Origin of the sequence: Micromonospora sp. NPDC004540 (assembly GCF_040610095.1) — a bacterium.
Taxonomy (GTDB): domain Bacteria; phylum Actinomycetota; class Actinomycetes; order Mycobacteriales; family Micromonosporaceae; genus Micromonospora.
Map to the genome: position 1 here is coordinate 1 of NZ_JBEXLR010000023.1, position 53,345 is coordinate 53,345.

Here is a 53,345-nt window from a genome sequence, read left to right on the forward strand (position 1 = left end):
CGATCCCGCCGGGCATCAGCGGCGCCGCCGCCGTCGGTGCCGCCCGCGTGGGTGAGGCGGTACGCGCCGCGCGTACCTCGGTCACCTCGGCCGCGTCGCGCGGACCGCGCCGGGCCCGGCTGAACCTCAAGCGGATCGACCCCTGGTCCGTGATGAAGTTCGCGTTCGCGGTCTCCGTGGTGCTCTTCATCGTGGTGGTCGTCGCCACCTCGGTGCTCTACCTGGCCCTGGACGCCATGGGCGTGTTCAAGAGCGTCAACGACAGCCTGACCGACCTGGTGAACGCCGGCGGCGGCCAGGGTGGCGGCGGCTTCCGGATCACCGCCAAGGGCGTGATCCTCAGCTCCGCGCTGATCGGCCTGGTCAACGTCGTGCTCTTCACCGCGCTGGCCACCCTGGGCGCGTTCGTCTACAACGTCTGCGCCGACCTGGTCGGCGGGATCGAGTTGACGCTCGCCGAGCGGGACTGAACCCGACGACGACGCCGGGGCACCGCGCAAAAGCGGTCGCCCCGGCGTCGCATGTCCGGGTAGGTTTCATGGTGGCGCGGGTGAGCGCGCCGCCACGGCCCCCCGATTTGGGCGCCACGGCGGCGATGGGTTAACCTTGCTCGTCGCTACGCGGGGCTATAGCTCAGTCGGTTAGAGCGCAGAGCTGATAACTCTGAGGTCGCTGGTTCGATTCCAGCTAGCCCCACCGCACACCGTCCGACGGTAGTCGAGCGCGAGGGGTCAAGCCCATGTTCAAGAAGCTCCTGATCCTGGCCGGCGTCGTCGGCGTCGCCGCCGTCGTGGCCAAGAAGATCAAGGCCTCGAACGACGAGCGCGCCCTCTGGCACGAGGCGACCACCGCGCCCGACCTGCGCTGACCGCGCCTCCTCCGACTAACAGCACCGGGCGACTCCGCCCGCCTCGGGGCCCTAGCTCAACTGGCAGAGCACTGCCTTTGCAAGGCAGGGGTTAGGGGTTCAAGTCCCCTGGGCTCCACCAGCACTTTTCTTGGTTGATCTCGGTCCCGAGTACAGCCATTTGTACAGCCAAGCGGTCACGCTGTCCCCTCCTCGCCCAACACGCGATCGATCGCCGAGGCAGCCTGACGCGCCCGCGCCGGCAGAACGTGTCCGTAGGTGTCGGCCGTCATCCGGATCGTGGAGTGCCCGAGCAGCTCCATCACCGTGCGCAGCTCCTCGCCCTGATCAAGGCGGCCCGCAAAGCGGGCCGCGCCGGCCACATTGAGGGATGACACGATCTGAGAGGACCTCTGGGCTCCGCCCCGAACCCCGGCCCTCCTCAGAGATCCGCCAGGAAACGCCGATGACGCCTTACCCCTGCTGTCGGTGGTTGTTGCCGGCAGACCCCCGCCGTGAGTTATGACCTCGCTGTGTGCTGTGTGGGAGGGCGCGCAGCCCGGGAACGATGCCTTGTCTCAGGAGTTCAAGGCCTTTGGCGCTTAGCGGGCCAGCTATGGCGAGGAGTTCGCCCAGGCCGTGACGAATAGCGTAGTTGCTATCGCCGCCACCAATCCGCCCATGACCACCGCCACACAAGCCCGCTTGGGCGCCTGCCGCGGATCCGCGGCCGCAGCGGATAGAAGAATGAGCGCGGTCGGAACGTGGACGAACGACAGGAGCCAGAAGCCCAGGACCGCCAGGACCAGTATCAGCACCGCACTTGCCAAGCAGGCGTTCCGAAACGGCCGACGGTGCCCAGCGACCAAGGGCATTGCCGCAATCAGGACCGGAAGCCACCACGCCAGCCACCATGCCGGGCCATTGCCCTGCACCACGGTCAAGTAGCCCGCCACGAGGGTCGAGGCCAGCAACCCCGCCCCTACCAAGGTGCGGGGCCACACGTGCACCGCTTCCGCCGCTAGGTCTTGCCTGCTCACAGAAGTCACTGCGTCCTCCGACGGCGCCCGGGGGAGAGAGTTGGCCGATCAGCATGACAGATCCGGACGGCGCGGCGTCCCGCCTACGGCCGGGCGTAGATCTTCCCTGCCCGATATCCCGACGTCGCGGCGACAGCCCGGAGCCGATCAACTGCTCGAAGCGCGGGGATACCGACAACATGCTGGCACGGGCCAGTAGCCGCTGACCTGAGCGGTCACCAGCGGGCAGTAGCGGCTGGCAAGGAGGCTCCCGCAGCTAGGCGTTTCAGGCATTAGGACCGGCTGAGCGCTCTCTTCCAAACTGACGCTCGCCTCTAGGCGAAGTACGCCTCAGCCCGGTTGGCTATGGTGTGCCAACCCCACACTCGGTGGACCGCCCCGACGTGCGACGCATCGGGGTCATCAGCGACCAGGCCGTCCAAATCGAGGGGGCGTATCCCCAGCACCTCACCGCCAGTGTTAGTGATCGCCTCGAACCGCGACTTGGCTTGCTCAAGGACGGGACGACCGGCGATCTGTTCCGAGGTAGGAGACTCCTGACCCAGCCAGTCCATCAGCCCTACGACTACACCAACCCGATCCCTCGGCCCGAAGGCCGGAACGGTCATGACTCGCCCACAAGCGAAGCGCCCGCTCCGCAGCGGTAGAGCCCAGTACTGCCCTGCTCGGAGATGCCGGTTGGATCTCGGTACGAAGGGGTAGCGGCTTGGGTCTGCCATCAGCGCATTATCGCGGTCCAGTACAGCCATCCATACAGCACAAGCCGGCGGACGGACACGGATGACCGGCGGCGCCAACCGACACGATGAGCAGGCCAACGGCAGTAGCCGACGCGGGCCGACAGGTGTCTTGATCTTTGCAAGGCAGGGGTTAGGGGTTCAAGTCCCCTGGGCTCCACCAGCATCTTCCTCGGCTGATTTCGAGTTCCGAGAGCGCACCCGCAGATCATGCTCGGTCCGTTGAAGCATTTGCCGGACGAGCAGCGCCCTGCCCGGCAGGGCGACAGCGCTCTTCAAACTGAAGGTGCTCTACGGTCGCTGCATGAGCGAGGCGGCTTTCATCTTCCCCACCGCGCCACGAGCGGACGTCATCCGCGTCCTGAACGAGCTGGCGGAGCCTCAGCCGGATCAATGGGTGGCAGCCGGGCCGATCTACGTGTGGTTGGTTGACGAGGGCAGCGGCCTGTACCTCGACTGGGAGCCTGACGACGTTGCGAGCCTCGAACAGGCCGTCGGGCGCCGGCCCGCTTGGGGGGTGCAGATCCAGTACCGGCTGTCACGGAGACAGAGCATGGTCGCCCTCGCCCTTTCGCTCCTGCGTCTCGGTGGCATCGCGGTGGATGACTTCTGTAGTCACGCTTGGACAGCGGAGGAGATCGAAGCTGACACGCTGATCTCGGAGGGCAGGTTCGGCGAGCCGCCAGTGCGGTGATGAGCCGGGAGTCGACGCGGCGTTTGCGTGGGACACGAAGGCCTCCTGGTTGGCGGAGCGGTTCCTGGACGGCTCCACTCCAAACCGGAGGCCTTCGTCATCACGTCCATCTAGGCCTTCGAGTCCGGCTTCCAGTCCTGGGCGAGGAGCCCGAGCAGCACCTCGTCCAGGAACTCGCCCATCACCCAGGCCGAGGAGCGCAGCACGCCCTCGCGGACGAAGCCGTTGCGCTCGGCGGAGCGCAGCATCGCGGCGTTGTCCGACAGCGTCTCGATCTGCAGCCGCTGCAGGCCGCGCACCACGAAACCGTAGTGGCACAGCACCGCGACCACGTCGGTGCCGTAGCCCTTGCCGCGGGCGGACGGCCGCAGTCCGAGGCCGATGTGCGCGGACCGGTTGTGGTTGTCGATGCCCCACAGCGTCGCGGTGCCGACCAGTGTGCCGCCGTCCAGCTCCACCACGGAGAACGAGACGCTCCGCTGATCCTTGTCGTCCACCACGAGCCGCGGATCCTCTGAGCCGGGCGTGATCGGCCGCCACGGCTGGCCCCCGGCCCGCGAGGAGTTGACCACGTCGTCGTAGAGCTCGGCCCGCAGGATCGGGATGTCGTCCTCGTGCCGGGCCCTGAGCCCGACCTTGCTGCCCCTAAGCATGCAAGCTTCCTAGCCGATCTGGCTGGCAGGCGGCAAACCGATAAGCGTCGACATGGCTCCCCATTCCCGTGGCTGATTCCCTGGCGCAGGACGGCTCTGCAAACCACGTCGAACTCGAACCGGCCTGCCTCTAGGCTGACGCGATGATCGAAGACCGCCAGCGGGCGTCCCGGCTCAGCGGCTTCTGGGTCTGCCTCGTCGGTGGGGCCTTCTTCGCCTCGTTGCTGGCGGTCCTCCGGCCGATCACCCGCTTCGAGGACTGCCCCAACTACGGCGGCAACGGCAACGCGAGCGCGTTCGGGAACCCCGCCTGGGACTTCTATCTCACGCTGCTGCTGTTCGGTTGGGTGTTCCTGGTCGTCCTGGAGCAGACGCTGTCGGTCACCCGGCGCGGACGCGGTGGCGCCGACGTCGCGTTCCGGGCGGCCGGCGCGATCGCGCTGGCGACGGTGGCGTCGTGCGGTCTCTTCGCCAACGTGGTGGTGCTGTGCCACTGATCGGTCAGCCCAGCCGGTCGAGGAACTCCCGCGAGCGCCGCACCACCAGCGCCGTCGCGCCCGCGTCGTAGGACGGCAGCGAGCTGTCCGTGAACAGGTGTGCCGCGCCCGGGTAGACGAACAGTTCGCCCCGGTCGGGTCCGACGATCCCCACCAGCTCGCGGGCGGCGTCGATGTCGCCCTCCAGGGCGAAGAACGGGTCCTTGTCCATGCCGTGGATCTGCACCGGAACGCCGTCCGGCCACGGGCCGACGGCCCATTCGCCGGTGACCGGCAGGCAGGACTCGTAGAGCAGGGCGCCGCGCGCGCCCGGCCGGGTCTGGGCGAGCCGCTGCGCGGTGGCGGCGCCCCAGGAGCAGCCGGCGTAGACGAGATCCTTCGGCAGGTCGGCCACGATCCGGTCGGCCCGCTCGTCGAGCACCTCGCCGCCGATGCGCTTCGTCAGCGCGGCGCCGTCCTCGATGGTCGCCGGCTGTTCGCCGTCGAACAGGTCGGGGGTGTGCACGGTGTGCCCGCCGGCGCGCAGGTGGTCGGCGAAGGCGCGTACGCCGTCGGTGAGGCCCTGGATGTGGTGGAAGAGAACGATGTCCGCCATCTCTAGACTCCTGTCAACGAACCAGAGTGATCGAATGATCCAGAATTCTAGAACGGTCGAGAAATGTCGGTCAATCAGCAGATCCCGGATTACGACCTCGACGAGATGCTCGTCGTCACCGCACCCGAGCAGTTGCGCGCGCTGGCCGACCCGCTGCGCGGCACCCTCCTGGAGCTGGTCCTGGAGCGGGCCGCCACGGTCAACGAGATGGCCCGCGCGGTCGACCGCCCGAAGAGCAGCGTGGCCTACCACGTGAACCTGCTGGTCGACGCCGGGCTGCTCCGGGTGGTGCGGACCCGACGGGTGCGGGCGATCGAGGAGCGGTTCTACGGCCGGGTGGCCCGCACCTTCTACGTCGGCGTGCTCAACCGGCCGGAGGACAAGCAGGTCGTGGCGCGGATGAACGGGCTCGCCGAGGCCGCCGCCGAGGCCGCCGCGGCCCACGCCGCCGACGAGCTGCGGTGCACGCTCGTCCACGCGCGCATCCCGATCGAGGACGTGCGGACGTTCTGGGCGGAGGTCCAGGCGCTCGTCCGCCGCTTCGCGCAGATCCCTCGCTCCGGCGACCAGGTGTACGGGTTCGCCGCCGGTCTCTACCCCACCGACGCACCCACCCTGCCGGACACGGCGCCCGACCCGACCGACGGGTCCGACGGTCAGTAGTGGTGGGCGGCGTCGTACAGCACGTCGGCGAGGAGTTGCCAGGACGGCTGGGCCGGCCCGGGTCGGCCGGCCCGGCGCTGGAGGCGCGCCCGGTCGCGGAGCTGGGTGGCACACGCCGCCAGGAACTGGTCGAGTTCCAGGTTCACCACGGCGTCCGGGGCCCGGGCCACGTCGTCGGCGAGCCACTGCAGCCAGGTGACCAGGTCGTCGGCGCTCTCGACGCGCTTGCGCGGGCGGTCGTCGTCGGTCATTCGTCCCTCCTCGGGCCCGCCCGTCGTCGGCGGCGCACCACGACCGTTTCTACCCGCGGGCGCGCCGTTCAGCGGGCCTCGGCCAGCACCTCGCGCAGCGCGTGGGAGGTCTGCCGGACGATCCCCGGGTTGGTGTCCCAGTAGTAGGGCAGGGCGATCACCGCCTGGAGCAGTGCCCAGCCCCGGCCGCGCAGCCAGGAGGCGTCGTCCACCTCCAGCTCCGCCCGGAACCGGGCGCGGCTGGAGCCGGTGAAGACGTTCCATGCCGGCTGCAGGTCGCAGGCCGGGTCGCCGACGTTGAGCCCGCCGAAGTCGATGACCGCGGAGAGCCGGCCGTCGACCACCAGCAGGTTGCCGGGCAGCAGGTCGCCGTGCAGCCAGACCCCCGGCCCGTCCCAGGCCGGCGCGTCCAGCGACTCCTGCCAGGCCCGCAGCACCGCGCCGCCGTCGACGCGGTCGCCGAGCCGGCGTACGGCGTCGCGGACTCCTTCGTCGAGTTCGGCGAGGTCGGCGCCCCGGGCACGCGGCGGCCGGGGGTACGCGCCAGAGGTGTCGATCCGCCGCAGCGCCGCGACGAAGGCGGCCAGGTCGACCGCCGCGCGGTCCAGGTCGTCGAGGCCGGCGTTGGCGTTCTCACCCGGCAGCCACTCGTAGACCGACCAGTCGAAGGGGTAGCCCTCGGCGGGGCGGCCCATGGCCACCGGCACGGGCAGGGCGAGCGGCAGGCGCGGGGCGAGCCACGGCAGCCACTCGGCCTCCCGGGCCGCCTGCTTCGTGGCCCAGCCGATCCGGGGCAGCCGCACCGCCAGGTCGTCGCCGAGCCGGTAGACGTCATGGTCCGTCCCGTACGAGGGGACGAGGTGCAGCGGCCGGTCGGCCCAGCGCGGGAACTGCCCGGCGAGCAGTCGGCGGACCAGGTCGTCGTCGGTCCGCACCTCGTCGGCGTGCATCCTCATCCGGCTCACGGCGACCATCCTGGTCGGGCCCCGGCGCGGGCCGCAAACGAGTTCAGTCCGCCCGGCGGCGCCAGGTCAGCGTCATGCCGAGGATCACCAGGCCCGCCGGCAGGGCCGCCACCAGCAGTCCCCGCCACAGTGCCAGCTGAAGGCGCAGGGCGAGCCGGCGGTCGGGTTCCCGGGTCACCGCGTACTGCTGGCCGGGGGCGTCGGGGTCGAGCCGGCAGGTGAGGCGGTAGCTGCCGGCGGCCGGGGCGGCGAAGGTCGACGCCCAGGTCCAGGTCGTGTCGTCGGTGGCCACCTCGGTCCACTCGACCACGTGCCCGGGCTCGTCCGCCGGCACCGGCCGCCCGTCCGGGCCGGTCACCCGGCACCGGTCGCGGTCGGGGGCGCTGGTCGGCCGGGTGGCCCAGACGGCGTACCGGCCGGGGTTGAGGTCGACGGTGAGGTCGTCGTAGCGGGGGCCGGCGAGGCGGAGCGGGAGGGGCGTGGGCTCGGCGTGCGGCGAGAGGGCCCGTTGGACGGCCGGCACGGCGGTCAGCAGGCCCAGACAGCCGACCAGCACGAGGACGCCGGCCACCGCGAGCGCCAGCCGCCTGCCCATGGAGGCAGGGTAGTGCCGGGCCGCCGCCCCCCGCAGGCTAGCGTCGGTGCGTGAGCACCGGATCCCCGCGCGTCCTGCCGGCTGGCAGCGGCATCGCCGAGGCCGCCGCCGTCCTGCGCTCCGGCGGGCTGGTCGCCTTCCCCACCGAGACCGTCTACGGGCTGGGCGCGAACGCGCTGGACGCCCGGGCGGCGGCCCGGATCTTCGAGGCGAAGGCCCGCCCGAGCTTCGACCCGCTGATCAGCCACCTGGCCGATGCCGCCGACCTGCCCGGCCTGGTCGGCGCGGTGCCGCCGGCGGTGGCCGCGCTGGTCGAGCGCTTCTGGCCCGGCCCGCTCACCCTGATCGTGGACCGGCCGGCGGTGATCCCGCCGATCGTCACGTCCGGCCTGGACACCATGGCGGTCCGGGTGCCGGACGAGCCGTCCGCGCGGGCGTTGATCGCCGCCGCCGGGGTGCCGGTGGCCGCGCCCAGCGCCAACCGGTTCGGGCAGCTGAGCCCGACCCGCGCCGAGCACGTGGTGGCCGGGCTGGGTGGCGCCGTGGACGTGGTGCTCGACGGCGGGCCGACCCGGTGCGGGATCGAGTCGACCATCGTGGACGCCCGGGGCGAGCGGCCGGTGGTGCTCCGGCTGGGCGCGCTGCCGGTGGAGGCGCTGGTCGAGGCGGTCGGACCGGTCGAGGTGCGCCCGGGCAGCTCGGGGCAGCCGGTGGCGCCCGGGACGCTGGCCGCGCACTACGCCCCGCGTACCCCGTTGCGGTTGGGCGCGGCGGCCGAGGGGGACGGCGGCCGGCGGGGGTTCCTGGCCTTCCGGGAGCCGCCGGCGCGGGGTGACTGGGCGGCGGTGGAGGTGCTGTCGCCCGAGGGTGACCTGACCGCGGCGGCCGCGCGGCTCTTCGACGCCCTGCACCGGCTCGACGCGACCGGGGTGACCGAGATCGTCGCCGAGCCGGTCCCCGAGGTCGGCGTGGGCCGGGCGATCAACGACCGGCTGCGGCGGGCCGCCGCCACCTGGCACTGACCCGTCAGAGGGCCAGTTCGCCGACCACCTGGTCGCCGCTCAGCTCGCCGGTGAGCCGGAAGCCGAGGCGGCCGTAGAAGCGTTCCGGGCCGTGCGGGCCGGGTGCCCAGGTGACGAACATCTGGTCCGTGCCCCGGCGGCGCAACTCGTCGGCGAGCGCCGCCACGGCGAACCGCCCGTAGCCCCGGCCCTGCTGGTCCGCGGCGATGTTCAGCCGCCACAGGCCGGACCGGACGTCGGTCGGATCGTGACGCCACCGGATGTCGAGGAAGCCCATCAGGAAGCCCACCGGCCGGTCGTCGTCGACGATCAGCCGGGGCCAGGCGACCGCCGGCTGGGCGTACGCCTCGGCGAGCGACCGGGCGACCGGCGCGACCAGCCCCTCCTGGTCGGGACGGACGGCGATCGCGCAGGCGGCCAGGACGTTGTCCGGGGTGATCTGCTCCAGGCGAGGTGACGGCACGGCGGCACCCTAGCCGCCGTGCCGGTCCTCGATCGACCGCTTTACGTCTGCTGTTGCGTCACGTCCAGGTTGACGTACCGGGGTTCGCCGCTGGCGAGTTGGCGGATGCGCTCGGCGTACGCGCCGGTCTGGGGGCGGCCGCTGTGCGCCATGGCCTGCTCGTAGCTGTCGAACTCGGCGACGATGACGTAGTGGCCGGGCCGCTCCCGGTCCTCCGCGAAGGTCACCCGGGCGGGCCCGGGGGACGGGTGCTCGCGTGTCCACTCCTCGTTGAGTCGGCGTACTTCGTCGGGGCGGTCCGTCTGGTACTCCATGATCTGCACGAACGACATCTCGATCACCTCCACCGCGGGTGTTCCCACCGGCCGGCCGTGCATGTCGTCGGCATGGCTCCGGCTGGCGGGGGTAGGAGGTACGGGTAACAACCCCCCGAAAGTGAGGTGTCATGCCAATGCCGACCGCACGCGAAATCATGACCAGCAACGTGAGCTGTGTCCGGGAGCAGGACGACCTCCGGACCGCCGCCCGACGGATGGCCGAGCTCGGGGTGGGCTCGCTGCCGATCTGCGGCGACGACAACCGCCTCAAGGGCATGGTGACCGACCGGGACATCGTGGTGAAGGTGCTGGCCCAGGGCAAGGATCCGGCCGCCGTGACCGCCGGTGAGCTGGCCCAGGGCGAGGCCGTGACCATCGGCGCGGACGACGACGCGGCCGAGATCCTGCGGACCATGGGCGAGCACAAGGTACGCCGGCTCCCGGTGATCGACGGGCACGAGCTCGTCGGCATCGTGGCCGTCGCCGACGTGGCCCGCTCGCTGCCGGAACGCCCCGTGGGCGACCTCATCGAGGCGATCTCCGAGCGCTCCTGACCGCGACCGGAACACCGCTCGCCGCCCCTCCGGCCCGCGCCGGTCGGGGCGGCGAGCCGCGTCAGGGGCAGCGGCTCAGGGTGTCAGCGGCACGGTCTCGCCCCGGTGGATGGTGCGTACCTGCCGGATGAAGCCGCGCCGCCGGGCCTCCTCGACGAAGTGCCGCAGCGGAGAGCGGAAGCCGATGAAGGTCACCTCAGGCGTCATGCCCCTCGCCGTACCCCTGAGCGGGCTCGCCGTGCGGGCGGAGGCCGGGCTGCGGAAGGCGGTCGACCAGCCGGGTCAGCGCGCCGTTGGCGAAGGTGGCGCCGAGCGCGGAGCCGGCGGCGATGCTCCAGCCCACCGGGCCGAGGGGGGTGCAGCCGAAGAACTGGCTGACCCCGGGCGTCTGCACCACGGCGACCAGGACGCCGATCGAGGCGGCGGTGGAGGCCAGCACGGCGGGGCTGGTGCCGCCGGCCAGCACGGTCTGGCCGAGCTGGGTGCCGACCAGCGAGGCGAGCGCGACCGTGGCGGCCCGGCGCTCCCGGCCGGTCCACCGGGCGAGTGTCCAGCCGGCGGTCGCACCCAGCGTGGTGGCACCGGCCCGGAGCGCGATCTCCCGGGTCAGCGTCTCGCCCAGCGAGGTGTCCGGTCCCTCCCGCAGCAGGTGGTCGGCCCGGTCGGAGGCGGGCGGGCGGACCGCGATGGCCAGCGCCGGCGCCAGGTCGGTGAGCAGGTTGACCAGGAGCAGTTGCCGGCCGGTGAGCGCCGACCGGCCGGTGCCGGCGGCGGTCAGCACGCTGAACGCGATCTCGCCGAGGTTGCCGCCGACCAGGATGCTCAGCGCGTGGCGGACCGACGACCACATGGCCCGCCCCTCCACCAGGGTGGCGATGATCGTCTCGAGCCGGTCGTCGGTGACCACCAGGTCGGCGGCGGCGCGGGCCGCCGGGGTGCCGCGCTGGCCGAGCGCGATGCCCACGTCGGCGAGCCGGATCGCCGGGGCGTCGTTGGCGCCGTCGCCGGTCATCGCCACCGTCCGGCCCCGGCGTTGCAGCGCCTGGATGATCCGCACCTTGTGCGCCGGGGTGCAGCGGGCCACCACGTCGGTGGCCATGATCCGCTCGGCGAGGGACTCGTCGTCGAGCCGGTCCAGCTCGGTGGCGGTGACCACCCGCTGCTCCCCGTGGTCGGGGCTGATGGTGGCGGCGATCGCCTCGGCGGTGGCCGGGTGGTCTCCGGTGATCATGACGGTGTGCACACCGGCCTGCCGGATCCGCCGCACCGCGGGCGCGGCGCTGTCCCGCACCCCGTCGGCGATCGCCAGGAAGCCGACGAAGACCAGCCCGTCGACCTGCTCGTCGGTCACCGACTCGGCGCCCACCGGGCACTCGGCCACGGCCAGGACGCGGTGCCCGGCCCCGGCCCGCTCGGCGAGCATCGCGTGCAGCGCGTCCCGGCCGGCCGGGTCCAGCGGCGTGTCGCCCCGGGCGGTCCGCGTCGCCGCGCACCGCGGCAGCACCGACTCGGGCGCGCCCTTCACGCTGAGCAGCAGCCCGTCGGCGGTGCGGCCGACCGTGGCGTGGTAGCCCCGGGACGGCTCGAACGGCAGCCCGCCCACCGCGGCCCAGTCCGGCGCGCCGGTCTGCTCGACCACGCCGGCGGTGCCCGCGCCGCGGCGTACCGCCCGGTCGGTCTGCTGGGGCAGCTCGTCCGGGTCGGCCGCCGCGGGGGTGGCCCGCAGCGCCGCGGCCAGGGTCAGCCGGAGCGGGCCGTCCAGCTGGTCCGGCGGGGAGTACCGGTCGTCGCCGCCGCCCACCCCGGCCAGCAGCAGCTTCCCCTCGGTGAGGGTGCCGGTCTTGTCGAAGCAGAGCACGTCGACCCGGCCCAGCGCCTCGATGGTCCGCGGGTTGCGGACCAGCGCGCCGTGCTCGGCCAGCCGCCGCGCCGCCGCCAGCTGCGCGGCGCTGACCAGGAACGGCAGCCCCTCGGGCACCGAGGCCACGGCCAGGTTCGCGGCGGTCGCCGCCGTCTCCACCAGAGGTACGCCCCGGAGCAGCCCCGCCCCGGCCACCGCGATCGCCGAACCCGCGGCCAGCGGCACGGCGGCGTTGGTCAGCTTTCCGAGCCGGCTCTCCACCCCGCTGGCCGGGGGCGCCTGCCGGGCCAGGGCGAGACTCCGTCCCGCCTCGGTCTCCTCGCCGGTGGCCACGACCACGGCGGTGCCGTGCCCGGCGGCGACCGTGGTGCCCTCGTAGAGCATCGAGTGCCGTTCGGCGACCGCCGCGGCCACGACCGGCTCGGCGGTCTTGCCGACCGGCAGCGACTCGCCGGTCAGCGACGACTCGTCGGCCTCCAACCCGTCGCTGGTCAGCACCCGGCAGTCGGCCGGGATGGCGTCGCCCGGCCCCACCGCGACCACGTCCCCGGCCACCAGTTCCTCCGCGGCCACCACCTGCTCCGCGCCGTCGCGCAGCACCCGGGCGGTCACCGCCGAGCGGGACAGCAGCGCCGCCAGCGAGCGCTCGGTGTTGCGCTGGTGCACCGCGCCGATCAGCGCCGAGCCGCCCACCACCCCGCCGACCAGCGCGGCGTCGACCAGCGAGCCGAACGTGGCGGAGAGCACCGCCCCGGCGGCGAGCACCGGGGTGAGCGGGTTGGACAGCTCGTCCGCGAACGCGCGGAGCAACCCGGCCGGGCCGTGCCCGTCCGCGGCCACGGCGCGTCGGCGGCGGGTCACCTCCTCCCCGGTCAGCCCTTCGGCGTGGCTGCCGAGCTGGTCGAGGACGGTCTCCACCGGCATGAGGTGCCAGGCGGTGAGCGCGGGCGCCGGCGTACGGGTGCGGTCCGGCAGCCGCTGGGCCCGCCAGACGCCGTGCGCGAAGGCGAGCGCGGCGGCCCCGTTCACCGCGGCGAGGGTCCGCACGGGCAGCCGCTCCCGGTCGGCGGTGAACGCGCCGAGCGCTCCCAGCCCGGTACCGGCCATCGCGATCCGGATGTTCTGCGTGGTCATCCGCCGGGCCACCCCGGTCGCGTCGATGAGCAGCGCGGGGACCCGCAGGTCGTCGCCGACCAGCAGGTGCGCGCCCCAGGGCGGCAGGTCCTCCGGGGCGGAGACGCCCAGCCCGCAGTCGGCGGCGCCGAGCGCGGCCCGGTCGCCGGAGACCACCAGCACCGCGGCGCCCTCGCGTTGCAGGTCGCGGACCGAGTCGGCGAGCCGGGGACCGCCGGGCACCAGGGCGTCGGCGAAGTCGTACCGGCCGTCGTCGTCGCCGGCGACCACGAGCCGCAGGCCGGCGTGGCGGGTGGCGGTCGCCAGGGCCTCCACCCCGGGGACGGGCTCCGGCTCGACCCGCAGCACGGCGGCGAGCCGCCTGCCCTCGGCCAGCCCGAGCAGCCGGCCACCGTCCGCGCGCAGCCTCGTGCTGTCCGGGGTGTCCCCGGGGTTCGCCACGTCCATCCGGTCCAGCGGCCCGAGCCGCCAGCCGTCGGCGTTCCGGACGGCCTCCGGGGCGGCCGGGTCGAACAGCGCGAACGCCCGGGCGGCCACCTGGCCGGTGTCCGCACCGGAGAGCGGCGCGAGGTCGGCCAGCACACCCCGGTCGGAGCCGAGCACGGCGGCGTCCAGCAGCACCGTGTCGATCCGGTCCAGCTCGCGCAGCACCCGGCGGTCCATGGCGATGACGCCGCGCCGGGCGAGCATCCGGCCGAGTTGGGCGGCGTACCCCTCCCGGCCGCTGCCCGGGGCCTTGGGCAGCGACGACAGGGCCAGCGCGGCGGCCCGCTTCCCGCCGGCCACCGGCAATGCCGCCGCACCGGCGGCCGCGCCGGCGGCGAGCGCCCGGCTCACGTAGCGCTCGGCCGGGCCGTTCGGTTTGGGGCAGGGCCGCTCGCCGGCCGGCACCCGGGCGACCGCGCGGTCCGGTTCGCCGGTCAGCCTCGGCTCCGCCTTCGCCCAGGCGGCGAGCTGGGCCCGCGCCTCGCCCCACTGCACCACCCGCTGCGCGCCGTCGAGCACGATGCCGGCCCAGCCGCCGGTGAGGCCCTGGACCACCGCCTCAGCGAGCGGGAACAGGAGGTCGGCGCGGGGATCGGCGCGCAGCCCCCGGTCGGCGAGCGCGTGCAGCTTCGGGTGCAGGTCGACCGCGGCGAGGAAGCCGGCCACCTCGCCGGGGACCGGGGCGAACGGCAGGATCCGGGTGGCCGCCGAGATGGTCAGGCCGAGCGCGTCCGAGGCCAGCGCGCCCAGGGTGCGGGGAGTGCGCGGCCCCTCCTCGGGCGGATGCGGCGGCGGGATCTCCGGGTCCGGCTCGTGCGGGCACCTCCGCTCGGTCCGCGCCACGGTGGCGATCAGGTCGCGCAGCTTCGGCTTCGGCTCCTCGACCGCCACGACCACCCGGCCCGACGGCGCGTTGACCCGGGCCCAGGCCACCCCGGGTTGCGCCTCCAGCGCCGCCTCGACCTGCCGGGCCAGCCGGTCCCCGCCGTCCTGGCAGACGCCGTGCACCTCGATGTGGTGGCGGCCGTCGCGCGACCAGACCCGTCGCCGGGTCAGCCCGGCGAGGCGGGCCACCCGGGTCGCCGCCGCGCCCACGCTCCCCGCCGCGTCGGCGACGCTGTCCGGCACGGCGGTGGCGACGGTACGCGCGACCCGGGCCACCGCGTCGGGCACGGCGGCCGGCGACAGCAGGAGGCCGGCGACGCGGCCCAGCGAGGTCATCGAGGCGTACGGCCGGGCTGCCGGCCCCGCTTTCCGGTGCTCCCGCCGCAACAGCCGTACGCCATTTCGCCTCCCGTACCTGGTCCCGGCGGCCCGACTTCCCGGCGCAGCGTCCGTTATGCCCCTCGGGCGGGGGAAGTTTCCGCACTGCCCGGGGCATGGACGGGGATGCCGGTGGAATGCCGCTTGGACAGCGATGTCGTCGTCGGAACCGGGGAGGCGCGGATGAGCACGCTGACACGAAACCTCAACGGGTCGCGGGAAATGATCAAGACGTACTGCCGGCGGGTGGAGATCCCGATGCTGGGCGAGGTGGCCGTGCCACCGCCGGACAAGCTGACCTACTACGCGGGGCTGGGCGTGCTCGCCGCGCTCCAGGTCATCGAGTGGCCGCTGGCCCTGGTCATCACCGCCGGGCACCTCCTGGCCGACCAGCACTACTCGGGACTGGTGAAGGGGGTGGGTGAGGCGCTGGAGTCGGCCTGACGAGACGCGGCTCACCGTTGACCTCAATCCCGGTTGAGGTCAGAGGCTTGAGCCCATGTCGACCGCCACCGCCGCAGCGCCGGCCCCGCCCACACACCTCTGGTCGCCGCGGCTGCGGGCGATGACCGTGGGCAGCGTCGCCCTGGTGTCGCTGCTCGCCTTCGAGGCCCTCGCGGTGGGTACCGCCATGCCGACGGTCGCCCGCACGCTGGACGGGCTCGGGCTCTACGCGCTCGCCTTCGGCGGCCCGTTCGCCTCCGGGGTGGTGGCCATGGTCGCCTCCGGCATCTGGTGCGACGCCCGGGGGCCGCGCCCGGCCATGTGGCACGGGGTGGCCTGGTTCGTGGCCGGCCTGGTGGTGGCGGGCGCCGCGCCCACCATGGAGGTACTGGTCGTCGGGCGGGTCGTGCAGGGTTTCGGCTCCGGGCTGCTCTCCGTCGCCCTCTACGTGATCGTCGGGCAGGCGTACCCGGAGGACCTGCGGCGGCGGGTGTTCGCCGCGTTCGCCGCCGCCTGGGTGGTCCCGTCGCTGGTCGGTCCGGCGCTGGCCGGGCTGATCGTCGAGCACCTGGGCTGGCGCTGGGTGTTCCTCGCGGTGCCGGCGGTCGCGGTGCCGGCGGTGCTGCTGGTCCAGCCCGGCCTGCGGGCGTTGGACGCGGCCGTGCCGACCCGGCCGCCGGTCGGCGCGCTGGCCCGGATCGGCTGGGCCTGCGGGGCGGGGGCGAGCGCCGCACTGCTGCACTACGGGGGGCAGCAGCGCGGCGCACTCGCCGCCGGGTTGATCGCCGCGGCGCTGGTCGGGCTGCTGTTCTGCGTACCGCGGCTGCTGCCCGCCGGGTTCCTGCGGGCCGCGCGGGGGCTGCCGACGGTGATCGGCCTGCGCGGCCTGGCCTCGGCGGCGTTCGCCGGGGCGGAGGTGGTGATCCCGCTGATGCTGTCCCGGGAGCGGGGCTTCTCGCCGACCGCGGCGGGGCTGGTGCTGACCGTCGGCGCGCTCTCCTGGTCGGTGGGCTCCTGGATCCAGGGCCGGATCGCCGCGCCGCGGTCCGCCGCCACCCTGCCGCGGACCGGGCTGACCTGCATCGCCGTCGGCACGGCCGGCGTCGCGCTGGCCCTCCTGCCGGCCCTGCCGGTGGCGCTCGCGGTGCTGGCCTGGGCTGTCGCCGGCCTTGGCATGGGGCTGCTCTACCCGTCCCTGTCGGTGCTCACCCTGGACCTGTCCGCCCCCGCCGAGCAGGGCCGGAACAGCTCGGCGCTGCAACTGGGCGACTCGCTCTCCGCCGCCACCGTGCTGGCGCTGACCGGGGCCGTGCTGGCCGCCGGCTCGGCGCCCGGCCGGGCGAGCTACGCGACGACGCTGGCCGTGGCGGCCGGCTGCGGGCTGCTGGGGGTGCTGCTCGCCGGCCGCGTGGTGCGCCGGCCGGCCGCGACCGCCTGACCACCGGATCCGCCCGCGCCGCCTGGCCCGGAACCGCAGGATCGGGGCACGGAAGGCCGGGCGTCACGATCCGGCCGGCCGGCCCGTCCGGTGGACGGACGCGGGAGAGGAGCGGCGATGCGGGTGCTGGTGACCGGGGCGACCGGACGGCTCGGGCGGGTGGCGCTGCCCCGGCTGTGCGACGAGGGGCATGTCGTCCGCGCGGTGAGCCGCCGGGCCCGTAGCGACGCCGGAGTGGAGTGGGTGGCGGCCGACCTGGCCACCGGCGAAGGGCTGGCCGCGGCGGTCGACGGGGTCGAGGCGGTGCTCCACCTGGCCACCTCGCCGAACCGGCGGACCCACGAGATCGACGTGCTGGGCACCCGCCGGCTGGTGCTGGCCGCCGGGCACGCCGGGGTCGGCCACCTGGTGTACGTCTCGATCGTCGGCGTCGACCGGGTGCCGCTCGGCTACTACCGGCACAAGCTCGCCGCCGAGCAGGTGGTGGCCGCCGGGCCGGTGCCGTGGAGCGTGCTGCGGGCCACCCAGTTCCCGGAGTTCCTGGAGGAGCTGCTGCGGGCCGCGAGCCGGTTCGGCCCGGTGCTCGGGGACCGGGCGGTGCTCGCCCAGCCGGTCGACCCCGAGGAGGTGGCGGGCCGGCTCGCCGCGATGCTGGCCGCCGGCCCGTCGGGCCGGATCGAGGAGTTCGGTGGCCCGGAGGTGCTCCGCTACGACGAGGCGGTCCGCGCCTGGCGGCAGGTCCGGCGGTCGCGGCGTCCACTGCTGCCGGTGCGGATCCCGGGTCGGCTCGGCCGCGAGTTGCGCGCCGGCGGGCTCACCACGACCGCCACCCCGACCGGCGCCCGGACCTGGGCCGACCACCTCGCCGACACGTACGGGGGAACCGGCCGGAGATGAAACCTCTTGCGGTTCCGGGCCGCCCTACCGTGGCCGCATGCTGGTCTTCCTCACCACCGTGATCCTGTACGTCTTCGGCTTCGTCTTCCTCTACGGCGTGATCCGGCTCGGGGTCCGGCACGGCATCGAGGACGTGGAGACCCACCGCGCCGAGCAGGTGCGGGCCGAGGAGTTGGCGGTCCACCAGGACCGGACGTTCGCCCGCGAGAACGCGTTCCTCACCGGCAGCTGACGTCCGGCATCCGGGCCGGTCGGGACGTCGGTGAGCGGTGTCGCCCGGCGGGTGCGAGGATCGCACCCGTGATGGGGACGCTGAAGACCGAGCCCGCCCGTACCCGACTGGACCTGCTGGCGGCGCCGGTCGCCGCGGCGATCGAGCGGTGGCCGGACGAGGCGCCGGTGGACGTGGACGACGTGCTGGTCGCCCCGATCGACGCCGAGTTGGCCGACACGGCGGCGTTCTGCGCGGCGTACGAGGTGGGGCTGGAGGAGTCGGCCAACTGCGTGGTGGTCGCCGGCAAGCGGGGCGGCGAGACCCGGTACGCGGCCTGCATCGTGCTCGCCACCACCCGGGCCGACGTGAACGGCGTGGTCCGCCGGCTGCTCGACGTGCGCAAGGCGAGCTTCGCGCCGATGGCCGACGCGGTGGAGCTGACCGGGATGGAGTACGGCGGGATCACCCCGATCGGGCTTCCCGAGGACTGGCCGATCCTGGTCGACTCGCGGGTGATCGCCACGCCGCACGTGATCATCGGATCCGGCGTACGGCACAGCAAGATCGCGTTGCCCGGGCCGGCGCTCGGCGCGCTGCCCGGGGCAACGGTGGTGGAGGACCTGGCCCGGCCGGCCTAGGCCATCACTCGCATCGATCTTGTTCCACGTGAAACATCAGGCGGCCGCCTCGCGCTGCGCCACCTCGTGGAGGGCGGCGAGCAGGGTCTCCGGCTCCTGGGCGCCGGTCACGGCGTACTTCCCGGCCAGCACGAAGGTCGGCACGCTGGAGACGCCGAGCTGGTGGGCGGCGCTCAGGTCGGCGGCCACCTCGCGGCGGCCGAGGTTCGACTCCAGATACTCGCGGGCCTCGGTCTCGTCCAGGCCCACCTCGGCGGCCAGCTCGACCAGCGCGTCGGTCGACCCGACGTCGATCCCGTCCTGGAAGTGCGCCCGGTAGAGGCGCTCGACCAGCTCGGCGGCCCGGCCCCGCTCGGTGGCGAACCGGACCAGCCGGTGCGCCTCGAAGGTGTTCGCGGCCACCGCGCGGTCGAAGTGCATGTCGATCCCCGCGCCCTTGGCGACCTGGGTGACGTGAGCGGCCATGCCCTCGGCCTTGTCCCGGCCGCCGAACTTCGCGCCCAGCGCCTCGATCAGCGGTCGCGGCTCGGTCACCGGCGTCGGGTCGAGCTGGAACGGCCGGTACCGGACGGTCACCTCGCCGTCGTAGCTCGCCAGGGCCTGCTCCAGCCGGCGCTTGCCGATCCAGCACCAGGGGCAGACGACGTCGGCGTAGATCTCGATCTCCATGACCAGCGACAACCCGTCGATCAGGAGATCTGTTCCCGGACCTGGCGCTTCAGCCGGGCCAGGATGGCGGTGCCGCCGCGGACCCGCAGCGGGCTGATCGCCTGGGCCAGGCCCATCCGCTGGTAGAGGTCGTCCGGAACGGCCAGCACGTCCTCGGCGGTCGCCCCGGCCAGCCCCTCGGCGAGGATGCCGGCGAACGCCCGGGTGGTCGGCGCCTCCGGCGGGCAGTCGAAGATCGTGCTCACGGTCTTGTCCGGGTTGACCTCGGCCCGCAGGAAGAAGGCGGTCTGGCACTCCGGGACCTGCTCCAGGTCCTCCCGGTCCACCCCCTCGGGCAGCGGCGGGATCACGTCGGAGAACTCCAGCAGCATCTCCAGCACCACGTCGCGCGGGGCGGCGGCGAACTCGTCGACGATCTCGGCCAGCTTGCTCGGCATCTCGGACATGACCGCCAGGCTACCGCCGGGAACCCGGCGCCCTCCGGGGTCGGCCGGGAGGGCACCGGGTCGGGCGGATCACATGTTCGGGGCGGCCTCGCTGATGTCGCTCAGCGCGGAGTTCGGGTCGAGCTGCATGGCAAGGTCGCCGAGGGAGACGATGCCGACCAGCTTGCGGTCGTTGTCGCAGACCAGCACCCGCCGGATGTTGCGCTCGCGCATCAGCGCGGCCGCCTCGCCCGCGGTGCAGTGCTGCTCGATCATGACCACCTCGCGGGTGACGATCGAACCGATCGTGGTGCTCCCCGGGTCGGCCCGCTCGGCCACCGCCCGCACCACGATGTCGCGGTCGGTCAGCATGCCGGCGAGGGTGGCTCCGTCGGTGACCACCACGTCGCCGATGTCCGACTCCTTCATCACCCTGGCCGCCTCGTCCAGGGGAGTCTCCGCGGGCAGGTAGACCACCTGCTTGGTCATCACGTCACTGACCCGGTACATGAGAGCCTCCGAAACACCTCGGTCGATCCGACTGCGGTACCCCGTGGCGCGTCCGCTACACCCGGTCGCGGCGCGCCCCACGCGGCTCGTCGAGCAGCCGCTCGACCAGGCCGTCCACCGGCAACTCGATCCGCTCACCGGAGGCCCGGTCACGCAGCTCGACGTACCCCTCGGCCAGCCGGCGGCCGACCACGACGGCGCGCGGAATGCCGATCAGCTCGGCGTCGGTGAACTTCACCCCGGCCGAGACGTGGGTGCGGTCGTCGACCAGCACCCGCAGGCCGGCGGCGGAGAGGCGCCCGCCGAGCTCCAGCGCCGCGTCGAGCTGCGGCCCCTTTCCGGCCGCCACCAGGTGTACGTCGCACGGCGCAACCTCGGCCGGCCAGACCAGCCCTCGATCGTCGTGGTGCTGCTCGGCGACCGACGCGACGGCCCGCGAGACGCCGATCCCGTAGCAGCCCATGGTGGGCCGGACCGGCTTGCCCTCGGCGCCGAGCACGTCGACCGCGAAGGCGTCGGTGTACCGGCGGCCGAGCTGGAAGATGTGCCCCACCTCGATGCCCCGCCGTATGGTCAGCTCACCGTCGTCGCAGGCCGGGCAGGGGTCACCCCGGCGCACCTCGGCGGCCTCGATCGTCCCGTCCGGGGTGAAGTCCCGCCCGCAGACCACGTCAGTGGCGTGCCGGCCCGGCTCGTTCGCGCCGGTCAGCCAGGCGGTGCCGGTGACCACCCGGGGGTCGACCAGATAGCGGACGTCGTGCTTGGCGAGGATCTGCGGCCCGAGGTAGCCCCGGACCAGCTCCGGGTGCGCCGCCCAGTCGTCGAAGACCGCCACGGTGGCCGGGGCCAGCGCCGCCTCGACCCGCTTCAGGTCCACCTCCCGGTCGCCGGGCAGGCCGATCACCAGCAGCTCCGCCCGCTCGGCGCCCGGCCGGCGTACGGCCAGCACCAGGTTCTTCAGCGTGTCGGCGGCGGTCCAGCCGGTCCGGCCGGCCAGCGCGCGGGCGTTGGCCAGCTCGACCAGGGACGCGATGGTCGGCGTCTCCGGGGTGTCGTGCACCTCCGTGGCCGGGTGCGCGTCCGGGTCGCCGGCCGCCGGCGCCCGGGTCACCACGGCCTCGGTGTTGGCCGCGTAGTCGCAGGTGGTGCAGCCGACGTAGGTGTCCTCGCCGACCGGCGTGGCGGCCAGGAACTCCTCCGACGCCGAGCCGCCCATCGCCCCGGACATCGCGTGCACCACGGTGAAGTCCAGCCCGAGCCGGGTGAAGATCCGCTGGTACGCGTCGCGGTGCCGGTCGTAGGCGGCCTGGAGCCCCGCCTCGTCGAGGTCGAAGGAGTAGGCGTCCTTCATCAGGAACTCGCGCCCGCGCAGCAGGCCGGCCCGGGGCCGGGCCTCGTCCCGGAACTTCGTCTGGATCTGGAACAGCGTCACCGGGAAGTCCCGGTAGGAGCTGAACAGGTCCTTCACCAGCAGCGCGGCCATCTCCTCGTGGGTCGGGGCGAGCAGGTGCTCGGCGCCCTTGCGGTCCTCGAGGGTGAAGATGTCGTCGCCGTACTCCGTCCACCGCCCGCTGGTCCGGTACGGCTCGGCCGGCAGCAGCGCCGGAAAGTGCACCTCCTGGTCACCGATCGCCGCCATCTCCGCGCGGACGATCTCGGTGACCCGGTCCAGCACGAGCTTGCCCAGCGGCAGCCAGGTGTAGCCCCCCGGCGCGGCGCGGCGGACGTAGCCGGCGCGGAGCAGGAGCCGGTGGCTCGGCACCTCGGCGTCGGCCGGGTCCTCGCGGAGGGTCCGGAGCAGCAGTGTCGACATGCGAAGCAGCATTGCCGCAGCGTACGGGGCGCCGAGCCGGCTGGGCGATCCTATTCGGCTGATCGCCGTCGGCGTGGGTAGGAAGAGGGGCATGGATGAGAGGCCCCGGATGACGCTGACTGCCACGGTGCTGGACTCGCCCGACGCACGGGAGCTTGCCGCGTTCTACGAACGCCTGCTCGGGTGGTCGCGGCGGGACGACGAGCCGGACTGGGTCACCCTGGTCGCGCCGGCGGGCGGGGCCGGGCTCTCGTTCCAGACGGAGCCCGCGTACGTGCGGCCGGTCTGGCCGGCCGGCCCGGGCGAGCCGCAGATGATGGCGCACCTCGACATCAAGGTCGACGACCTCGACGCGGCGTCGGCGCACGCGGTGTCCGTGGGCGCCACGGTGGCCGACTTCCAACCCCAGGACGACGTCCGCGTCCACCTCGACCCGGCCGGCCACCCGTTCTGCCTGTACCTCTGAGGCGACGGGCGGCCCCTCAGCTGTGTTCGACCAGCGCGGCGTCGTACTCGGCGGCAGTCGCGCCGCGCCACGCTCCGGCGTCGGCGTCGGCGTCGAGGTGGCCGGGCCGGACGAAGACCTGGTCGCTGTAATCGAGAGCGGCGACGCGAGCCGCGATTCCCCGGAAGACCTCCTCTTCGGGCATCCACTCAGCGCTGTTCAGCTCCAATTGATCGACTCCACCTTTGCTGCCGGCTAACCCTTCCGGCGGGAGCGGAGCACCGCCCACACCCCGCCCGCGACCGCTGCCGCCGTGGGAAGCAGACAGCAGAGGGCCAGGACGAACAGATGCCACGGCTTCAACGCACCCATGGCGTGAAGATAGAACAAGTTCTCCCAGGAGGGTGTCGGGCACAGGACTGAACAAGATCGTCAAAGACCGGTGAGCCGGCCGGCAACCATGCGGGTGTGAGGTGGCGTCTTGGGAGGCGTCACGATGATGCACCACCTGACCCCAAGGATCGGCTCGTGTGGACCCTCTCCTGAATGAGTTCGACTCGTTCGTGCGAACCCGTACCCCCGCACTGCTGCGCTCGGCCTACCTGTTGACCGGCGACCAGCACCTGGCCGAGGACCTCGTCCAGTCCGCCCTGGCCCGGACACACCGTTCCTGGAGCCGGCTGCACGCCAGCGGCAACGCCGAGGCGTACACCCGCAAGGTCATGTACCACCTGCAGGTCTCCTGGTGGCGGCGCCGCCGGGTGGCCGAGTCGATGCCGGGTGACCTGCCCGAGCCGCGCGGAGGCGACCCGGCTCCCGACCACGCCCAGCAGACCACGCTCCGGCTGACCCTTCGGGCCGCGCTGGCGAAGCTCTCCACCAAGCAGCGGGCCGTGCTGGTGCTGCGGTTCTTCGAGGACCGCACCGAGACCGAGGCCGCCGACCTGCTCGGCGTCACCGTCGGCACCGTCAAGAGCCAGACCTCGAAGGCCCTGGCCAAATTGCGCACCGTCGCCCCGGAACTCGCCCAGCTCTACGTCACGGAAGGAAGCGCCCGATGAACCAGGACCGCCTTCGCCTCGATCTGGCCGAGCTGGCCGAGGAGGTCACCCCGGTCGACCTGCGGAACCGGGCCCTGCGCACCTCGCGCCGGCTCGGCATCCAGCGGGCCGTCGCCACCTCGGCCGCCGCCCTGGTGGTGCTGGCCGCCGCGACCGGGACCGCGCTCGCCATCCGCCCGAACGGCCAGGCACCGGCACCCGCGCCGGCCGGCCCGTCGATCACCAGCAGCTGGCCGCCGGTCGAGGTGACCCCGACCCCGCAGCCCTCCCGGGAGCCGTCGACCGACCCGAGCACGGCCAGCGGCGCGCCCGCCGCCGGCGCGACGTTCGGCCGGCTCTTCTACGGCCCGGCTCAGGGGTCTGGGGGCTCGCCGACGGTGCGGCTACGGTCCTGGCGTCCCGGCCTGCAGCCGACCACCCTGGCCGCGCTGCCGAAGATCTGGGCCCTGAGCAACGCCAGCGTCTCACCGGACGGTCGGCGGCTCGCCTGGGTGGAGCGGGGCTTCGACGCCAAGGATGTCGGCACGCTCTACGTCTCCGACATCGACGGCTCGAACAAGCAGTCGATGGTGAGCGACGTCGACGAGTACTGCATCACGCCCACCTGGTCGCCGGACTCGCGGCACCTGCTGTTCCAGACGGTCCTGGCGACCGGCGGGCCGGACAAGGTCGGCGTGCTCGACACCGCCAGCGACCGGCGCACGGTGCGGTGGTGGAGCAGCCGTCCGGATGCATGCCACGCGATCTGGTCGGCGGACGGCCGGACCATCGCGATGAACACGGACGCCGGTGTCGCCCTGTACGACACCGACGGCAGGAAGCAGCGTGCCGTGCCCGGTCTTTCCGAGACCGGTGCCTGGCAGTCCCACCAGGTGGCCAGCCTCGCTCCCGATGCCACCCGGATCGCTCTCTTCCGCATCAGGAAGGGTGAGGACGCCGGCGACGTCGGTCGCCTCCTGCGGGTCAACGCGGTGCTCGAGACAGCGACCGGCAGGGTGGTCGACCTGCCGCTCGGCGGTCGTGCGCTCAAGCAGGTGTTCTTCCAGGCGGACGGCTCGATGGTGGTCCGGGTCGAGGACGGCGGCGGCCACGTCCTGCTGCTGGTCGACGCGAAGGGGCGCAAGGTCGCCGAGCAGCCGGAACCCGCGGTGCTCAGGGACGCGCAGCTGATCGCCGTGGTCGGCTGATCAGGTTCGACGAGGAGGGGCGGTCCACCCGGACCGCCCCTCCTCAGCGCAGTACGGTGATCGCGCGGTCCGCCACGACGTGCTTCCACGGCACGATCACCACAACCCCGTCCCGCTCCAGGACCTTGGCGTCCTCGCCCTCGAAGCCGGCCGACAGCGGCCCCTCGGCCACCGGACTGACCGTGCCGGTGGCGGGGTCGATCCGGACCAGCCGCGGCGGCAGCTTCCGCCGGTCGCCGGTCTCCCAGGCCAGCAGTCCCTGCTCGTCCCGGCGGATCAGCTCGACCTTGCTGGCGCTGTGCCCGGACGACACCCAGCGCCGCTTCCCGGTGGCCAGGTCGATGGCGATGATCTGGTTGGCCGACCGGCCCGAGTTCGGCACGTTCTTCGGGAACGTCGGGTAGTAGAGCGTGTCGTCGTCGGCGAGGCACTGGTAGACGGCCGGACCGTCGATCGCGTTGGACCGGTTGGGCGGCACGTCCCAGAGCTCGGTGCCGTCGACCGGGTCGGTGAAGGAGGCCGTCTCCCGGCCGGTCTTCGGGTCCCGCACGGTGTAGCTGTCGTGCCCCAGCGCGGGGAGGCTGATCAACGGCTGCACGCTCAGCACGCCGTCGGTGACCTTCGTCTCGGGCAGCCGCTGCCGCCAGCGCACCTTGCCGGTGGCCGGGTCGATGGCGTCCACCTCACCGCCGATGGAGCAGCCGTAGGTGACCACGACCAGTTCGCCGGCGGCCCGCATGTCCTTGAATCCGCAGTCCCGGCCGGGCAGCAGCTTCTCCCCGGTGGTGCGCCACAACTGCTTCCCGTCGGCGAGGGAGAACCCGATCATGGTGTCGTCGGAGCGGACGATCACCTGCTGGCCGGCGACGGAGAGGTCCGGCGCGGCCAGCGCGTCCCGGCCCTCGCGGACCGGCGCCGGGAACTTCGCCTGCCAGGTCAGCTTGCCGCTGGCCAGGTCGAAGCCGGCGACCGTGTTGCAGGATCGGTCGGAGCCGACCGCCACCGCACCCCGTCCCTCGGTCACCGCCTGCGCCGCGACGCAGAGCGAGGTGCCCTCCGGGGCGGGCGCGCCCCACGCCTGCCCGCCGTCGGCGAGCCGGTAGGCGAGCAGCCCGTCACCCTGCGCCCGGACCACCGTGTCACCGGCCAGCCAGGCGCCGAACATGTCCTGCTGGTCGTAGGTGGTCAGGCCGGTGTCCTGCCGTTCGGGGAAGTCCAGCACCCAGGCGGTCCTCAGCTCGCCGTCCCCGCCCGAGCCGCCGCCGACCAGTCGGGAGACGCCCCAGGCGGTGCCGGCGCCGACGGCCAGCACGGCCACCAGCCCGCCGCCGATCAGCAGCGCCAGGCGCCCGCGCCGCTTGGGCGCCGCCGGCGCGGTCCCGCCCGCCCCCGGCCAGCCCGGCGGGGGGTACGCGTACTGCCCCGGCTGTCCCGGATACGCCGGCTGTCCGGGCTGCCCCGGGTAGGCCGGCTGACCGGTCTGCGGCACGGGCGGCCACCCCGGCTGACCGCCCTGAGGCGCCCCGACCGGCGGCGGGTACTGCGGCTGCCAGGGGGACTGTGGGTTCGTCATCGTTCGCTCCTCGGGTTCCCGCTCAACGCGCCTGCGCCCGCACATACGCCGCCCAGCCCGTGCGGAACTCGGCCAGCGGGACGCCGAGCACCTGCCGGCTGGCCTGGTCGGCGGTGGCGCCCTGGTAGCGGGCGGTCACGAACTGGAACAGCTTCTGCTCGCCGTACTTCTCCGCCAGGTGGGTCATCGCCGCGTGCCCGAGCCAGTAGTGGAAGCTGAGCCGCCCCGGCGAGTCCCAGTCGACGTTGCTGGGCAGCGTGCCGTCCCAGTCGTCGGAGCGGACGAGCGACCGCGCCTGCGGCGTGCGACCGCTGGACCGCAGCGGCTCGCCCCGGTGGGCGAGATACTCGGCGAAGCCCTCCACGATCCAGTTCTCGATGCCGTCGAAGAAGTCCTGCTTGTCGGCGTCCTCCAGGCTGGCGACCAGCGAGTGGCCCACCTCGTGCCGGAAGATCTCACGGGGACCCTTCCGGTCGCCGGCGGAGAAGAACGACCGGTCGGCCACGTCGATCACGATCCGGGTGCCGCCGATGTCGACGCCCTGCTGCCGGTCGGCGGAGACCATGCCGATCGAGACGCCGGCCTCGGTGGTCTTCTCCTTGTTGATCCGGTAGAGCGAGCCGAGGTCCGGCTTGCCCTTGACCAGGCTGATGACGAAGCCCTTCGGGATGTTCGCGGTGACCCCGCCGGCCTGCCACGCGGCGAAGTCGTCGGCCACCGCCGCCTCGGCGACCGGTGCGTAGCGCTTGGCCTCGGCGGCCAGCGCGGCGTCGGTGATGACCAGGGTGTGCGCGGTGCGCTCGACGTGGATGTCGCGCCACTTGTCCCAGGGGCCGGGGTAGTAGACGGTCTTCGAGTTGCCCAGCGCGGCGGGCGCGCCGGTGACCGCGGTGACCTTGAGCGGGGCGCCCTGGCTCTCCCGGACGACGGTCCAGCGGTACCACTCGGCGACGGGGGTGAGGTCGTACCCCTCGAACTGGTGCACGAAGGAGACGTCGAGCTGGAAGCTGACCCCGCGGCCGAAGCTGTCGCTGGTCCGCCCCTGCTGGGCGACGGTCCGGTACTGGCCGATCGCCAGCGGCAGCTTGCCCAGATTGGTGAAGAGCCGGGTCTGCCCGGCGACCAGGTCCTTGCGGGCCGGGTCGAAGGGGGCCAGGTAGCCCTTGAGGTCCTTGTCGGCCAGCGCCCTGCTGTGCCGGGCCAGCAGGTCGTCCAGCTCCTGCTGGGTGACGGTCACGCCGTTCGCCGCGGCGGCGGCCTTCGGGGCCGCGTCGTCGCCGCGCCCGCTCAGCCCGAGGCCCACGCCGATCGCCGTTCCGGCGCAGAGGGTCAGCACCAGCGCCCCGGCGCCGAGGCCGATCCAGAGGCCGCGCCGGGACTTCGGCCGCGGCGGCGGGGCCGGCGGGTACGGCCCGAAGCCCGGCTGCCCCGGCCCGCCCGGGTATGCCCCCGGCTGCCCCGGCGCACCCGGGTACGTACCCGGCGGGGCGTAGCCCGGTGCGGCGGGAAAGCCCGGCGGTGCGGCCGGGTACGCCTGGCCCGGCGGGTGCGGCTGACCGGCGGGCGGGAAGGGGGCCGGGTGTCCCTGGGTCATGCGTTCCTCGCTCGCGCGGTCGGTGATCAGCCGCAGCGGCGGGCGCCTCCCGCCCCCGGACCGGATGACGGGCAACATCATCCATAATCCGGCGGGCAGATTCTGCCCCGGATCCATCAAGCGGGACATTTGTCCCGATGACTCTGCTCACGGTCGCCGTCGATGACCTCCGCCACGTCCGGCACGGGGGTCGGGCGGCGGGGGCCCGGTCGGTGCCAGACTGGCCGACGCAGCTCTGCCGGGTCAGTCAGAGGGAGGCGCAGTGCGCTGGCGCAACTTCGTGGCGGTGGGCGACAGCTTCACCGAGGGCATGGACGACGCCTATCCGGACGGCACCTACCGGGGCTGGGCCGACCTGGTCGCCACCCGGCTCGCCGCCGAGGCCGGCCCGGACTTCGGTTACGCCAACCTGGCCATCCGGGGCCGGCTGTTCCCGAACATCGTGGCCGAGCAGGTGCCGGCCGCGCTGGCCATGAAGCCCGACCTGATCAGCTTCGCGGCCGGCGGCAACGACGTGCTGCGCCGTACCTTCGACCCGGACGCCTTCGTGCCGCGCTTCGACGCGGTGATCGGGCAGCTGCGTGCCGACGGCGCCGACGTGGTGCTGTTCCGGTTCGCCGACGTGATGGCCCGGCTGCCCGGGCAGCGGCTGGTGGCCCCCCGGGTGACCCTGCTCAACCGGGTGGTCGGCGAGGTCGCCGAGCGGCACGGCGCCATCCTGGTCGACCTGTACGCCGACGACAGCTACCTCAACCCGCTGCTCTGGAGCACCGACCGGCTGCACCTGTCGGCGGCCGGGCACCGGCGGGTGGCCGGGCAGGTGCTGACCGCGCTCGGCGTGGGCTGCGACGAGGAGTGGCTGATGGTGCCCCCGCACCCGGCCCCCACCGCGTGGCTGGCCGCCCGGGCCGCCGACCTGCGCTGGGCCGGCCAGCACCTCGCCCCGTGGATCAAGCGCCGGCTGACCGGCCGCTCCTCCGGCGACCTCGTCACCGCCAAGCGGCCGGTGCTCGGGCCGATCACCCGCGACTGACCGGTGCGCACCCTGCACGCGGCGCCCCTGCTGCGGCTCTCCCTCGACGACGAGCCCCGGCCGGGTCACGCCGTCCTGGTGACCGGAGACCGGGTCGGGGCCGTCGCGCCGCTGGACGAGCTGACCGGGGCGTACCCGGAGGTGCGGGTGCGGCGGTGGGCCGGCACGCTCGGGCCGGCGCTGGTGCACGACGGGCCGCTGCCGCCCGCGCCAACCCCGCGCGAGCGGGTGCACGCCCTGTTCCGGCTCGGGGCCGCCGCGGTGCTCGCCGACCGCGTCACCGACCCGGCGCTGCGGGCCGCCGCCGCACGTAACGAGGTGGCGGTGCTCGCCGCCGTCCGGCCGCCGGCGCTGGTGGTCGGCGGCCGGGCCGACCTGGCCGTGTTCGGCGCCGACGGCTCCTGCCTGGCCACGGTGGTGGCCGGGCGGCTGGTGCACCGCCGCGCCTGACCGGGTCGAGGGGTCAGGAGAGCCGGATCCAGGTCCGCTCCACCCCCCGGCCGATGCCGAGGAACTGCGTGCCGCCGTACCGGATCTGCACGGTGCCGTCGGGCAGCATCGCGACAGCGGGTTGGTCGTCGGGGTTGCTGCGGAGCGCGTCGCGTAGTTCGGGGACGTCGACGTAGCGGCCGTCGGCCACGAAGCCCAGTCCGCCGTACCTGCTGCTGACCACCAGGATGCCGTCGCCCGCGGCGGCGACCTCGTACGTCTCGTCCGGCACGCCGGGACCGGGCTGCCAGCGGTCGCCGGCCAGTCGCCACGTCCCGTTCGGTGCGTCCGTTCGGACCAACCAGGCATCCATGCCGTCCGGGGAGACCGTGAGGCTTCGGGCGCCCACGACCGCCGGCAGCTTCCGCCAGGTGGCGCCTCGGTCGTCGCTGGTCACCACGGTGAGGCGGTCGCCCTCCGTCACGGTGAGCCAGAGCCGGCCGTCGCCGCCCTCCATGAGTGCGTGCTCACCGCCCGGCCGCAGAGTCACCGGGGGCTGCTGCGGCAGCGGATCGTCGTCTACCCGCAGGACCTGCTGCCGGTCGCAGCTCTTCCCCCGAGCGCCGTCCCCTGGGCCGAGGAACGACGGGCAGGCGACGACGAAGCCGTTCGGCGTGGCCATCGCCCGTCGGGTCGCCGCCGAGGGCGAGTCCAGCGGACTGCTGGAGAAGGTCGCACCGCCGTCGACAGTCACCAGGTAGCGGCGCCCCGCCACCACGGTCAGCGTCCGGCCGTCCCGGGGCAGCAGGTACGCCGCCCCGTCAGGGGCCTCGGGCAGGGCCACAACGGTCCAGGTCGTACCACCGTCGGTGGTTCGCGCGACGGTACGCCGGCAACCCCTCGCCATCGGATCGTTCGAGTCGCAGGTGTCGAAGAGCGCCCAGCCGGTGCGGGAGTCGACGAACTGGAGGCCGGTCAGCCCGCCCGGAACACCCGGCAGCGCGATCTTTCGCTCGATGACCTTTCCGCCCGGGGTCGGGGAGACGGTGGGGATGGGGCGGGGAACGGGCGGGTCGCCCCGATGGGCGGCCGCGTAGGTCCCGGCCGGCCCGGCCAGCAGCAGCGCGAGCAGCCCGGCCAGCAGGCCGCGGCGGCGCCGGCGTACGCGGATCCGGCGCTGCGCCTCGGCGACGCCCGGCGGCCGGAAGGTGGCACCTGCCGCCACCTCGAACTCGGCGAACGACTTCTCGATGACGGTGTCAGGCACGGTGGGCCTCCGATCCGGTCTCGGTGAGCTGACCGGCCAGTGCGGCCCGGCCCCGGGAGAGCCAGGAGCGGACGGTGCCCTCCGCCGCACCGACCTGCTCGGCGATCTCGCCGACGCTCAGGTGGGCCAGGTGGTGCAGCACGATCGCCCGGCGCTGGGTCGCGGGCAGGACGGCCAGCGCCCGGATGAGTGCCACCCGGTCGGGTTCCGGGCCGGGGACGTGCTCCTCCCGCTGGCGGGCCAGGTGTCGCACGGCGGTCCGCATCCGGCGCAAGCGGCTGGTCGCGAGATTCCAGGCGACCCGACGGACGAAGGCGGACGGGTCGTCGTATCCGCTGATCCGGGACCAGCGCTCCAGTGCGCGGCAGAACGCTTCCTGGGTGAGGTCCTGCGCCTCGGCGTGGTCACCCAGGTACGCGTAGAGCTGCACCGCGATCCGGTGGAAGTGCGCCCGGTAGAACTCGGTGAAGTCCACCGGTGCTGTCCCGGACCGGGGCGGCCCGGTCTGTTGCCGTACGGTCATCGCAATCCTCTGTGGTCGGCGGTTCACGACTGTCACGTGCGACCCGCCACATCCGCTGCGCGCGATTCTCCGCGATTGACTCGTGCGTCCACCGTTCTGCCGGTCACGTGGGCGCAGTCACCTCCGCCGACCCCGATTCGGGATGGCCGGTCGCGGCCGGGTGATCCGGCGTACCTTGGGGCTCATGCCTGTGTCGAGCGATCCGAATCCCCACCTCCAGTCGTACGCCGACCCGCAGCGCCTGGTCACCACGGAGTGGCTGGCCGAGCACCTGGGCGACGAGGGCCTCGTCGTGGTCGAGTCCGACGAGGACGTCCTCCTCTACGACACCGGCCACATCCCCGGCGCCGTGAAGGTCGACTGGCACACCGAGCTGAACGACCAGGTGACCCGGGACTACCTGGACGCCAAGAGCTTCGCCGAACTGTGCGCCGCCAAGGGCATCGGCCGCGGCGACACCGTCGTCTTCTACGGCGACAACTTCAACTGGTGGGCCGCGTACGCCCTGTGGGTGTTCGCCCTCTTCGGCCACGCCGACGTCCGGCTGCTCGACGGTGGCCGGATGAAGTGGGTCGCCGAGGGACGCGAGATGTCCAAGGACGCGGTGAGCCGGCCGCGCGCCGACTACCCGGTGCCGGAGCGGAACGACGCGCCGATCCGGGCGTTCCGCGACGAGGTGATGTCGCACGTGACCGCCGGCCGGCCGCTGGTCGACGTGCGGTCGCCGGGCGAGTACACCGGCGAGATGCTGCACATGGCGGCCTACCCGCAGGAGGGCGCGTTGCGCGGCGGGCACATCCCGGGCGCGGTGAGCAAGCCGTGGAAGGCCGCCGCGAACGACGACGGCACCTTCAAGTCCGTGGACGAGCTGCGCGCCATCTACGTCGACCAGCTCGGGCTGAGCCCGTCCGACGACGTGGTGGCCTACTGCCGGATCGGCGAGCGGTCCAGCCACACCTGGTTCGTGCTGCACCACCTGCTCGGCTTCCCGCAGGTCCGCAACTACGACGGCTCGTGGACCGAGTGGGGCAACCTGGTCCGGGCCCCCGTCGTGCGGGGCGAGGAGCCGGGCAGTTTCGCCGGCTGACCCGGCCGGCCGGTCCCCGCGCGGCGTGCGCCCGCGCGGGGACCTTTTTTCTGCCTACGGCCGCGCGGCGAGCGAGACCGCACCGAGGAGGGGTCGGGTCAGCTTGCGGGCCGGCCGGTCAGGTAGCGCTGGAGGGTCGGCGCGACCCAGGCGACGAGGTCCTCGGGCGCCATCTCCACCACCGGCGGCAGCCGGACGATGTACCGGGTGAAGGCCAGGCCGAGGATCTGGCTGGCCACCAGGCCGGCCCGGCGGGCGGTGGACGCCGGGTCGGTGCCGAGGCCGGCCACGGCCGCGGCCAGCTGGTCGGCGAAGAGGCGGCGCATCCGCTCGGCGGCTCCCGGGTTGGTGCTGGCGGCCCGGAGCAGGGCGGCGAGGGTCTCGTCCCCCTCCCAGCGGCGGAGGAAGTGCCGCACCAGCGTCTCGCCGAGCCGGTCCGGCGGCACGGCGGCCAGGTCGGGCAGGCGCAGATCGAACTCGGCGGCCGCGGCGAAGAGCCCCTCCTTGCTGCCGTAGTAGCGCATCACCATCGACGGGTCGATCCGGGCTTCCGCGGCGATGGCCCGGATGGTGGCCCGCTCGTAGCCGTCGGCGGCGAAGCGCTCGCGGGCGGCGCGCAGGATGGCGGCCCGGGTGGCGTCCGAGCGGCGGGGTGCTGCGTCGGTCATGCCCACAACTGTAGGCCAACAAGCGTTGACATGGAAAGCGCCCTGCGCCTACCGTTGTCAACAAGTGTTGGCAAACAGTTGTTGGCAACCCTGGAGGTGGGGCCATGCTTCCCGAGCGCACCGATGTCCTCGTGGTGGGGGCCGGGCCGACCGGCCTGGCCGTGGCCACGACCCTGGCCGGGCACGGGGTGACCGCGACCGTGGTGGACCGGCTGGCCACCCCGCCGGTCACCTCGCGGGCCGCCGTGGTGCACGCCGGCACGCTGGAGGTGCTGGACCGGATCGGCGTCGCCGCCCCGCTGGCCGCCCGCGGGCTGCCGTCGAGCCGGTTCACCGTCCGCGAGCGGGACCGGGTGCTGCTCACCGTCCCCTTCGACCGGCTGCCGTCCCGCTACCCGTACGCGCTGCTGGTCTCCCAGGCCGAGACCGAGGCGGTGCTCGCCGACCGGCTCACCGCGCTCGGCGGGCGGGTGCTCCGGCCGTACGAGCTGACCGGCCTCGACCTCGACGGCGATGGCGCCACCGCGAAATTCGCGGGCGGGGAGACGGTCCGGGCCCGCTGGGTGGTCGCCGCCGACGGCATGCGCAGCCCGGTCCGTGAGCTGGCCGGCATCGACTTCGGGGGGCCCACCGACCCCGGCGAGTCGTTCCTGCTCGCCGACGTCCGCGTGGACAGCGCGCTGCCCCGCGACCAGGTCAACCTCTTCCTCGCCCCGCAGGGGCCGCTGGTCTGGGCGCCGCTGCCCGACGGCACCGTACGGCTGGTCGCCTCCGTGCCCGACGCGCCGCGCGAGCCGCGGGCGGAGCACTTCCAGGCGTTGCTGGACGAGCGGGGGCCGGCCCGGCGGCCGGACCGGGTCACCGAGGTGCGCTGGAGTTCCCGGTTCCGCATCCACCACCGGATCGCCGCCAGCTACCGGTCCGGCCCGGTGCTGCTGGCCGGGGACGCGGCGCACGTGCACAGCCCGGCGGGCGGCCAGGGGATGAACCTCGGGCTCCGCGACGCGGTCGCCCTCGGCGACACCCTCGCCGCGGTGCTCGCCGGGGGCCCCGACGCGCTCCTCGACGCGTACGCCGCCGCCCGCCGCCCGCTCGCCGAGGAGGTGCTCGGCTTCGCCGCCGGTCTCACCCGGCTCACCGCCGTTCCGCCGGCCGCCCGCCCCCTGCGCGATCTGCTGCTCCGGGGCGCCTCCGCACTGCCGCCGGTCCGGCAGCGACTCGCCGTCCGGCTGGCCGGCTTCGAACCGCCGGCCCGCTGAGGATCAGCCCGCGCTGCGGAACGTTCCCCAGGCAGCGGCCGTGACCAGGGCGAACACGCCCGCCGCCGCGCCGACCACCGGGCCCACCCCGTACGCGTCGCCGGCGAACCCAGCCAGCGCCGCTCCGAGCGGCGCGGCGGCCAGGCCGACCACCCGCTGCGCCGCGCCGACCCGCCCGAGCAGGTCCGCCGGCACGTGCCCCTGCCCGTACGCCGACCACAGGCTGTTCCAGATCGTGGTGCCGGCGGCGAACCCGGCCAGCGCCAGGCCCCCGGTGACTGGGCCGCGGGCCAGGGCGAACCCGGCCAGCGCCACGGTCTGCCCGAGCAGCACCGCGCGCAGCGCGGGAAGCGTGCCGAACCGGGCCGCCACCCGCCCGGCGACCAGCGCCCCGAGCAGCCCGCCGGCCACCACCCCGGCCGCGAACAACCCGTACGCCGCCGCCGGCACCCGCAGCACCTCGAGGGCGTAGAGCACCAGCACCGCCATCATCCCGCTGATCGCCAGGTTCGACCCGGCCGAGGCGAGGGCGATCCCCCACAGCACCCGGTCCCGGCGCACCCACCGCACCCCGGCCCACGCCTCCCGCCACACCCCCCGCCCGGGCGGTCGGAGCGGGGCTGCCGGCAGCGGGCGGAGGGCGAGGACGAGGGCGGCCGCGAGGGCGAAGGTGAGCGCGTCCACGGCGAACGGGAGCGACGCGGCCAGGGCGAAGAGGAGGCCGGCCAGCGGGGTGCCGAGGAGGCCGCCCGCCACGGCCGTGCCCGCTTGGAGCCGGCCGTTGGCGGTGGCCAGGGCGGCCGGCGACACCAGCGATGGCAGCACCGCGAAGGCGGACGCGTCGAAGAGCGTGCCCAGGGTGGCGAGCAGGAACGCGGCGGCGGCCAGCGCGGCGATCCCGGCCCCGCCGGTGGCGACCAGCACGGCGAGGCCGGCCACCACCACGGCCCGCGCCGCGTCCACCGCCGCCATGGTCCGGCGCCGGTCCCAGCGGTCGGCGTACGCGCCGCCGAGCAGCCCGAACAGCAGTGGCGGGAGCTGCCCGGCCACGGTCACCGCGGCGATCGCCCGGGGGTCGCGGGTGAGCGCGGCGGCCAGCAGGGCCAGGGCCGGCGTCCGCAGCGCGTCGCCGAACCGGGACGAGACGGCGGCGGACCAGAGCAGGCGGTAGTCGCGGCCGAGCACGGGAGCGGTCATGCCGACGGACCCTGCGGCCTGAACCCGGTCGAGGGTCAAGCGGCGCGGGATGTGAGGCGACCGACGGGTAACCGAGGCTCCACCAGCTTGGGCTCGCGGTCTAGGCTGGCCCGGTGGCGGTGGAACAGCAGGCGCGGGGCGCGGCGAACGGCGCGACGGGTGCGGGCCGGCGCCGGTCCCGGCGGGACGAGATTCTGGAGATCGCGGTCGGGCTCTTCGCGGCGCGCGGCTACCACGGGGTGTCGATGGACGACATCGGCGCCGCCGCCGGGGTCACCGGCCCGGCGCTCTACCACCACTTCGCCGGCAAGGAGGCGATGCTGGTCGCCGCGCTGATCCCGGTCAGCGAGGGGCTGCTCGCCGGCGGCAAGGAGCGGGCCGCCAACCACCCCGACGACCCGCGCGGCACGCTGGAGTCGCTGATCGACTTCCACGTCGACTTCGCGCTGGCCAACCCGGCGGTGATCGCCCTGCACCTGCACGAGCTGGACCGCCTCCCCGACGAGCCGCGCCGCCGGATCCGCCGGCTCCAGCGGATGTACGTCGAGGAGTGGGTGACCGTGCTGACCGCGCTGCACCCCGGGCTGCCGGACGGCGAGGCGCGGGTGCTCGCGCACGCCGCGTTCGGCCTCATGAACTCCACCCCGTTCCTCGGGGGCGAGGTGGACCGCCGGCGCCGGGCCGAGCTGCTGCGAGGTGCCACGCTGGCCGCGCTCCTCGCCCCCACGGACCCGGCCTGAGGCGCGACGCGCCTTAACGTGCGTTAAGCACGCGCGCCGTCCGCGTGTTATGAAGGGGCCCCTGCTATGCAAGAGGCGTCAAGAAGGGACCCTTCCTTGTTCGAATCGCTGTTGGTGGCCAACCGTGGCGAGATCGCGCGCCGGATCATCCGCACCGCGAGGAAGCTCGGGATCCGCGCGATCGCGGTGCACTCGGAGGCCGACGCCGGGCTGCCCTTCGTCACCGAGGCCGACGAGGCGGTCTGCGTCGGCCCCGCCAATCCCGCGCTCAGCTACCGCAACGTCGAGGCGATCCTCGCCGCCGCGCGGGACACCGGCACCCAGGCGGTCCACCCCGGCTACGGCTTCCTGTCGGAGAACGCGGACTTCGCCCGTACCGTCGAGGCCAGTGGCCTGATCTGGGTCGGGCCCGGCGCGGACGCGATCACCGCGATGGGCGACAAGATCAACGCCCGGAACCTCATGGCGGCGGCCGGGGTGCCGGTGGCGCCCGGCACCACCGAGCCGGCGGCCGACCTGGCCGCGGCGGTCGCCGCCGCCGCGGAGATCGGCTACCCGGTGATGGTCAAGGCCGCGGCCGGTGGCGGCGGCATGGGCATGGGCGTGGCGACCGACGAGGCCGCGCTGCGTACCGAGTACGACAAGGTCCGTTCGTTCGCCGAGCGGATGTTCGGCGACGGCTCGGTGCTGATCGAGCGCTACTTCCCCCGGGTACGCCACGTCGAGGTGCAGATCCTCGGCCTGGCCGACGGCCGGGTGGTGGCCCTCGGCGAGCGTGAGTGCTCGGTGCAGCGGCGCAACCAGAAGCTGGTCGAGGAGTCCCCGTCCCCGGCGGTCTCGCCCGAGCTGCGTGAGCGGTTCCTGGCGGCGGCCGTGCGGGCCGGCGAGGCGGTCGGTTACCGCAACGCGGGCACGGTCGAGTGCCTGCTCGACCCCACGACCGACGAGTTCTTCTTCCTGGAGATGAACACCCGGCTCCAGGTCGAGCACCCGGTCACCGAGTACGTCTACGGCGTCGACCTGGTCGAGGAGCAGTTGCGGGTGGCCGCCGGCCTGGCCCCGACCTTCGACCCGGACGCGCTCGCGCCGCGCGGGCACGCCATCGAGCTGCGGATCAACGCCGAGGACCCGAAGCGGTTCCTGCCCGGCCCGGGCGCGATCACCACCTGGAACGAGCCGGGCGGCGAGGGCGTCCGGGTCGACTCCGGCTACGTCGCCGGCAACACGGTCACCCCGTTCTACGACAGCCTGATGGCCAAGCTGATCGTCAGCGGCGCCACCCGTGACGAGGCGGTGGAGCGGGCGAGGGCCGCCGTGGCCCAGTTCGAGATCGCCGGCCCCAAGAACAACCTGCCCTTCTTCGCCGAACTGCTGGAGAACCCGGAGTTCCTCTCCGGCGACTACGACACCGGCATCGTCTCCCGCATGCGCTGACGATCCGGCCCACCGGCCGGGGTGGGATGCTGGGAGGGACACCAGCATCCCACCGTCACAGTGAGGTGACCCCTTATGGCGGAACTGCCGGACTTCGTCTCCATCCGGGAGGTCGGGCCGCGCGACGGGCTCCAGAACGAGGAGCCGATCCCGACCGACGCCAAGGTACGGCTCATCGACGCGCTCTCCCGCACCGGCGTGCGGCGCATCGAGGCCGTCTCCTTCGTGCACCCGAAGGCGATCCCGCAGATGGCCGACGCCGACGAGGTGTGGCAGCGGGCCGCGAAGGCCGAGGGCGTGCACTACTCCGCGCTGGTGCCGAACAGCCGGGGCGCCCAGCGGGCCCTCGCCGCCGGCTTCACCGAGATCGAGGTCGTGGTCTCGGCCAGTGACACCCACAACCGGCGCAACGTCAACCGCTCCACGGAGGAGTCGCTCGACGACATCGCCGAGCTGATCGACCTGCTGCACAGCGCGGGCGCGACCGCCGAGGTGATCGTGGCGACCAGCTTCGGCTGCCCGTACGAGGGTGACGTCGACCCGAAGCGGGTGGCCGGCATCGTCGACCGGGTGGTCCGGGACGGCGCCGACCGGGTGGCCTTCGGTGACACCACCGGCATGGGTACGCCCCGGCGGGTGCGCGAGCTGGTCACCGCGGTCCGCGACCGCAACGCCCACGTGCCGGTGCTGCTGCACTTCCACAACACCCGGGGCACCGCCCTGGCCAACCTCCTCACCGCCATGGAGCTGGGCATCACCGAGTTCGACGCCAGCGTCGGCGGCCTCGGCGGCTGCCCGTACGCCCCGGGCGCCAGCGGCAACCTGGCCACCGAGGAGGCCGTGCACATGCTGCACGACATGGGCATCGACACCGGGATCGACCTGGACGCCCTGATCGAGGCGGCCGAGCTGGCCGAGCAACTGGTCGGCAAGAAGCTCCCGTCCGGCGTCCTCCGCGCCGGCCCCCGCACCCGCCTGACTCCGATTCCCTCCTGACTCCCGGACCGTCGATCAAGGGGTCTGCGTCCGGATCCGGCCCTGGACGGACGCAGACCCCCTGGTCGACAGCGCGGGTGCGGGTCAGTGGGTGAGGGCGCCGGATTCGGTGGGGAGGCCGGCGGCGACCCAGTCCTCGATGCCCGCGGCGTACTTGCGTACGTCGGTGTAGCCGAGGGCGGTGAGCCGGTCGGCGACCCGCCCGCTGTTCGGGCAGGCGGGGTTGGAGCAGTAGGTGACGATGGCGGCGTGCCGGTCCGGCAGCAGCTGGCCGGCCCGCTCGGCCACCTCGGCCTCGACCAGCGGGATCGCGCCGGGCAGGTGCTGCCGGGCGTAGTACTCGCCGCCGAGCGCGTCGACGACGGTCACCGATCCGGCGTCGATCGCGGCGCGCAGCTCGTCCCGGGTGATGAGGGCGGTCATGGCATCCTCCGAAGGAAGTGGACTACAGTCCGGTTATGCCTCAGGACGTTAGCGGACCGCAGTCCGCTTATGCCACCCCGTCGCCGGAACTGCTGGAGTTGCGTAGCTCACCGCCCCGGGAACGGGCCGACGCCGCGCGCAACCGGGCGGCCGTGCTGGACGCGGCGGCGATCCTGTTCCGAGAGCGGGGCGTGGAGGCCGTCTCGATGGACGCCGTGGCCGCCGCCGCAGGGGTCGGCAAGGGGACGCTGTTCCGCCGGTTCGGGGACAAGGCCGGTCTCGCCGTGGCGCTCCTCGACCAGCAGGAGCGAGCGCTCCAGGAGGCGATTCTCTTCGGCCCGCCTCCGCTCGGGCCCGGCCCGGCCGCCGCACCGCCTCCCGCGCGCGATCGGTTGCGTGCCTTCGTCTCCGCCTACCTAGACCACCTGCTCGGCCATCTCGACCTGGTCCGGATATCGGAGACGGCAGCGCCGGGTGCGCGTTACCGGATCGGCGCCTACCGGTTCTGGCACCGGCACGTCGCGCTGCTGCTGGCCGGGCGCGAGGACCCGGTGGCCGACGCGCACACCCTGCTCGCCCCCCTCGCCGCCGAGCACGTACGCGGGGTGCGCGAGGAGTTGGGCGACGAGCGGCTGCGGGCCGCCGTGCTCGCGCTCGCCGACGCCCTCACCGGCTGAACCCGGTGGGGTCGCCGGAGGGGGCGGGAGTGCGCTAGCCTAACGATCGTTCAGGTCGGTCGGTGCGCTCACGAGGCGGCCGGTGGCAATGGGAGTCGGCGTGACGCTCGACGGTGAGGCTCTGGAGCAGCTGCGCAAGCGCGCCAAGGCCGGCGGTGCGGACAAGTACCACGCGGCGAACGCCGCCAAGGGCAAGCTCTTCGCCCGCGAGCGGGTCGCGTACCTGGTCGACGAGGGCTCCTTCGTCGAGGACGGGCTCTACGCCAACGCGATGGCCGAGGGGCTGCCCGCCGACGGCGTGGTCACCGGCACCGCCACCATCGACGGCCGCCCGGTCTGCCTGATGGCCAACGACTCCACGGTGAAGGCCGGCAGCTGGGGCGCGCGGACCGTCGAGAAGATCATCCGGATCATCGAGCGGGCCTACTCGACCAGCGTTCCCATGGTCTACCTGGTCGACTCGGCCGGTGCCCGGATCACCGACCAGGTCGACCTCTTCCCCGGCCGGCGCGGCGCCGGCAAGATCTTCTGGAACCAGGTCCGCGCCTCGGGCTCGATCCCGCAGGTCTGCGCCCTGTTCGGGCCGAGCGCGGCAGGCGGCGCCTACATCCCGGCGTTCTGCGACGTGGTCGCCATGGTCGAGGGCAACGCCAGCATGTACCTCGGCTCGGACCGGATGGTCGAGATGGTCACCGGCGAGAAGACCACGCTGGAGGCGATGGGCGGGGCCAAGGTGCACTGCGCCGAGTCCGGCGTCGGGCACTTCCTCTGCAAGACCGAGGGCGAGGCGCTCGACGTGGTCAAGCGCTACCTGTCCTACCTGCCGACGAACTGGACCCAGGCGCCGCCGGCCGCCGAGTCGACGCCCGCGCCGGAGAAGGCCGACCTGGCCGCGCTCGTCCCGGCCAGCGAGCGGCAGGCGTTCGACATGCGCCGCTACGTCAAGGGCCTGCTCGACGAGGGCAGCTTCTTCGAGATCCAGGCGCTCTGGGCCAAGGAGCTGACCATCGGCTTCGGCCGGCTGAACGGCGAGGTCGTCGGCGTGGTCGGCAACAACTCGATGTTCAAGGGCGGCGTGCTCTTCGTCGACTCGGCCGACAAGGCGACCCGGTTCGTGCAGCTCTGCGACGCGTTCAACGTGCCGCTGCTGTTCCTCAGCGACGTGCCCGGGTTCATGGTCGGCAGCGCGGTGGAGAAGCAGGGCATCATCCGCCACGGCGCCAAGATGATCACCGCGATCTCCGAGGCGACCGTACCCAAGATCTGTGTGGTGGTCCGCAAGGCCTACGGCGCCGGCCTCTACGCGATGGCCGGCCCCGGCTTCGAGCCGGACGCCACCATCGCGCTGCCCACCGCCAAGATCGCGGTGATGGGCGCGGAGGCCGCGGTCAACGCCGTCTACGCCAACAAGATCGCCGCGATCGAGGACGAGGCCGAGCGGGCCGCCTTCGTGGCGGCGAAGCGCGAGGAGTACGAGCGCGACATCGACATCGTCCGGCTCGCCAGCGAGCTCGTGGTGGACGCCATCGTCGAGCCGCACGAGCTGCGCGCCGAGCTGGTCCGCCGGTTCGCCGCCGCGCGCGGCAAGGAGCGGCACTTCGCGAAGCGCCGGCACGGCGTCACCCCGGTCTGACCCACCCGACCCGCACCACCCGTCCCGGCGTCACGAGCGCTCGGCGGCCCGTCCACACAGGCGTCCCATCAGGAGGATCAGATGGACTTCCGGCTCAGCGAGGAACAAGAGGCGCTGCGGGAGAGCGTGCGGGACTTCGCCCGCGAGGTGGTCGCCCCGGCCATCGCCGAGCACTACGAGCAGCACACCTTCCCGTACGAGATCATCCGCCAGATGGGCAAGATGGGCCTGTTCGGTCTCCCCTTCCCCGAGGAGCACGGCGGCATGGGCGGCGACTACTTCGCGCTCTGCCTGGCCCTGGAGGAGCTGGCCCGGGTCGACTCCAGCGTGGCCATCACCCTGGAGGCGGCGGTCTCCCTCGGCGCGATGCCGATCCACCGGTTCGGCACGGCGGAGCAGAAGGCGCAGTGGCTGCCGAAGCTGCTCAGCGGCGAGGCCCTCGCGGGCTTCGGGCTCACCGAGCCGGGGACCGGCTCGGACGCGGGCGGCACGCAGACGAGGGCGGTCCTGGACGGCGACGAGTGGGTGATCAACGGCTCGAAGGCGTTCATCACCAACTCCGGCACCGACATCACCGCGCTGGTCACGGTCACCGCGGTCACCGGCACGAATCCGGACGGCTCGAAGGAGCTGTCCACGATCATCGTCCCGTCCGGCACGCCCGGCTTCACCGTCGCGCCCGGCTACTCCAAGGTCGGCTGGACCGCCTCGGACACCCACGAGCTGACCTTCGACGACTGCCGGGTGCCGGCGGCGAACCTGCTCGGTGCGCGCGGCCGGGGCTTTGCCCAGTTCCTGCGCATCCTCGACGAGGGGCGGATCGCCATCGCCGCCCTGGCCGTCGGCCTCGCCCAGGGCTGCGTCGACGAGTCGATCAAGTACGCGAAGGAGCGCGAGGCGTTCGGCCGGCCGATCGGCGCGTACCAGGCGATCCAGTTCAAGATCGCCGACATGGAGATGAAGGCGCACACCGCCCGGCTGGCCTACTACGACGCGGCCGCCCGGATGCTGGCCGGCGAGCCGTTCAAGCGGCAGGCGGCGATCGCCAAGCTGCACGCCAGCACCATCGCGGTGGACAACGCCCGCGAGGCGACCCAGATCCACGGCGGCTACGGCTTCATGAACGAGTACCCGGTGGCCCGCTTCTGGCGGGACGCCAAGATCCTGGAGATCGGCGAGGGCACCAGCGAGGTGCAGCGCATGATCATCGCCCGCGATCTCGGCATGTGAGCGGCGCCCGCCCGGGCCGGTCGGGCCCGGGCGGGTCAGCCGTCTGTCGGATATCGGCAGTGGACGGTCGGCTGGCCGACGATGGGCTGTGGAGCGTCCCACCCGATCCGTACTCTTCGTGCCCATGACTCCGGAGCATGATCGTTCGCGGAGCCCGGGTGGGCGTGTCCCGCTGCCCGACCTGCTGCGCGGGCACCGGCTCGCCGCCGGCCTCACCCAGGCCGAGCTGGCCACCCGGGCCGGCGTCGGCGTGCGGACCGTCCGCGACCTGGAGCGGGGCCGGGCCACCCGACCCCAGCGCACCACCGTCGACCTGCTCGCCGACGCCCTCGGCCTGACCGGCCCGGCCCGGCAGGACTTCCTCACCGCGGCCCGGCCGGTCAACGGTCCCGACGCCGCCGCGCCGCGCCCGGCCGCGCGGCACCTCCCGGTCACCGGCTCCTCGGCCGCCGATTCGGGTACGCCGATCGCGCTGCCCCAGCCGGTCCCGCTGCTCGGCCGGGACCGCGACGTCGCCGAGGTGGCCGCCCTGCTCTCCGCGCATCCGGTGGTGAGCCTGGTCGGGCTGGCCGGGGTCGGCAAGACCGCGCTCGCCCTCACCGTCGCCCACGCGGCGGCCGCCGACCATCCGGCCGGTGTGGCCGGGGTGCTGATCGGCGAGGGCTCGGACGCCGCCGACGTGCTCGCCGCCTCGGTCGCGGTGCTCGGCGTGAACCGGCTGGCCGACCTTCCCTACCGGCTCGGGGGCCGGCCCGCGCTGCTGCTGGTGGACGCGATGGAGCGGGCGCCCGGGCCGGTGGCCGAGGCGCTGCGCGCCCTGGTGGCGGCGGCCCCGGCGCTGCGGGTGCTGGTCACCGGCCGCCGTCCGGTCGGGCTCGCCGGCGAGCTGGTCCGGCCGGTCGCGCCGCTCGACGTGCCACCGGTAGGTCAGGAGCCGGCCGATCTGACGGAGCTGGTCCGCTGGCCCGCGGCGGCCCTGTTCACCGCCCGGCTGGCCCAGGCCCGCCGCGAGCCGCCCACCCGGGCCGAGCTGCCGGCGCTCGCCGCGCTGGTGCGCCGCCTCGGCGGACTGCCGTTGGCCATCGAGCTGATGGCCGCGCGCGGCCGGATCCTCGACGTCACGGAACTGCTCGACCGCTACGGCGACCGGGTCCTCGACCTGGCCGGCGTACGCCCCGGCTGGGAGCCCGCCGACCCCGCCGCCGGCACGGTGACCCTGCGTGATGCGGTGGCCACCAGCTACCACCTGCTCGCGCCCGCCGAACGGGCCGCGCTGCGCCGGCTCTCCGCCTTCCGCAACCGCTGGTCGGTGGAGCTGGCCGAGGACCTGCTCGCCGACGGTGGGGAGCGGCGGGACGCCGTCCCCCTGCTGGACCGGCTGCGGGAACTCGGGCTGCTCAGCGTCCGGGGCACCGGCCCGTTCCGGTTCCGCCTGCTGGACGCGGTCCGCGACTTCGCCACCGAGCAGGCCGCCGTCGAGGGTGAGCTGACCGGGATCCGGCGCCGGCACGCGCTGGTCGTCGCCGGGCTGGTGCGGCGGACCGCCCCGAACCTGGTCGGCGGGGACTTTCCCGCCGCCGTGCACCTGCTCGACGAGGCGACCAGCGACATCACGGCCGCCCTGGCGCACGCCGCCGAGGACGATCCGGGGACCGCGCTGCTCCTGGCGGCGGCGCTGCCCCGCTGGTGGCGGCTGCGTGGGCGGGACGTCTCCGGGCGCCGGTGGCTGCGCCGCCTGCTGGCCGACCCGCGTACCGCCGACGCGCCGCCGGTGCTGCGGGCCTGGGCGCTGCTCGGGGCGGCCCGCCTCGCCGCCGAGCACGGCGGGGGCGGGGTGGAGCTGCCGGCGGCCCGGGACGCGCTGGCGATCTTCCAGGCGGCCGGCGAGGTGACCGGGGAGCTGTCGGCCCGCTCGGTGCTCTGCGCGCTGCTGCGCGCCGCCGGCGCCCAGGGTGAGGCGCGGGAGCACGCCGAGGCAGCGCTGGAGCTGGCCACCCGGCATGGCCGGGTCCGCGAGATGGCCGTCGCGCACCAGCACCTCACCTGGCACGACGTGCGGGTGGCGGACCTGGCCAGTGCGCGGCGCCGGTTGGCCGCGGTCGACCGGCTGGCCACGCAGTGCGGCGAGCAGCGGCTCCGCCTGCTGGCCCGGGCCGACCTGGCCGAGGTCGCCCGGCTGGAGGGCCGGTACGTCGACGCGGTGGAGCAGGGCCGGCGGGCGGCGACCGCGCTCGTCGAGCTGGGCGATCCGGGGCGGTGGCGCCAGGTGGTCGGCACGGTCGGGCTGGCGCTGGCCCTCGAAGGACGGGCGGAGGAGGCGCTGGAGGTGTTGGCCGAGCTGCGGCCGTCCCGCCCGGTGCCGGGGCAGCGGCGGCCGCCGGGCGTGGAGACCCTGGACTCGCCGGGGGAGCGCCGGGGCCTGCCGCCGGAGGACGCGGTCTGCGCGCTGATCGAGGGCCACGTCGCGCTGCACCGGGGCGACCGGGAACTGGCGGCGGAATGGTTCACCGCGGCGGCCGAACACGCTGGCGAGCGGCGGGATCCCGCTGCGCCGGCCGGGCGCGCCGGCGGCGGGGAGTGGCGCGAGCTGGTCGAGGCACTGGTCGGGCTGGCGGCGAGCACCACCGAGGTGGCGGTGCTGGACCGGCTGGACCGGGCCTGCCGGTCCACCGGGATCAGGCTGCTGCCGCGGGAGGAGGCTCTGCTCTACGCGCTGGTGGCCCGGCGGGAACGCGCGGCCCGGCGCGACTGAGTCAGGTGGGAGACGAGGGCGCGGGGGTGGCGCGAGCGAAGAAGCCCCCTGGTGCTGCCCCTCGCTCATCGCTCGCGCCCGCACCCCCCGGTGCCCCCCGCTGCCGGAAGCCTATCCAGCCGGCGCGGGCGGTTCGGATGCTTTTGCTGAGGTATGCCCCGGTTATCGGACGGTTCTGCCGGTCTTTCTGCCGGTGACCCGCGAGTACGCCCGGCCCTGACCGGCGGGTCAGCAGCCGGCGGCCTGCCCCGCGGGCGCCGGCTCGGTGCTGCCCGCGGTCGCCCCCGGGTGCACCGCGTCACGGACCCGGCGCAGGCCGTCCAGCAGCGCCTCCAGCTGGGCCGGGGCGAGCTGGCCGGTGAACCACTCCTCGATGATCCGCAGGTGCCCGGGGAGCGTCTGGTCCAGCCGGCTCAGGCCGGTGCCGGTGACCACCGCGTACGAGCTGCGCCGGTCGGAGGGGCAGGCCCGGCGGCGGAGCAGGCCGTCCCGCTCCATCCGGTCGACCACCCGGGTAACGCCGCTGGTGGACAGGGAGGTCTGCGCCGCGAGGTCGGTCATCCGCAGCTGGTGACCCGGCGACCGGGTGAGCCGCATCAGCACCTCGAACTCGACCGGGGAGAGGCCGTGCTCCTCGAACTGGGCGGCGAACCGGGCCGACAGCCCGGCGCTGGCCTCGAAGAGGAGGCCGATGGCGGTGATCCGGGGATCGTCGAACACGTTCTCGTCCACGCTGCCATCCTAGCAGTCCTTGACACAGGGAATATTGCTGTGCCTATAGTTGCTCAGTCAGTCGTTGGGTTACTAAACAATCTCCCCTGGAGGACAGCACCATGACCAGCAGCACCGAAGCGGTTACCCGCGACTGGGAGGGTCTCACCATCCCGACCGCCGGCACCTACCTGCTGGACGCGGCTCACAAGCGCGTCGGGTTCGTCGCCCGGCACATGATGGTCAGCAAGGTACGCGGTGAGTTCGCCGAGGCTACCGCCACGATCACCGTGGCCGAGGACCCGATGCAGTCCTCGGTGTCCGCCACCATCCAGGCGGCCAGCATCAACACCGCCCAGGCCGACCGCGACGCGCACCTGCGCAGCCCGGAGTTCCTCGACGCCGAGCAGTTCCCCACGCTGGAGTTCCGCAGCACCGGCGTGAAGTCCCACGAGGGCAACGAGTTCGTCCTCTCCGGCGAGCTCACCATCAAGGGCGTGACCCGTCCGGTCGACCTGGAGGTCGAGTTCGAGGGCGTCGGCCGCAGCCCGTTCGGCCAGGACATCTTCGGCTTCTCCGCGTCCACCGAGATCGACCGGGAGGACTTCGGCCTGACCTGGAACGTCGCCCTGGAGACCGGCGGCGTCCTGGTCGGCAAGAAGATCAAGATCGAGATCGAGGGCGAGGCCGTCCGCCAGGCCTGATCCCCGCGTACGACCCCACGGGCCCCCGCCGTCACCCGACGGCGGGGGCCCGTTCGTCGTACACCGGATGGTGCGAATTGTCACGTGTTGTTCGCAGGTTGACCGTGGTGCGGGAGGCGGCGGCTGGGTAGGAGTGCAGACCTGCGCCCAGCCCCGATCCGGTGACCGGGCGCACTTACGCACTCAAACGTGAATGGTTCACAATGCGTTGCGGAACGGTACGGTTCCGTGGCGCCGGCGCCGGGAGGACAGATGGGCAGAGACGTCGAGCAGGGCGCCTTCTCCCGCGAGGACCGGGTCCGCTACCGGCAGAAGGTCCGGCGGTGCCTGGACGTCTTCGCGCTGATGCTGGACGACTTCGGCTTCGACGCCGACCGGCCGATGACCGGGCTGGAGATCGAGCTCAACCTGGTCGACGCCGCCGCCGAGCCGGCCATGCGCAACGACCAGATCCTCGCCGACATCGCCGACCCGCTCTTCCAGACCGAGCTGGGGCAGTTCAACCTGGAGCTGAACGCCTCGCCCCGGCTCATCGAGGGCACCGGCTTCGCCGACTACGCGCAGGACCTGCGCAGCAGCCTGAGCCGCGCCGACGAGCGGGCCGCCAAATCCGACGCCAAGATCGTGATGGTCGGCATCCTGCCCACCCTCACCGAGCGGCATCTGGTCGCCGACAACCTCTCCACCAACGAGCGCTACCGGGTGCTCAACGACCAGATCGTCGGGGCCCGGGGCGAGGACATCGAGCTGGACATCCGCGGCGTCGAGCGGCTGCGTACGCACAACGACTCGATCGCGCCGGAGTCCGCCTGCACCAGCCTCCAGTTCCATCTGCAGGTCGCGCCGGACAGCTTCGCCGACTACTGGAACGCCTCCCAGGCCATCGCCGGCGTGCAGGTGGCGATCGGCGCCAACTCGCCGTTCCTCTACGGCCGGCAGCTCTGGGCGGAGACCCGGATCGCCCTGTTCCAGCAGGCCACCGACACCCGCCCCGACGAGCTGAAGGCCCAGGGCGTACGCCCCCGGGTGTGGTTCGGCGAGCGCTGGATCACCTCGATCTTCGACCTGTTCGAGGAGAACGTCCGCTACTTCCCGCCACTGCTGCCGATCTGCGAGGACGAGGACCCGGTCGAGGTGCTGCACGCCGGCGGGGTGCCCCAGCTCGGCGAGTTGCGGCTGCACAACGGCACCGTCTACCGCTGGAACCGCCCGGTCTACGACATCATGGACGGCCGCCCGCACCTGCGGGTGGAGAACCGGGTGCTGCCGGCCGGGCCCACCGTGGTCGACATGCTCGCCAACGCGGCCTTCTACTTCGGCCTCGCCCGCGGCCTCGCCGAGGCGGACCGGCCGATCTGGAGCCAGCTCACCTTCAGCTCGGCCGAGGAGAACTTCCACGCCGCCGCCCGGCGCGGCATCAACGCGGTGCTGCACTGGCCCCGGCTCGGCGACGTGCCGGTCACCACGCTCGTCCTCGACACGCTGCTCCCCGTCGCCGCCGAGGGGCTGGACCGCTTCGGCGTCGCCCCCGCCGAGCGCGACCGCCTCCTCGGGGTGATCGAGGAGCGCTGCCGGACCGGCCGCAACGGCGCGGTCTGGCAGACCGAGACGGTGTGGGCGGCCGAGCGGCACCACGGCATGGACCGGGAGGCCGCGCTGCACCACATGGTCCAGCGCTACGCCGAGCTGCAACGCAGCAACGAACCCGTGCACACCTGGCCGGTCGACTGACGCCAGCTCGTCGGGCTGGGGTGGACCGAACGGGTGCGCCCGGACCTGCTCAGCGGTTGCGGCGGCGGGCCTTCGGCCCGGTGGTCGGCGCGGTCGCGCCGCTCTCGGACCCGGAGGCGGGCTCGCTCCCGACCGCGCGCTCCTCTGTCGCAGGTCCCGGCCCGTCGCTGGTCGGTCCCGACGGCACCGGGTCGGTGCCGGCCTGCGAGCTGGACTCGGGCTTCCGCTGGGGTGGCACGGCCCGGCCGCGTCGGCCGGCGGCGCGCTCCGGTGCCGTGCTCGGGTCCACCGCGACCTTCGTGCCACCGGCTGCGGCCGTCCCGTCGGACAACGATTCGGTGCCTCCCACCGCGTCCGCCGGCGTCGACTGCCGCCCCACGGACGTGACCTGCTCGCCTTCCGTGCTCGGTCCGGAGGCGCGCCGGCCGAAGAACCGGCGGGTCGGCCGCTCCGGAGCGGGCACCGGGTCGGCGGCGTCCGCCGGGTCGGTGGCCGGCTCCGGGGCGGTGGCGGTGAGCTCGTCCGGCTCGCCGGTGCGCTGGCGGGGCAGGTGCACGTCGGCGTGCCCGGTGGCGCGACGGTCGGCCCGCTGGGCCAGCGCCGCCATCAGGACCGAGCCGCCGATCCCGGCGATCACCGCGTACGGGGCGATCAGGTGGGCCGACACCTGCTCGGCGGCGATCCCGGCGAGCCTCGGCACGGCGAGCAGGTACGCCAGCGCGACCAGCACCGGACCGGCCGCCCCGGAGGCCGCCGCCCCGACCCGCCGCTCCGGCGCGTGGACCGCCCGCCGGGCGGCCAGCACTCCGATCACCAGGGCGGAACCGAGCGAGAGCAGGGCCCCCGGCCAGTAGAAGTAGTCGCGGATCCAGAACCGGCCACTGTCGGCGCTGATCTGCCAGATGCCGAGCTGGGCGGTGGTCAGGCCACGGCCGGAGAGCACCCCGTCGACCACCGAGACGACGGCGAGCAGCCAGAGCCAGCCGGTGGTGGCGACGAGGTTGGTGGCGACGGCCCGGGTGTGCAGCGCCCAGGTCGCCAGCAGCACGCCGAGCACCAGCCCGGCGGCGGCGTACCCGGCGGCCACGGCCTGCGGCGAGGCGGTGTCCGGCACCCGGGCCGCCCGGGCCGGCACGGCCACCAGCAGCATGGTGATCAGGGCGCCCACCCCGGCGGCGAGCGCCAGGCCGAGCCGGGGCAGGGTGCCCGCCGGCTCGTCGTCCTCCGCGCCGCGCAGCCGCTGGGCGCAGACGGCGCCGGCGATCACCGAGGTCGCGGAGATCCAGGTCGCCCAGGCGAGACTGGCCACCCAGGCCGCCTCGACCCGGGCGGCGCCGGCCGGCGCCCAGTTGATGATGCCGAGCCCGTAGCCGAAGCCGAGCTGTGCGGCGCCCGCGCCGGCGGCGACGCCGAGCGCGGCGGCGGTCGATCCTCCCCAGCCCCGTCTGACCATGCCGGGGAGCGTAGCGTCCCAAGGTCGGCGCGGCGAGTGGTGCCGGAGGCCGGATCGGCCGCGACGGGCTTGGTGGCGCCGGATACGGTCGCCGGTGACTGAGGCGGGGGACGCGATGACGGACGAGGGGTACCCGGACCGGCAGCCCGGGGTACGCGACGAACCGGGGCCGGACCGGACCAGGCTGCTGCTCGGTGGCGGCCTGGCGGCGGTCCTGCTGGCGGTCATCGGGGCGAGCGGCGGCTGGGTGCTGGCCGGGGAGCCGGACCGGCCCGCCGCACCGCCCGCCGCGGGCCCCACCATCTCCTCCGTCGAGGCGACCACGCCCGCCGCCGCGCCGCCGAGCGCCGGCGACGACCGGCCGACCGGCACCCGCACCACCACTCCCGCCGGCCTGACCGTGCCGCAGCTCGTGGGCGCCGACTTCGAGCAGGCCCGACGGGAACTGCGGGACCGCAGGCTGGGCTGGCGGCTGGTGTTCGGCAGCGGCTCCGGCCGCACCGTCGAGCGCACCTCCCCCGAACCCGGTACGCCGGTGAAGCGCGGTGTCACCGTCACCCTCTGGGTCGCCGGCCCGGCACCCGCCGTCGCCGTGCCCGACCTGCTCGCCCAGAGCTGCGCCGACGCGGCGGACGACCTGGTGGCGGCGGGTCTCTACCCCCGCTACCGCACCGGCCGCAAGGGCCCGGTCACCGCGCAGGACCCGGTCGGTGGCAGCTCGGCCCGCTGGAACGACCCGGTCACCCTCACCTGTGGCGAGGAGCCCGACACGGCGCCGACCGCCAACCCGCTCCCCTCGCCGTGACCGGCGGTCCGGCGCGCTGATGCCTGCCGATGGCCGGGCGGACCGCTACCGTGGACGATCGAGGGCCAGGCCGCCCTGTCCCGGTGGGGAAAGGACGTGCGATGAGCGACGACCGTCAGGAGCCACCGGCCGGGGACCCGGACGCGACCAGGGCGCTGCCTCCTGACCGGAGCGGCGCCGGCCCCGACGCCACCCGGGCCACGCCACCCGACCGCCCCTTCGCCGAGGATGCCGACGCCACCCGCGCGATGCCCCGGGAACCGGCCGGCGGCGAGGACGTCGACGCCACCAGAGCGGTGGCGCGGGAACCGGCCGGCGCGGAGGAGGCGGAGGCGACGCGGGCCATGCCGGCGGCCGGCGATGCGACCCGCCCGCTGCCCCGCGGGGACGGCGGTGCCGGGGCGCGGCGGCCGGTCGACGCCACCCGGCCGGAGCCGGTCAGCCCCGCCTGGTCGGGGCGCGCCGGAGTCCCGCCACCGCGGCCGGCCGGGTATCCGGAGCCCGGCACCGAGTGGTACTCCGAGGAGCAGGCGGGTCGCCGCTGGTGGATGCCGATCCTGCTGGGCATCCTCGCGCTGGTGCTGATCGCGTTGATCGGCGTGGGGGTCTGGCTGGCACTCCGGGCGGCGGAACGCGACGCCGAGCCGGGCCTGTCGCCCTCGGCCGTGCCGAGCACCGCTCCGCAGACCAGTGTCACGCCGAGCACGGCCGCGCCGAGCAGTTCGCCGCCGAGCAGCCCGCCGACCACCACTGCGGCGGCCGAGGTGCCGATGCCGCCGCTGGTGGGCCTGCCGGAGTCCGCGGCCCGCGAGGCCCTCGACCGGCTGGGCGTGGACTACCGGGTGCGGCGCCGGACGTCGGACCAGCCGGCCGGCACGGTGATCGACACGAACCCGGCGGCCGGCGAGCCGGTTGCCGAGGGGGATCGGGTCACCATCGTGGTGGCCGAGCCGGCGGAGCCCACGACGGAGGCGGCCACCACGACGCCTCCGCCGACGGCCACCGCCACGCCCTGACCGTCACCACTGTCTGCGTCTGGTGGCGACCAGGCCCAGCCCGGCCAGCGAGATGGCGAGGCCGAGCAGCCCCGAGTAGAACAGCGACCGGCTGAGGTCGGTCTCAGCGGACGGGCGTTCGGCCAGCGCCTCCTCCCCGGCGCCGGTGCCGGCCTGGTCCGGGTTGGTCGGGCCGCCCGGGTCGCCGCCGGGCACACCGGCCGCCGGTGGATCGACCCAGTCGGGCTCGTCCTCCTCCGGATCGGTGGCCGGCCGGTTGCCCTCCCCGGCAACTGTGATCTCCGGAGCCGGGACCGGCTCGGTCAACTCCTGGGTGGCGGAGAAGGCGGGGTGGCGGACCACGAGCGCGAGTGCGGTCGCGGCGCCGAGGAACACGAGGAGCCCAAGGGCGTAGCCGATGCGGGAACGGTGGTGCCGCCGCGCGGCGGGCAGATTGACCATGACCATCCCAGGTTCAGGGTCCGGAGCGCGCGGGTGGAGCGTTGCCGGGGTGGGCATACCGATTCTATGGCGGTGGCACGCCCCCCGACCGGGATTCGTGAGGTCAGCCGACCCGGACCGGGGTCCGGGCCACCGGACGGCGGGCCGTCCGGACGGTGTGCGGACGCGGGGCGGGCGCGGCCTGGCGGTGCCCCAAGCCCTCCTGCTGTACGAAGATCGACCGCCGGTTGACCGCGTCCCCCGCCGCGTTCAACTCGTAGCCGTCGAGCCAGAGCCAACCGTCGTAGGTCGGCCAGTCGAGCACCCGGATCACCCGGAACATGATCGGTCGAAGGAACTGGACACTCGCCGCGCGAGTCACGTGCAGTACGTCACCGGAGCGGGGAAGCACATCGGCTCCTGGGGAGGGTCGGCCGGCGGGCGGGCCGGCGAGGCTGATCGGGGGACGGGTCGGTCCGGTGCCGGGGGGTCTACCTCGTGGACCGGCTGATCAGTGGGTCGGTGGTGGTCGGGCCGTATCCGCGGTGGCGGACCGCCACCCGACCATCACCCGGCTGCTCCCGGTTACCGCTCCCGCCGCCACAGCCAAACTGGCGTGCAGCGGCGGGGTCTTCATCCCGGTGCAGGTCGAACGGCGCGGGACGGCTCCCCTCCTGCCGTCCCGCGGCCCGTGGTGCGACCACGCCCGGAGATCATGCGAAGACGGTGAGTAACCCGTGCCATACCGACAGAGTGCATCAGTGACGTGCTTCATGCAAGTTGCACGTCGTCTTTTGCCGATAAGCGAGCAGGACACGTGAACGGGACGCTTGAAGCCTCCGGTCCCGGGGCGGCACACTGGACGCCGGTTTCGCCCGTCGCGGCCGGTCGATGACCGGCACCACCCCCTGCCGCGAACGCTCGCCCGCCGTACGCCGGTCGCGCCCCGGCGGGTGTGACACCGGGCGCGACCGACCGGAGGTAGCCGGGTGCGCGCGAGGAATGGGATTCCCCGTCCATCGACCCGTGGGGTGGCGTCGTGAGTGAACGGCGCAGCCCGACCATCCGGCGTCGACGGCTGGGGGCGGAACTTCGCCGGCAGCGGGAAACTGCCGGCATCACCATCGAGACGGTCGCCGAGCAGTTGGAGTGTTCGGCCTCCAAGATCTCCCGTATCGAGACCGGTCACACCACCGCGACACCCCGGGACGTGCGGGACATGCTCCGCATCTACGGGGTGGTCGGGGCCGAGAGCGACGAGCTGGTGCAGATCGCTCGCGAGGCCCGGCAGAAGGGCTGGTGGCATCCGTACAGCACGGTGCTGGTCGGGGCGTACGTGGGACTGGAGGCGGCGGCCAGCTCGATCCGGGCGTACGAACAGCAGGTCGTGCCGGGCCTGTTGGAGACCGAGGAGTACGCGGGGGCGATGATCCGGGCCGCTCGGCCGGACTTCACACCCGAACAGGTCGAACAGCGGGTGCGTGTCCGACTGGGCCGTCAGTCGTTGTTGATCCAGGACGATCCGGTCGATCTGTGGGTGGTGCTCGACGAGGCGGTGCTGAGCCGGCCGGTTGGCGGCGACGCGGTGATGCGTGGCCAGCTCAAACGGTTG

Annotated in this window: 57 protein-coding genes and 2 tRNA genes (1 of these 59 running past the window's edge); 33 read left to right on the plus strand and 26 right to left on the minus strand. The window is 74.0% G+C overall.

The window, feature by feature from the left end; all coding sequences use genetic code 11:
• The 4 genes from ABZV78_RS10870 to ABZV78_RS10885 form a co-directional block, all read left to right on the plus strand.
• Positions 1–470 (plus strand): DUF3566 domain-containing protein (locus tag ABZV78_RS10870; protein WP_355637461.1); only part of this gene is annotated, 470 nt, incomplete at its 5' end.
• Between the two features lie 152 nt (positions 471–622).
• Positions 623–696, plus strand: a tRNA-Ile gene (locus ABZV78_RS10875).
• Positions 697–739: 43 nt separating this feature from the next.
• Positions 740–868 (plus strand): DLW-39 family protein, encoded by a 129-nt coding sequence (locus ABZV78_RS10880; RefSeq protein ID WP_208818042.1) that lies wholly within the window; start codon positions 740–742, stop codon positions 866–868.
• A 45-nt stretch (positions 869–913) separates the two neighbouring features.
• A tRNA-Ala gene (locus tag ABZV78_RS10885) sits at positions 914–989 on the plus strand.
• A 55-nt stretch (positions 990–1,044) separates the two neighbouring features.
• Here the strand turns inward: ABZV78_RS10885 and ABZV78_RS10890 are convergent.
• Positions 1,045–1,245 carry a hypothetical protein gene (locus ABZV78_RS10890; protein WP_355637463.1) on the minus strand — a complete coding sequence of 67 codons (201 nt, stop codon included), beginning with the start codon at positions 1,243–1,245 and terminating at the stop codon, positions 1,045–1,047.
• Positions 1,246–2,928: 1,683 nt separating this feature from the next.
• Here ABZV78_RS10890 and ABZV78_RS10895 point away from each other — a divergent pair.
• Positions 2,929–3,318, plus strand: coding sequence for a hypothetical protein (locus tag ABZV78_RS10895; RefSeq protein ID WP_355637465.1), 390 nt, complete (start codon positions 2,929–2,931; stop codon positions 3,316–3,318).
• A 110-nt stretch (positions 3,319–3,428) separates the two neighbouring features.
• On the opposite strand, the gene ABZV78_RS10900 is transcribed toward ABZV78_RS10895, so the two are convergent.
• A complete protein-coding gene (locus ABZV78_RS10900) occupies positions 3,429–3,971 on the minus strand; it encodes a GNAT family protein (RefSeq protein WP_355637467.1) in 543 nt (180 codons plus the stop codon).
• A gap of 143 nt (positions 3,972–4,114) precedes the next feature.
• Between ABZV78_RS10900 and ABZV78_RS10905 the strand changes: the two genes are divergently transcribed.
• Positions 4,115–4,468 (plus strand): hypothetical protein, encoded by a 354-nt coding sequence (locus ABZV78_RS10905; protein WP_355637469.1) that lies wholly within the window; start codon positions 4,115–4,117, stop codon positions 4,466–4,468.
• 4 nt (positions 4,469–4,472) lie between these two features.
• Here ABZV78_RS10905 and ABZV78_RS10910 read toward each other — a convergent pair whose 3' ends face one another.
• Positions 4,473–5,063: a dienelactone hydrolase family protein gene (locus ABZV78_RS10910; protein ID WP_355637471.1), complete on the minus strand. Its 591-nt coding sequence runs from the start codon at positions 5,061–5,063 to the stop codon at positions 4,473–4,475.
• A 63-nt stretch (positions 5,064–5,126) separates the two neighbouring features.
• On the opposite strand from ABZV78_RS10910, the gene ABZV78_RS10915 reads away from it, so the two are divergent.
• Positions 5,127–5,726: a helix-turn-helix domain-containing protein gene (locus ABZV78_RS10915; RefSeq protein WP_355637473.1), complete on the plus strand. Its 600-nt coding sequence runs from the start codon at positions 5,127–5,129 to the stop codon at positions 5,724–5,726.
• Here ABZV78_RS10915 and ABZV78_RS10920 read toward each other — a convergent pair.
• The 3 genes from ABZV78_RS10920 to ABZV78_RS10930 all read right to left on the minus strand — a co-directional run bounded on the left by ABZV78_RS10920 (position 5,720) and on the right by ABZV78_RS10930 (position 7,537).
• The gene (locus tag ABZV78_RS10920; protein ID WP_355637475.1) at positions 5,720–5,977 is read right to left on the minus strand and encodes a hypothetical protein; all 258 of its coding nucleotides are present in this window, start codon (positions 5,975–5,977) and stop codon (positions 5,720–5,722) included. The two genes, ABZV78_RS10915 and ABZV78_RS10920, sit on opposite strands and share 7 nt — an antisense overlap.
• Positions 5,978–6,045: 68 nt before the next feature.
• A complete protein-coding gene (locus ABZV78_RS10925; protein WP_355637582.1) occupies positions 6,046–6,933 on the minus strand; it encodes an aminoglycoside phosphotransferase family protein in 888 nt (295 codons plus the stop codon).
• A gap of 52 nt (positions 6,934–6,985) precedes the next feature.
• Positions 6,986–7,537 (minus strand): hypothetical protein, encoded by a 552-nt coding sequence (locus ABZV78_RS10930; protein ID WP_355637477.1) that lies wholly within the window; start codon positions 7,535–7,537, stop codon positions 6,986–6,988.
• A gap of 74 nt (positions 7,538–7,611) precedes the next feature.
• Between ABZV78_RS10930 and ABZV78_RS10935 the strand changes: the two genes are divergently transcribed.
• Positions 7,612–8,559 carry an L-threonylcarbamoyladenylate synthase gene (locus ABZV78_RS10935; RefSeq protein WP_355637584.1) on the plus strand — a complete coding sequence of 316 codons (948 nt, stop codon included), beginning with the start codon at positions 7,612–7,614 and terminating at the stop codon, positions 8,557–8,559.
• Between the two features lie 4 nt (positions 8,560–8,563).
• Here ABZV78_RS10935 and ABZV78_RS10940 read toward each other — a convergent pair whose 3' ends face one another.
• The gene (locus ABZV78_RS10940; RefSeq protein ID WP_355637479.1) at positions 8,564–9,022 is read right to left on the minus strand and encodes a GNAT family N-acetyltransferase; all 459 of its coding nucleotides are present in this window, start codon (positions 9,020–9,022) and stop codon (positions 8,564–8,566) included.
• Between the two features lie 41 nt (positions 9,023–9,063).
• Positions 9,064–9,384, minus strand: a complete 321-nt coding sequence (locus ABZV78_RS10945) for a hypothetical protein (RefSeq protein WP_355637481.1) — start codon at positions 9,382–9,384, stop codon at positions 9,064–9,066.
• Positions 9,385–9,473: 89 nt separating this feature from the next.
• On the opposite strand from ABZV78_RS10945, the gene ABZV78_RS10950 reads away from it, so the two are divergent.
• Positions 9,474–9,893: a CBS domain-containing protein gene (locus ABZV78_RS10950; protein WP_355637483.1), complete on the plus strand. Its 420-nt coding sequence runs from the start codon at positions 9,474–9,476 to the stop codon at positions 9,891–9,893.
• 75 nt (positions 9,894–9,968) lie between these two features.
• Here the strand turns inward: ABZV78_RS10950 and ABZV78_RS10955 are convergent, their stop codons facing one another.
• Both ABZV78_RS10955 and ABZV78_RS10960 read right to left on the minus strand, forming a co-directional pair.
• Complete coding sequence (locus ABZV78_RS10955; RefSeq protein ID WP_355637485.1) at positions 9,969–10,100, minus strand: hypothetical protein; 132 nt, start codon at positions 10,098–10,100, stop codon at positions 9,969–9,971.
• Positions 10,090–14,595, minus strand: a complete 4,506-nt coding sequence (locus ABZV78_RS10960; protein ID WP_355637487.1) for an HAD-IC family P-type ATPase — start codon at positions 14,593–14,595, stop codon at positions 10,090–10,092. The genes ABZV78_RS10955 and ABZV78_RS10960 overlap by 11 nt, the downstream gene beginning before the upstream one ends.
• A 225-nt stretch (positions 14,596–14,820) precedes the next feature.
• Here ABZV78_RS10960 and ABZV78_RS10965 point away from each other — a divergent pair, with 225 nt between their 5' ends.
• The 5 genes from ABZV78_RS10965 to ABZV78_RS10985 all read left to right on the plus strand — a co-directional run bounded on the left by ABZV78_RS10965 (position 14,821) and on the right by ABZV78_RS10985 (position 18,268).
• A complete protein-coding gene (locus ABZV78_RS10965; protein WP_355637489.1) occupies positions 14,821–15,081 on the plus strand; it encodes a hypothetical protein in 261 nt (86 codons plus the stop codon).
• A 55-nt stretch (positions 15,082–15,136) separates the two neighbouring features.
• Positions 15,137–16,519: an MFS transporter gene (locus ABZV78_RS10970; protein ID WP_355637491.1), complete on the plus strand. Its 1,383-nt coding sequence runs from the start codon at positions 15,137–15,139 to the stop codon at positions 16,517–16,519.
• 117 nt (positions 16,520–16,636) lie between these two features.
• Positions 16,637–17,416, plus strand: coding sequence for an NAD(P)H-binding protein (locus ABZV78_RS10975; RefSeq protein WP_355637493.1), 780 nt, complete (start codon positions 16,637–16,639; stop codon positions 17,414–17,416).
• A 37-nt stretch (positions 17,417–17,453) separates the two neighbouring features.
• Positions 17,454–17,648 carry a hypothetical protein gene (locus ABZV78_RS10980; RefSeq protein WP_355637495.1) on the plus strand — a complete coding sequence of 65 codons (195 nt, stop codon included), beginning with the start codon at positions 17,454–17,456 and terminating at the stop codon, positions 17,646–17,648.
• A 71-nt stretch (positions 17,649–17,719) separates the two neighbouring features.
• Entirely contained in the window at positions 17,720–18,268 is a 549-nt protein-coding gene (locus ABZV78_RS10985; RefSeq protein WP_355637586.1) for a YbaK/EbsC family protein, read from the plus strand.
• A gap of 36 nt (positions 18,269–18,304) precedes the next feature.
• On the opposite strand, the gene ABZV78_RS10990 is transcribed toward ABZV78_RS10985, so the two are convergent.
• The 4 genes from ABZV78_RS10990 to ABZV78_RS11005 form a co-directional block, all read right to left on the minus strand.
• Positions 18,305–18,937, minus strand: coding sequence for a DsbA family oxidoreductase (locus tag ABZV78_RS10990; RefSeq protein WP_355637497.1), 633 nt, complete (start codon positions 18,935–18,937; stop codon positions 18,305–18,307).
• Between the two features lie 20 nt (positions 18,938–18,957).
• Positions 18,958–19,383 (minus strand): SufE family protein, encoded by a 426-nt coding sequence (locus tag ABZV78_RS10995; RefSeq protein WP_355637499.1) that lies wholly within the window; start codon positions 19,381–19,383, stop codon positions 18,958–18,960.
• Positions 19,384–19,452: 69 nt separating this feature from the next.
• Positions 19,453–19,872: a CBS domain-containing protein gene (locus tag ABZV78_RS11000; protein ID WP_355637501.1), complete on the minus strand. Its 420-nt coding sequence runs from the start codon at positions 19,870–19,872 to the stop codon at positions 19,453–19,455.
• Between the two features lie 55 nt (positions 19,873–19,927).
• Positions 19,928–21,697, minus strand: a complete 1,770-nt coding sequence (locus ABZV78_RS11005) for a proline--tRNA ligase (RefSeq protein ID WP_355637503.1) — start codon at positions 21,695–21,697, stop codon at positions 19,928–19,930.
• A 79-nt stretch (positions 21,698–21,776) separates the two neighbouring features.
• Between ABZV78_RS11005 and ABZV78_RS11010 the strand changes: the two genes are divergently transcribed.
• The gene (locus ABZV78_RS11010) at positions 21,777–22,151 is read left to right on the plus strand and encodes a VOC family protein (protein ID WP_355637505.1); all 375 of its coding nucleotides are present in this window, start codon (positions 21,777–21,779) and stop codon (positions 22,149–22,151) included.
• A 16-nt stretch (positions 22,152–22,167) separates the two neighbouring features.
• On the opposite strand, the gene ABZV78_RS11015 is transcribed toward ABZV78_RS11010, so the two are convergent.
• Complete coding sequence (locus ABZV78_RS11015; protein ID WP_355637507.1) at positions 22,168–22,359, minus strand: hypothetical protein; 192 nt, start codon at positions 22,357–22,359, stop codon at positions 22,168–22,170.
• Between the two features lie 301 nt (positions 22,360–22,660).
• Here ABZV78_RS11015 and ABZV78_RS11020 point away from each other — a divergent pair, with 301 nt between their 5' ends.
• A complete protein-coding gene (locus ABZV78_RS11020) occupies positions 22,661–23,191 on the plus strand; it encodes a SigE family RNA polymerase sigma factor (RefSeq protein WP_355637509.1) in 531 nt (176 codons plus the stop codon).
• Positions 23,188–24,378, plus strand: a complete 1,191-nt coding sequence (locus tag ABZV78_RS11025) for a hypothetical protein (protein WP_355637511.1) — start codon at positions 23,188–23,190, stop codon at positions 24,376–24,378. The genes ABZV78_RS11020 and ABZV78_RS11025 overlap by 4 nt, the downstream gene beginning before the upstream one ends.
• A 43-nt stretch (positions 24,379–24,421) precedes the next feature.
• Here ABZV78_RS11025 and ABZV78_RS11030 read toward each other — a convergent pair whose 3' ends face one another.
• Together ABZV78_RS11030 and ABZV78_RS11035 are read right to left on the minus strand one after the other, a co-directional pair.
• Entirely contained in the window at positions 24,422–25,951 is a 1,530-nt protein-coding gene (locus ABZV78_RS11030) for a PQQ-binding-like beta-propeller repeat protein (protein WP_355637513.1), read from the minus strand.
• Between the two features lie 22 nt (positions 25,952–25,973).
• Positions 25,974–27,545 carry a hypothetical protein gene (locus ABZV78_RS11035; RefSeq protein WP_355637515.1) on the minus strand — a complete coding sequence of 524 codons (1,572 nt, stop codon included), beginning with the start codon at positions 27,543–27,545 and terminating at the stop codon, positions 25,974–25,976.
• Between the two features lie 262 nt (positions 27,546–27,807).
• Between ABZV78_RS11035 and ABZV78_RS11040 the strand changes: the two genes are divergently transcribed.
• Entirely contained in the window at positions 27,808–28,578 is a 771-nt protein-coding gene (locus ABZV78_RS11040; RefSeq protein WP_355637517.1) for an SGNH/GDSL hydrolase family protein, read from the plus strand.
• 3 nt (positions 28,579–28,581) lie between these two features.
• A complete protein-coding gene (locus ABZV78_RS11045; RefSeq protein WP_355637519.1) occupies positions 28,582–29,028 on the plus strand; it encodes a hypothetical protein in 447 nt (148 codons plus the stop codon).
• Positions 29,029–29,041: 13 nt separating this feature from the next.
• Here the strand turns inward: ABZV78_RS11045 and ABZV78_RS11050 are convergent, their stop codons facing one another.
• Both ABZV78_RS11050 and ABZV78_RS11055 read right to left on the minus strand, forming a co-directional pair.
• Positions 29,042–30,274 (minus strand): hypothetical protein, encoded by a 1,233-nt coding sequence (locus ABZV78_RS11050; RefSeq protein WP_355637521.1) that lies wholly within the window; start codon positions 30,272–30,274, stop codon positions 29,042–29,044.
• A complete protein-coding gene (locus ABZV78_RS11055; protein WP_355637522.1) occupies positions 30,267–30,797 on the minus strand; it encodes a SigE family RNA polymerase sigma factor in 531 nt (176 codons plus the stop codon). The genes ABZV78_RS11050 and ABZV78_RS11055 overlap by 8 nt, the downstream gene beginning before the upstream one ends.
• A 184-nt stretch (positions 30,798–30,981) precedes the next feature.
• On the opposite strand from ABZV78_RS11055, the gene ABZV78_RS11060 reads away from it, so the two are divergent.
• Entirely contained in the window at positions 30,982–31,884 is a 903-nt protein-coding gene (locus tag ABZV78_RS11060) for a sulfurtransferase (RefSeq protein WP_355637523.1), read from the plus strand.
• Between the two features lie 98 nt (positions 31,885–31,982).
• Here ABZV78_RS11060 and ABZV78_RS11065 read toward each other — a convergent pair whose 3' ends face one another.
• Positions 31,983–32,552 (minus strand): TetR family transcriptional regulator, encoded by a 570-nt coding sequence (locus ABZV78_RS11065; RefSeq protein ID WP_355637525.1) that lies wholly within the window; start codon positions 32,550–32,552, stop codon positions 31,983–31,985.
• A 104-nt stretch (positions 32,553–32,656) separates the two neighbouring features.
• Between ABZV78_RS11065 and ABZV78_RS11070 the strand changes: the two genes are divergently transcribed.
• Positions 32,657–33,811, plus strand: a complete 1,155-nt coding sequence (locus ABZV78_RS11070) for an FAD-dependent monooxygenase (RefSeq protein WP_355637527.1) — start codon at positions 32,657–32,659, stop codon at positions 33,809–33,811.
• Positions 33,812–33,814: 3 nt separating this feature from the next.
• On the opposite strand, the gene ABZV78_RS11075 is transcribed toward ABZV78_RS11070, so the two are convergent.
• On the minus strand, positions 33,815–35,008 hold the full coding sequence (locus ABZV78_RS11075; RefSeq protein WP_355637529.1) for an MFS transporter: 1,194 nt from the start codon (positions 35,006–35,008) through the stop codon (positions 33,815–33,817).
• A gap of 113 nt (positions 35,009–35,121) precedes the next feature.
• On the opposite strand from ABZV78_RS11075, the gene ABZV78_RS11080 reads away from it, so the two are divergent.
• The 3 genes from ABZV78_RS11080 (at position 35,122) to ABZV78_RS11090 (ending at position 38,178) form a co-directional block, all read left to right on the plus strand.
• Complete coding sequence (locus tag ABZV78_RS11080; RefSeq protein WP_091316184.1) at positions 35,122–35,748, plus strand: TetR/AcrR family transcriptional regulator; 627 nt, start codon at positions 35,122–35,124, stop codon at positions 35,746–35,748.
• Between the two features lie 96 nt (positions 35,749–35,844).
• Positions 35,845–37,182, plus strand: a complete 1,338-nt coding sequence (locus tag ABZV78_RS11085; RefSeq protein ID WP_355637531.1) for a biotin carboxylase N-terminal domain-containing protein — start codon at positions 35,845–35,847, stop codon at positions 37,180–37,182.
• 75 nt (positions 37,183–37,257) lie between these two features.
• Entirely contained in the window at positions 37,258–38,178 is a 921-nt protein-coding gene (locus ABZV78_RS11090) for a hydroxymethylglutaryl-CoA lyase (RefSeq protein WP_355637533.1), read from the plus strand.
• A gap of 84 nt (positions 38,179–38,262) precedes the next feature.
• Here the strand turns inward: ABZV78_RS11090 and ABZV78_RS11095 are convergent, their stop codons facing one another.
• The gene (locus ABZV78_RS11095) at positions 38,263–38,601 is read right to left on the minus strand and encodes a rhodanese-like domain-containing protein (protein ID WP_355637535.1); all 339 of its coding nucleotides are present in this window, start codon (positions 38,599–38,601) and stop codon (positions 38,263–38,265) included.
• Between the two features lie 35 nt (positions 38,602–38,636).
• On the opposite strand from ABZV78_RS11095, the gene ABZV78_RS11100 reads away from it, so the two are divergent.
• The 4 genes from ABZV78_RS11100 to ABZV78_RS11115 all read left to right on the plus strand — a co-directional run bounded on the left by ABZV78_RS11100 (position 38,637) and on the right by ABZV78_RS11115 (position 44,893).
• Positions 38,637–39,278 carry a helix-turn-helix domain-containing protein gene (locus ABZV78_RS11100; protein ID WP_355637537.1) on the plus strand — a complete coding sequence of 214 codons (642 nt, stop codon included), beginning with the start codon at positions 38,637–38,639 and terminating at the stop codon, positions 39,276–39,278.
• Between the two features lie 100 nt (positions 39,279–39,378).
• Entirely contained in the window at positions 39,379–40,911 is a 1,533-nt protein-coding gene (locus tag ABZV78_RS11105; protein WP_355637539.1) for an acyl-CoA carboxylase subunit beta, read from the plus strand.
• Positions 40,912–40,992: 81 nt separating this feature from the next.
• Entirely contained in the window at positions 40,993–42,141 is a 1,149-nt protein-coding gene (locus ABZV78_RS11110) for an acyl-CoA dehydrogenase family protein (protein WP_355637541.1), read from the plus strand.
• A 124-nt stretch (positions 42,142–42,265) separates the two neighbouring features.
• Positions 42,266–44,893 carry a helix-turn-helix domain-containing protein gene (locus ABZV78_RS11115; protein ID WP_355637543.1) on the plus strand — a complete coding sequence of 876 codons (2,628 nt, stop codon included), beginning with the start codon at positions 42,266–42,268 and terminating at the stop codon, positions 44,891–44,893.
• 228 nt (positions 44,894–45,121) lie between these two features.
• Here the strand turns inward: ABZV78_RS11115 and ABZV78_RS11120 are convergent, their stop codons facing one another.
• Positions 45,122–45,625 carry a MarR family transcriptional regulator gene (locus tag ABZV78_RS11120; protein WP_355637545.1) on the minus strand — a complete coding sequence of 168 codons (504 nt, stop codon included), beginning with the start codon at positions 45,623–45,625 and terminating at the stop codon, positions 45,122–45,124.
• Positions 45,626–45,726: 101 nt separating this feature from the next.
• Between ABZV78_RS11120 and ABZV78_RS11125 the strand changes: the two genes are divergently transcribed.
• Both ABZV78_RS11125 and ABZV78_RS11130 read left to right on the plus strand, forming a co-directional pair.
• Positions 45,727–46,308, plus strand: a complete 582-nt coding sequence (locus tag ABZV78_RS11125) for a YceI family protein (protein WP_355637547.1) — start codon at positions 45,727–45,729, stop codon at positions 46,306–46,308.
• Between the two features lie 252 nt (positions 46,309–46,560).
• Positions 46,561–48,039 (plus strand): glutamate--cysteine ligase, encoded by a 1,479-nt coding sequence (locus ABZV78_RS11130; protein ID WP_355637549.1) that lies wholly within the window; start codon positions 46,561–46,563, stop codon positions 48,037–48,039.
• 49 nt (positions 48,040–48,088) lie between these two features.
• Here ABZV78_RS11130 and ABZV78_RS11135 read toward each other — a convergent pair whose 3' ends face one another.
• Positions 48,089–49,492: a hypothetical protein gene (locus ABZV78_RS11135; protein ID WP_355637551.1), complete on the minus strand. Its 1,404-nt coding sequence runs from the start codon at positions 49,490–49,492 to the stop codon at positions 48,089–48,091.
• 115 nt (positions 49,493–49,607) lie between these two features.
• Between ABZV78_RS11135 and ABZV78_RS11140 the strand changes: the two genes are divergently transcribed.
• Positions 49,608–50,297 carry a PASTA domain-containing protein gene (locus tag ABZV78_RS11140; RefSeq protein WP_355637553.1) on the plus strand — a complete coding sequence of 230 codons (690 nt, stop codon included), beginning with the start codon at positions 49,608–49,610 and terminating at the stop codon, positions 50,295–50,297.
• Between the two features lie 101 nt (positions 50,298–50,398).
• Positions 50,399–51,313, plus strand: coding sequence for a PASTA domain-containing protein (locus ABZV78_RS11145; protein ID WP_355637555.1), 915 nt, complete (start codon positions 50,399–50,401; stop codon positions 51,311–51,313).
• A gap of 3 nt (positions 51,314–51,316) precedes the next feature.
• Here the strand turns inward: ABZV78_RS11145 and ABZV78_RS11150 are convergent, their stop codons facing one another.
• Both ABZV78_RS11150 and ABZV78_RS11155 read right to left on the minus strand, forming a co-directional pair.
• On the minus strand, positions 51,317–51,760 hold the full coding sequence (locus tag ABZV78_RS11150) for a hypothetical protein (protein WP_355637556.1): 444 nt from the start codon (positions 51,758–51,760) through the stop codon (positions 51,317–51,319).
• A gap of 97 nt (positions 51,761–51,857) precedes the next feature.
• Complete coding sequence (locus tag ABZV78_RS11155; RefSeq protein WP_355637558.1) at positions 51,858–52,145, minus strand: hypothetical protein; 288 nt, start codon at positions 52,143–52,145, stop codon at positions 51,858–51,860.
• 627 nt (positions 52,146–52,772) lie between these two features.
• Between ABZV78_RS11155 and ABZV78_RS11160 the strand changes: the two genes are divergently transcribed.
• Positions 52,773–53,345, plus strand: the 5' portion of a protein-coding gene (locus ABZV78_RS11160; protein WP_355637560.1) for a helix-turn-helix transcriptional regulator. It continues 309 nt past the right edge of the window; the window shows 573 of its 882 coding nt (coding positions 1–573); its start codon is at positions 52,773–52,775; its stop codon lies off the right edge, out of view.

Bases quoted from the DNA above. Each gene is read 5' to 3' on its own strand.
- ABZV78_RS11125 (WP_355637547.1), top strand. From the start codon at position 45,727: ATGACCAGCAGCACCGAAGCGGTTACCCGCGACTGGGAGGGTCTCACC.
- ABZV78_RS10975 (WP_355637493.1), top strand. From the start codon at position 16,637: ATGCGGGTGCTGGTGACCGGGGCGACCGGACGGCTCGGGCGGGTGGCG.
- ABZV78_RS10955 (WP_355637485.1), bottom strand. From the start codon at position 10,100: ATGACGCCTGAGGTGACCTTCATCGGCTTCCGCTCTCCGCTGCGGCAC.
- ABZV78_RS11090 (WP_355637533.1), top strand. From the start codon at position 37,258: ATGGCGGAACTGCCGGACTTCGTCTCCATCCGGGAGGTCGGGCCGCGC.
- ABZV78_RS11115 (WP_355637543.1), top strand. From the start codon at position 42,266: ATGACTCCGGAGCATGATCGTTCGCGGAGCCCGGGTGGGCGTGTCCCG.
- ABZV78_RS11145 (WP_355637555.1), top strand. From the start codon at position 50,399: ATGAGCGACGACCGTCAGGAGCCACCGGCCGGGGACCCGGACGCGACC.
- ABZV78_RS11130 (WP_355637549.1), top strand. From the start codon at position 46,561: ATGGGCAGAGACGTCGAGCAGGGCGCCTTCTCCCGCGAGGACCGGGTC.
- ABZV78_RS11035 (WP_355637515.1), bottom strand. From the start codon at position 27,545: ATGACCCAGGGACACCCGGCCCCCTTCCCGCCCGCCGGTCAGCCGCAC.
- ABZV78_RS10965 (WP_355637489.1), top strand. From the start codon at position 14,821: ATGAGCACGCTGACACGAAACCTCAACGGGTCGCGGGAAATGATCAAG.
- ABZV78_RS11070 (WP_355637527.1), top strand. From the start codon at position 32,657: ATGCTTCCCGAGCGCACCGATGTCCTCGTGGTGGGGGCCGGGCCGACC.
- ABZV78_RS10995 (WP_355637499.1), bottom strand. From the start codon at position 19,383: ATGTCCGAGATGCCGAGCAAGCTGGCCGAGATCGTCGACGAGTTCGCC.
- ABZV78_RS10920 (WP_355637475.1), bottom strand. From the start codon at position 5,977: ATGACCGACGACGACCGCCCGCGCAAGCGCGTCGAGAGCGCCGACGAC.
- ABZV78_RS11075 (WP_355637529.1), bottom strand. From the start codon at position 35,008: ATGACCGCTCCCGTGCTCGGCCGCGACTACCGCCTGCTCTGGTCCGCC.
- ABZV78_RS10970 (WP_355637491.1), top strand. From the start codon at position 15,137: ATGTCGACCGCCACCGCCGCAGCGCCGGCCCCGCCCACACACCTCTGG.
- ABZV78_RS11010 (WP_355637505.1), top strand. From the start codon at position 21,777: ATGGATGAGAGGCCCCGGATGACGCTGACTGCCACGGTGCTGGACTCG.
- ABZV78_RS11110 (WP_355637541.1), top strand. From the start codon at position 40,993: ATGGACTTCCGGCTCAGCGAGGAACAAGAGGCGCTGCGGGAGAGCGTG.
- ABZV78_RS10880 (WP_208818042.1), top strand. From the start codon at position 740: ATGTTCAAGAAGCTCCTGATCCTGGCCGGCGTCGTCGGCGTCGCCGCC.
- ABZV78_RS10985 (WP_355637586.1), top strand. From the start codon at position 17,720: ATGGGGACGCTGAAGACCGAGCCCGCCCGTACCCGACTGGACCTGCTG.
- ABZV78_RS10990 (WP_355637497.1), bottom strand. From the start codon at position 18,937: ATGGAGATCGAGATCTACGCCGACGTCGTCTGCCCCTGGTGCTGGATC.
- ABZV78_RS11055 (WP_355637522.1), bottom strand. From the start codon at position 30,797: ATGACCGTACGGCAACAGACCGGGCCGCCCCGGTCCGGGACAGCACCG.
- ABZV78_RS11005 (WP_355637503.1), bottom strand. From the start codon at position 21,697: ATGCTGCTTCGCATGTCGACACTGCTGCTCCGGACCCTCCGCGAGGAC.
- ABZV78_RS10960 (WP_355637487.1), bottom strand. From the start codon at position 14,595: ATGACCTCGCTGGGCCGCGTCGCCGGCCTCCTGCTGTCGCCGGCCGCC.
- ABZV78_RS10915 (WP_355637473.1), top strand. From the start codon at position 5,127: ATGTCGGTCAATCAGCAGATCCCGGATTACGACCTCGACGAGATGCTC.
- ABZV78_RS10910 (WP_355637471.1), bottom strand. From the start codon at position 5,063: ATGGCGGACATCGTTCTCTTCCACCACATCCAGGGCCTCACCGACGGC.
- ABZV78_RS11025 (WP_355637511.1), top strand. From the start codon at position 23,188: ATGAACCAGGACCGCCTTCGCCTCGATCTGGCCGAGCTGGCCGAGGAG.
- ABZV78_RS10900 (WP_355637467.1), bottom strand. From the start codon at position 3,971: ATGCTTAGGGGCAGCAAGGTCGGGCTCAGGGCCCGGCACGAGGACGAC.
- ABZV78_RS10925 (WP_355637582.1), bottom strand. From the start codon at position 6,933: ATGAGGATGCACGCCGACGAGGTGCGGACCGACGACGACCTGGTCCGC.
- ABZV78_RS11135 (WP_355637551.1), bottom strand. From the start codon at position 49,492: ATGGTCAGACGGGGCTGGGGAGGATCGACCGCCGCCGCGCTCGGCGTC.
- ABZV78_RS11150 (WP_355637556.1), bottom strand. From the start codon at position 51,760: ATGGTCATGGTCAATCTGCCCGCCGCGCGGCGGCACCACCGTTCCCGC.
- ABZV78_RS10930 (WP_355637477.1), bottom strand. From the start codon at position 7,537: ATGGGCAGGCGGCTGGCGCTCGCGGTGGCCGGCGTCCTCGTGCTGGTC.
- ABZV78_RS10905 (WP_355637469.1), top strand. From the start codon at position 4,115: ATGATCGAAGACCGCCAGCGGGCGTCCCGGCTCAGCGGCTTCTGGGTC.
- ABZV78_RS11100 (WP_355637537.1), top strand. From the start codon at position 38,637: ATGCCTCAGGACGTTAGCGGACCGCAGTCCGCTTATGCCACCCCGTCG.
- ABZV78_RS11095 (WP_355637535.1), bottom strand. From the start codon at position 38,601: ATGACCGCCCTCATCACCCGGGACGAGCTGCGCGCCGCGATCGACGCC.
- ABZV78_RS11065 (WP_355637525.1), bottom strand. From the start codon at position 32,552: ATGACCGACGCAGCACCCCGCCGCTCGGACGCCACCCGGGCCGCCATC.
- ABZV78_RS11140 (WP_355637553.1), top strand. From the start codon at position 49,608: ATGACGGACGAGGGGTACCCGGACCGGCAGCCCGGGGTACGCGACGAA.
- ABZV78_RS10950 (WP_355637483.1), top strand. From the start codon at position 9,474: ATGCCGACCGCACGCGAAATCATGACCAGCAACGTGAGCTGTGTCCGG.
- ABZV78_RS11000 (WP_355637501.1), bottom strand. From the start codon at position 19,872: ATGTACCGGGTCAGTGACGTGATGACCAAGCAGGTGGTCTACCTGCCC.
- ABZV78_RS11030 (WP_355637513.1), bottom strand. From the start codon at position 25,951: ATGACGAACCCACAGTCCCCCTGGCAGCCGCAGTACCCGCCGCCGGTC.
- ABZV78_RS11060 (WP_355637523.1), top strand. From the start codon at position 30,982: ATGCCTGTGTCGAGCGATCCGAATCCCCACCTCCAGTCGTACGCCGAC.
- ABZV78_RS10895 (WP_355637465.1), top strand. From the start codon at position 2,929: ATGAGCGAGGCGGCTTTCATCTTCCCCACCGCGCCACGAGCGGACGTC.
- ABZV78_RS10980 (WP_355637495.1), top strand. From the start codon at position 17,454: ATGCTGGTCTTCCTCACCACCGTGATCCTGTACGTCTTCGGCTTCGTC.